Origin of the sequence: Actinomadura sp. KC06 (assembly GCF_004348735.1) — a bacterium.
Lineage (GTDB): Bacteria > Actinomycetota > Actinomycetes > Streptosporangiales > Streptosporangiaceae > Spirillospora.
Genome location: NZ_SMKT01000079.1, coordinates 1 through 40,882, shown reverse-complemented (window position 1 = coordinate 40,882; position 40,882 = coordinate 1). Strand labels below are relative to the sequence as shown.

The window sequence follows — 40,882 nt, the reverse complement described above, 5'->3', positions numbered from 1 at the left end:
GACCCCGCCCCAGGCCAGATCCCCTAATCAGGGGAATATCCATAATTTGTCGGCACCTGGCTCTACGTTCGCGGCATGGCGAGCAGCACCGTGGCGGCAGGGGCCGCCCAGGCGTACACGTACACGCGGCCGTCCGGGCTGGACGGCGGGCTTCTGGGGCTGTCGACGTCCGGCGGGACGACGACCACCGGGCCGCGACCGCATCCGCATTTCTTCAGCGGCGTCCTCACGCAGGCGGCCCCGGCCGCGGCGGCGCTGCTGGCGCTGGCCGACGTCGCGCAGACCCGGTACCACCAGCCGCGTCCCACCTCGTTCCGCGACCCCGTCGTCACCTGCAACGGCGACCGGCTGCGGATGGAGTCGTTCTCGGCCTGCGGCGGCGTGTACGCCCGGCTGGACGTGCTGGAGCCCGCGATGGACGGCGACGTGCACGAGCGCGGCACGACGAACGTGGACGTCAACGGCCCGCTGCGCGAGGCGCTGGCCCGGGTGGGCGGTTCCGATCCGCTGCATCTGGCGGTCGGCGCCGAGGAACTGGCCGTGACCACGATGGACGGCGCCGTCGTGGAGAAGAAGGTCCCGCTGCCCGACCGGTGGCTGCGGGGTTTCGCCGAGGTCCAGGTCATCACGGCCGGATTCGACCTGCGCGCCGAGTTGAAGGCGGCGGACGCGGTGCGGTTCATGCGTTCCATGCCGCGCGGACAGCGTGAGCCGCTGTGGGCCGTTCCCGCAGGGCGGACGCTGCGGCTCGCGCCTCGTCCTGCTGCCGGGGCCGTGTGCCTGGCCGGGCCCGATCGTCTCCGGACGATGATGCCGCTGCTCCGCTTTGCACGGGCCCTGCGCGTGTACGGGCCGTCCATCGCGGACGGCGCCGTCCCCGTGTCGAGCGTCTGGGAACTGGAACTGCCCGGGATGCGTTACGTCCTGACGCTGTCTCCGCAGCACTCGCGTGGCTTCTCCGGTGAGGGCGCCGTGCTGGACGCCATCTCGACCGACGAGGCCGCAGGGGACGCCGACCTGGTCGGCGCGCTGCTGTCGTTCGAGCCGCGCGTCGAACCCGATTCGCTAGCCGAGCGGTCCGGTCTCAGCCTCGCGCGGACGAAGGCGGCGCTGACGCAGCTGGGGACGTCCGGGCGCGTGGGTTTCGACGCCGCCGAGGCCGCGTTCTTCCACCGCGAGCTTCCGTACGACCCCGCCCGCGTCGCCAACCTCAACCCCCGGCTGCGCTCGGCGCGCGCGCTCGTCGACGAGGGCGCCGTGCGGTTCACGTCCGACGACGCGGCGGTCGTGCTGAGCAACGGCGGTGAGCGGCACGTCCGCTTCGAGGAGGGCCGCGAGACGTGCACGTGCCAGTGGTGGTTCGACCATCGAGGCGAGCGCGGGCCGTGCAAGCACGTCCTGGCCGCGCGCGTCGTCCGTCGCGATGCCGAGACGGCCGTGGAGGCTGCTCGATGAGCGCGTGGGACGACGTCCAGAAGGCCATCGAGTCCGGCGACCGGGATCGGACGGCGCGGCTGGTGGCCGCGCTGGACGAGACCGACCGGCGCACCGTGGCCAAGGAGCTGCCGGGCACGCTGAAGAGGCTGCGCGCGGCGGCGTTCGGGTTCCTGGACCACCGGGTCCTGCAGGCGTTCCTACTGGCCGGTGCGGGCACGATCAGCGGCCCCGCCGCCGCCGCAGCATGGCTGAGCCGGTCGGACCTGCGGCCCTGGTGGGACGACGACAGGTACTGCGCGATGCTGTGCGACCTCGCGTCCATCCGTCCGGACGAGTGGCGCGCGGAGGTCGCGCACCGGGTCGCCGCCCGCGTCAGGGTCTCCGAGGAGAGCTGGGCCCATTGGCGCATCGCGGCCGCGCTCGCCAAGTCCGCCGGGGCCGCTCCCCCGGCGTCCGACGGCTTCGTGGTCGGGTGGGTGACGGAGGTCAGCCCGCACGAGCTCGCCGACGACCCGTTCCTCGACGCCCTCGCCCCCCGGCTCTTCGAGGCGGACGGAGTCGGCGCGGCCCTCGCCTTCGACGACACGAGACTCCAGTGGGACAAGACCCGGAAAGGCACCTGGGCCGCTGCGCTCGCCGATCTCGCCCGCACCGGACGGCTCGACCGCAAGACCCTCCTGGACGGCTGCGTCAGCCGCTTCCTGCGCGGCGGCACGCCCCACAACCTCCGGTGGTTCGTCCGGCTGCACGACGAGCTCGAGCCGACCGGCGAGGAGGCGGCCGCTCGCGTGCGCGACTACGTCCGCCTCCTGCCGGTCGCGCCGCCGACCGTCGCGGACGCGGCGCTGCGGCAGGTGCGCCGCGCCGACGACCTGGGACGCCTGGACGAGGCGCTGTTCGAGGAGGCCGCGGGCGCGGTGCTGTTCCGGCCGGAGAAGAAGCTCGTCCGGGCCGCGCTCACCTGGCTCGACCGGACGGCCCGCGCCCGCGGCCGGGTCGACGCGACGCTGCGCGCCGTCCCGGCCGTCTTCACCTCGGACGCGCTCGACCTGCGGGAACGGGCCGTCAAGATCGCGGCCAAGCACGCGTCCCTGGCGGGCGACGCCGTCCGCGCGGAGGTCCGGGACGCCGCCGCCGACCTCCCGGCCGACCTGCGCCCGGCGATCGCCGCCGCGTTCGGGGAGGTCGCCGCCGCCGAGCCCGAGCCCGAGCCGCTCGCGGCCCCGCCGCCCTTCACGCCCCGCGAGGCGCCCGCGCCGATCGCGTCCCCCACCGAACTGGCCGAGGAGTTCATCACCCTTCTGGGCTCCGAGGAGAACTGGTCCGCGATCGAGCGCTTCCTGGCCGCGATCGTGGAGTTCGCCTACCGCGACCTCGACGGAACCAGGGAGGCGTTCCGGCGGGTCTGCTCCGACCGCGCGCCGTCGCTTCTGGAGCGCATGTGGAACGCGCACGTGCGCGAATGGGTCCGGGGAAGCTGGGTCCAGTTCCCCGTGCGGAGACTGCTGCTTCCGGACGACACCCCGAGCCCGGTGGGCGAGATGCGCGCCGCCTTCGTCAAGGGCCGGACCCGCGTCCAGGGCCGTGCCTGGATCTTCGGGAGAAGGAGCGAGTTTCTGCCGCAGATGGAGCGGTTCCTCGCGTGGCGGAGGCACGAGGTCGTGTCCGCCCTCGGAGCGGTGCCCGTCCTGCTCGCGACGCCGACCGAGGGCAGCGGGCACATCGACCCGGACGTCCTGGTCGCCCGCCTCGAACGGCTGGAGGCGGCGGGTGCCGAGCCCGGCCGGGCCGACCTGGCGCAGGCCATGCTCCGCGTCCCCCGCGAGATCGAGCCGGCCGCGGTGGCGCGCGCGAAGGGGCTGGCGTCCGATGCGGGACGGACGGTCGCGTCCTGGCTGGCCGCCGGCGGTCTCGCCGACCCGGCCGTGGAGTGCGCGTTCCCCGGCGAGCCCGTCACGTCGGTCGGCGGGCAGGACCTCCCGCGCCCGACCCACGTCCTGGCTACGGTGGACGTGCCCGGCGAATCCGACATCGCCCGCCTCTGCGCCCTCTCCAGGACCGGCTGGACGGACCACGGAGGCTCGTTCTACAACGCGTTCACCGGGTTCTGGCCGTCCGTGATGCCGTCCCACCGGGAGGCGGCCGCCGCGCACCTGCTCCCCTATTTCGTCGGCACCGAGGACGAGGGCTGGGGCCAGGGCACCGTCGCGCTCGGCCTCGCCGAGGCCGACGGGCCCGCGGGCGCCGCCACCGGGACGGTCCTCGCCTGCGCGCTGGCGAACCGGGACCAGCACGAGCGCGCCATCGCCGTCGAGGCGCTGCTCGCCTTCGCCGCCCGGGGCGGTCTCCCCGCGTCCGGGACGGGCACGGCCCTCGGGCACCTCGCCGCCGCCAAGGTCATCACCGTCCCGCGCACCGTGAAGGCCCTCACGGTCGCCGCCGACGCGGGCGCCCACGCCGCCGTGTGGGAGGTGCTGGCCGCCGCGCTCCCGCACGCCCTCCCCGAGCCGGGTGAGCGCGCCCCAGCGGGCCTGCCGGACCTGATCGCGCTGGCCACCCGCCTCGCCGAGACCACGGGCGCCAGGGGCGCGATCCCGGCCGTCGCGGACGTGGCGTCCCGCGGCGGGTCCAGCCGCCTGGTGCGGGAGTCCGCCCGCCTCCACCGGACCCTCGCACCGTGACCCTCGCACCGTGACCCTGTGAACGCGACCCTCGCAACGTGAGGCCCTCCGCCGGTGTTGAGGAGATGTGGACCGAATGACGGACCCGCATGCGACGCTGGACGTCGCCGGAAGCCGGAAGGAGCGCTCAACGATGACCGACACCCTCGCGTTCGGCACGGTCGACACCGTGCTCGGACGCCTGCTCGTCGCCGAGACCGAGACGGGGGTCGCGGCGCTGCACTTCCGCGACACGCCGGCGGCCCGCGCCCGTACCGCCAAGGCGGCCGGCCTGCCCGTCGTGGACGCTCCGGGCCGCCTGTCCCCCGCGCTGTCGGCCCTGCGCGACTACTTCGCCGGCGATCTGAAGCACTTCGAGGTCCCGATCGACTGGCGGCTCACGTCGGACGTGCAGCGGCAGGTGCTCTCGACGCTGTACGAGTCCGTCCCGTACGGGCAGGTCGTCACGTACGGCGAGCTGGGCGACCGCAGCGGGACGGGCGTCCACGCGCAGGTCATCGGGCAGGTGATGGGCAGCAACCCGATCCCGCTGATCGTGCCGTGCCACCGCGTCGTCGCCTCGAACGGGCTCGGCGGCTACAGCGGCGGCTCCGGCGTCGAGGTCAAGCGCTGGCTCCTGACGATGGAGGGCGCGCTGCCCGCCACCCTCGACTGGGACATCACCCGCGCGCCGTGAGCCCGCGTCCCGCCGGTGAACTTACCTACCGATCGTCGGCAAACGTAGAATGGGCGGGTGCCGAAGATCAGTGAGGCGACCGTCGCGGCGCATCGGGCGCGGCAGCTGCGGACGCTTCTCGACGCCGCGCGGGCGCTCGTCGCCGAGGAGGGCATCGAGGCGCTGTCGCTGGCGGCGCTGGCCAGGCGCGTGGGGCTGTCGCGGCCGAGCCTGTACGAGTACTTCAGGTCGAAGGACGACCTCGTCGCGGCGATCGTCGAGGAGGAGCTGCCCCGCTGGGCGTCGCTCGTCGAGCGGGCGCTCGCCGGCCCGGACGACCTCGGCGGCAAGGTCGAGGCCTACATCAGGTCCCAGCTCGAGGTCATGACGGACGGCCGGCACGCCGCCGCCGTCGCGCTCGTCGAGCACGCGCTCGCCGAACCCGCCCTCGAACGGATCCGGGACGGCCACGCGCAGCTGCTGCGCCCGCTGGCCGCCGCGCTGGAGGAGAGCGGCGTCCCCGAGCCCGCGCTCCGCGCCGAGCTGGTCCAGGGGCTGGTCGACGCGGCGGCCCGGCTCGCGCAGCGCGACCCGTCCAACGCGGAGGCCGTCATCGCCGCGACGCTGGCGCAGGCCGTCCGCGGCCTCGCCTGACCCGGCGAAGGGCCCGGCGGCTCTAGGCGGGCGCGGAGGCGTAGGCGACGGACGTGAGGTCTTCGGAGACCTGCCAGAGGCGCTCGCCCAGGCCCGGACGGTCCGCATGCGGCGGCGTCACCACCTTGACCGGTGCGCCCCGGTACTGGAGCAGGCGGGGCCCGTAGCAGGCGCCTCCCCGGAGGTCCGGGGCCGTCGCGGCGTAGAGGGACGGCAGCGCGCCCGCGGCGGCCGACTGCGCCATCAGCGCGTTGCCGAGGCCGAAGGCCTTCTCCATGATCGTGCTGCCCTGCAGCTTGGGCCCGGCCTGCTGGAGGTTGGTCGCGGCGTAGCCGGGATGGGCGGCGACGCTGGTCAGCTCGGGGACGCGCCGGTCCAGCTCCTTGGCGAAGACCAGGTTGGCGAGCTTCGACTGGCCGTAGGCGGTCCACTTGCGGTAGCGGCGCTCGCCCTGCAGGTCGTCGAAGCGCAGGCGGCCCGACCAGGCGAAGCCGGACGTCAGCGTGACGACGCGGGCCGCGGGGGCGGCGCGCAGCGCGTCCATGAGGAGCCCGGTGAGCGCGAAGTGGCCGAGGTGGTTGGTGCCGAACTGCGTCTCGAACCCGTCGGCGGTGGAGCCGCGCGGGACGGCCATGACCCCGGCGTTGTTGACGAGGACGTCGAGGGGCGCGTCGCCGTGCTCGGCGGCGAACGTCCGGACGGACGACAGGTCGGCCAGGTCGAGCCGGCCGAGGACGACGTCGGCGTCCGGGGCGGCGGCCCTGATCCGGTCCGCGGCGGCACGGCCGCGCTCGGCGCTGCGGCAGGCCAGGACGACGGACGCGCCGCGCCGCGCGAGCTGCAGCGCGGTGTGGTGGCCGATGCCGCTGTTGGCCCCGGTGACGATCGCCCGCCGCCCGCTCAGGTCGGGGATGTCGCCGGCCGTCCATCCGCGCATCGCGCACCTCCCGCGTCATATCGCGACTTCTCACGTTAGACAGGTCGCCCAATAGAGGGCAAGGGCGGCCCGATGTGGCGCGATTCACAGCCGATAGACACAGCGGCCGGACGCGCCCTCCGGCTCGAAGGCGCGTCCGGCCGCGGGTGGGTCAGGCGGGGAGGTTCTTCTCGATGGCGGCGACGACCTCGGCGGACTCGGGCTCCGCCTGGGGCGCGAAGCGCGCGGCGACCGCGCCGTCCGGGCCGATGAGGAACTTCTCGAAGTTCCAGCGGATGTCGCCGGTGTGGCCCTCGGCGTCGGGCGCGCCGACCAGGCCCTGGTACAGCGGGTGCCGGCCGTCGCCGTTGACCTCGACCTTCTCGGTCATCGGGAACGTGACCCCGTAGGTCGTCGAGCAGAACTCCGCGATCTCGTCGGCGGTGCCGGGCTCCTGGCCCATGAACTGGTTGCAGGGCACCCCGAGGACGGTGAAGCCGCGTCCCGCGTACCGCTCCTGCAGCCGCTCCAGACCGGAGTACTGAGGGGTGAGGCCGCACTTGGAGGCGACATTGACAATGAGCACGGCCTTGCCCCGGTACTGTCCGAGGTCCGCGGTCCCGCCGCGCAGGCCGTCGATCTCTACGTCGAAGACAGACATGAGGCCGATCCTAGGAGATCACTCCCGGCGACCGGCCGTCCCACCTACGTACCCGCCTACGTGTTTGTCCGCCTGCGCGTCCGCCTAGGTGCCCAAGGCGTTCACGAACGCGGCGAGCTGGTTGCCCGCCTGCCCAAGCTGGCTGAACGCGTTGTTGACCACTCCGGCCGCGTCCGTGGGGGAACTCAGCAAGTAGAAGATGACGAACGCGATCGCCACATAGCGGAGGTTCTTCTTCATCCGTAACGCCGTCCCTGGTTGTAGCGCAACGACACAACTGACCCGATCACATTGTGCCCAGGCGCGTCTGCCCGCAAAGCGCGATTTTACTTGACGCGAGGGCCACGGCTTGCTGGCCGCGCGCGAAGAAGCCCCGCGCCGCTGCGGGCACGGGGCTCCATAGCCGTTCCGGGGGGTGCGGGGAGCCGTCCCCCGCAGCAGACCGGAGCGGGTCCTTTCAGCTCGGGATCGCGCTCATGAACTGCGACAACGACTCGGCGGCCGTGCCGAGTCCGCTCAGGGCGTTGTTGACGAGAGTCGCCGCCCCCTCGGGCCTGCTGATGACATACCACGCCGTGAAGGCGATGGCGGCGATCTTCATATGCTTCTTGTTCATTTCAACCACCCTCCGCGCTCAATAGCCTACGGAGAGTGATGCCCAAGGGGGCCCGAACGATGATCAAGAACGGCCAAAGAGACGGTCAGGTCCCCTTGGCGTGCGCCGTGAGGTACTCGATGTAGAGCGGGCGGAGCGCGTCCGCCAGCTCGCCCTCCCCCGCGTGCGTGAACTCCTCCAGCAGGGAGAGCCCGTGGAACAGGTCGAACTCGGCGCGGTCGACCTCCCCGGTGGCCGCCGCGGCCGCGGGGATCGCGCGCAGCAGGTCCCACAGGAAGCCGACGTCGCGGCGCTCCTTCGCGAGGCGCATCGCGCGGTCGTACAGCTCCTTGGACGGCAGCTCGTCCAGCTCGGCGGCGCCGCCCGGCGTCACATCCGGCATGACCCGACTCTAACCGGCGGGACGCGCGCCTATCCCGGTCACTTCTTCGTGATGACGTCCTTCGGGATCTTCTGGTCCTGCTGGAGCGCCTCGAAGAGCCTGGACGCCTTGGCCTTGTCCCAGGTGATGTACGAGCCGGCGCCGGCGGAACTGCCGCCGCCGCCGATCGGGACCGTGGTGGTCACGCCGTCCTTGCCGCTGACGCCCTTCATCGCCCACATCATGCGGACGAGGTGGTGCAGGTGGTCGCCGTCGTCGACCAGGAAGTTGCTGGTGGCGTTCGTCGCCAGCGGGATGCTCCGGAACGGGTTGAGGATCGTCCCCCAGCTCGTCGACTTCTTCATCAGCGCGCCGAAGAACTCCCGCTGCTTCTCGACCCGTTCGAGGTCGGCGCGGGCGTAGGCGCGGGTCCGGACGTAGCCGAGCGCCTGCCCGCCGTCGAGCGTCTGGCAGCCGGCCTTGAGGTCGAGGCCAGCCTTGGGGTCCTCGACGTCGTCCTTGACGCAGATGTCGACGCCGCCGACGGCGTCCACCACGCCGACGAAGCCGTTGAAGCCGATCTCGGCGTAGTGGTCGATGCGGATGCCGGTGGCCTTCTCGACGGTCTGCACGAGCAGCTTGGGGCCGCCGAACGCGAACGCGGCGTTCAGCTTGTTGGACCCGCGCCCCGGGATCGGGACGTAGGAGTCGCGCGGGAGGCTGATCAGCGACGTCCCGCCGGAGCCGTAGTGCAGCAGCATCATCGAGTCGGTGCGGCGGCCGCCCGAGAAGCCGGTCTTGAGCCGCCTCTGGTCGGCCTTGGACAGGCCCTCGCGGCTGTCGGAGCCGACGATCAGCCAGTTCGTCCCAGGCGTGTCGGCGACCCGGCCGGGGTAGTCGACGAGGACGCTCTCCCGCTTCAGCCGGGAGTCGAGGTAGAAGTACCCGCCCGCGATCACCAGGATCAGGACGACCGAGAGGATGCCGAGGACGCGCGGCCAGCGGCGCCGCCGCCGGCGCGGCCTGAGCGGGGGCCCGTCGTACGGGCCGCCCTGGTCGTACCTGCGTCCGGCGAGCTGGTCACCGGCGTACGGGTCGTCGTAAGGGTCGCCGTACGTCTCCCGCCCGTAGGCGGCGTGATGGTGCTCCGAGCGTGCGGAGTGGTCCCTGCTGCGCCCCACGCGGTCGTCCTCCTTGCGTGTCCGGCCGTCCGGCCGGCCGTCGCTCCTGGCTAAACCCTAGACACCCTAGGGGTTCGCGCGCGTCCCTCCACCGCATGACAGTCAACTGCTTCGAATAACCACGCAACGTGACAAACGCGGCAGACACCGTCCCTCCCAGGAAGCACACTGCCTCTGCCGGACAGGACGGGCGAAGGGGCGGCGCATGGGCACACGACCGCGTTTTCTACGACGTTTCCGTACGCGAGAGGCGCCCCCGCGCCGTCGCCGCCGGGAGCCGCCGCCCGATCCCGGCCTGCCCGAGGTGATTCTCAACTGGCACGCGCGGGACAAGGAACTCACCGAGACGGGCATGCGCACGATCGCGCGGCGGCTCCCCGCGGTGATCGCCCAGGCGGCGCGGCTGGCCTGGCGGGCGAGCCGCACCGACACGCTCGTGACGGTCGGCCTCAACCTCGCGGCCGGGTTCTTCACCGCGTTCTGGCTGCTGGCCACGACCGGCGTGCTCACGGCGCTGTTCAGCGCCGCGCCGACGCCGTCGCGCGTCCGCGACGCGCTGCCCTCGCTGGCGCTGGTGGCGGGCGCGGTAGCGCTGCGGGCCGCGCTGCAGGCTGGCGCCGGCTGGGCGCAGGCGCGGCTGGACCCGCAGGTCGAGCGGCTGGTCGAGCTGCGCCTGTACGAGGCGACGACCGCCGTTGACCTGACCGCGCTGGACGACTCCGACTTCCTCGACGACCTCAAGCGCGCCCAGGGGCGCGGCCTGATGTCGGCGCCCATGGTCGTCCAGTACGCGGTGGACGTCCTCACCGCCGCCGTCGGCATGATCGCGGCGGCCGGGACGCTCGGCGTGCTGCATCCGGTGCTGCTCCCGCTGCTCCTGCTCACGGCCGTGCCGGAGGGATGGGCGTCCGTCCGCAGCGCGCGGATGCGGTACCTGATGCTGCTCTCGCTGGTCGGGGTGACGCGCCGCAAGTGGATCCTGTCCGACCTGATGGTCGAACGGCGGCACGCCGCCGAGGTGCGCTCGTTCACGATGCGGGGGTTCCTGCTGGGCCAGTACGACCGGGCGGCGTCCTACCAGCGGCATGTGGAGCTGGACGTGGCGCGCCGCCAGACGATCGTGAAGATCACCGGCGATCTGCTGAAGGGCGTCGCGACGGCGCTCGTCTACGTCGCGCTGGGCGTGATGCTGTGGAAGGGCGCGGTGCCGCTGGCGGTGGCGGGCACGGCGGTGCTGGCGATCCGGACGGGCCAGTCGTCCCTGGCCAACCTCGTGTTCGCCGTCAACCACTGCTACGAGGAGGGCCTCTACTTCGGCGACTACGTGAGCTTCTGCGCCGCCGCCGAGCAGCGGATCCCGCACCGCGCGCTGGCGCCCTCACCGCTGGAGAAGCGCGGGCGGCTCCCGGACGACTTCGCCGACATCGTCGTCGAGGACGTCGCGTTCACCTACCCGGGCGCGGACGAGCCGTCCCTGAGAGGCGTCTCCCTGCATGTGCGCAAGGGCGAGGTGGTGGCGCTCGTCGGCGAGAACGGCTCCGGCAAGACAACCCTCGCCAAGATCATGGCCGGGCTGTACGACCCGGACACCGGGCGGGTCCGGTGGGACGACGTGCCGCTGACGTCAGTGGCGCCGCACGACGTGTGGGAGCGCGTCGCCGTCATCGCGCAGGAGTACACGCACTGGCCGATGACCGCCCGGCAGAACGTCACGATGGGGCACGGCGACGACGGGGCCGTCTCCTCCGGCAACGGGGACGGCGAGGACCCGTCGATGCTCGCCGCCGCCCGCGCGTCCGGCGCCGACGAGGTCGTCGAGGGGCTCGCCCGCGGCTACGACACGCTGCTGGACCGCCGGTTCAAGGGCGGCGCGGAGCTGTCGGGCGGGCAGTGGCAGCGGCTCGCCGTCGCGCGCGGCTTCTTCCGGGACGCGCCGCTGCTGATCTGCGACGAGCCCACCGCCGCCCTGGACGCGCGGGCCGAGCACAACCTGTTCGAGCGGATCCGCACGCACGCCGACGGCAGGACCGTCCTGCTGATCACGCACCGGCTCGCCAGCGTCCGCTACGCCGACCGGATCTACGTCCTGGAGCACGGCCGGGTCATCGAGGAGGGCGACCACGCGGCGCTGATGGCACGCGGCGGCCTCTACGCCGACCTGTACTCCCTGCAGGCCGCCGCCTACGGAGCCGGAGCCGCGGATCCGCAGGCGGCCGGAGAGGCGCAGGCGGCGGGCTAGATGTAGGGGCCGAAGCCGGCGCGGCCGAAGCCGATGCCGGGCTCGGGCGGCGGGGCGTCCGGGAGGTCCTCCGGGCGCAGCAGCCCGACCTCGGCCGTCTCGATCCCGGCGGGCGTCTCGTCGTCCTTGGCGGTGATGCGCTGCGCCTGCCGGGAGATCGCCGCCTCCAGCAGGTTCCGGACGAGCCGCGCGTTGCCGAACGAGGCGTCCCGGGGATGGGCGGCGACGACGCGGCGCAGGCCGTCCAGGACGCCCGGCGCGAGCGCGAACCCCGCCTCCGCCGCCATGAACTCGAAGATCGTGACGAGCTCGTCGGCGGAGTAGTCCGGGAAGCGCAGCACCTTCGGGAAGCGGGACTTCAGGCCCGGGTTGGCGTCCAGGAACTGCTCCATCTCGGCCTCGTAGCCCGCGACGATGACGACCAGGTCGCCGCGGTGCTCCTCCATCAGCCGCAGCAGCTCGGCGACGGCCTCGTGGCCGAAGTCGCGGCGGTCGCCGCTCGCCGACGTCAGCGCGTACGCCTCGTCCACGAACAGGACGCCGCCGAGGGCGCGCTCGACCGCGCCCCGCACCCGCGGCGCGGTCTGCCCGATGAACTCGGCGACGAGGTCGGCGCGGGTGACCTCCACCAGATGGCCGGACGACAGCAGCCCGAGCCGCGCGTACACGGCGGCGACGAGCCGGGCGATCGTCGTCTTGGCCGTGCCGGGGTTGCCCGTGAACACCATGTGCCGGGACGGCGACGCCGGGGCGAGCTTGGCGTCCCGCCGCAGCTGCTCGGCGCGGACCTCCGCGACCAGCCCGGCCACCTCGCGCTTGATGTCCTCCAGGCCGATGAGCCGCTCGATCTCGGCGAGCGGCTCGCCGGGGACGTCGTCGCGGCCGCGGCTGAGCCTGTCGGGGACGTCCTCCGGCAGGATCTCGTCGAGCGACTCGGTCTCGTCGACGATGCCGTCGGCGAGGACGCGGCGGCCCTGCATCGCCACCGCCCGGTCCAGCAGGTGGATCATCGCGCGGGCGTTGCCGAACCCGCGCTCGCGCGGCGCGGCCTCGGCCAGCTCGCGGACCCGGTCGAGGACGCCGGGCGCCAGCTCGAACCCGGCGTCGGCGGCCTTGGCCGCGAACACGTCGACCAGCTCGTCCTCGGTGAGGTCGGGGAACAGGACGGCGCGGGGGAAGTACGCGGCCAGGTCGGGATGCGATTTCAGCAGCCCGTTCAGCTCCGCCTCCGGCCCGGTGAGGACGACGACGAGGTCCTCGCTGTGCGCCTGGACGCCGGTGAGCAGCACGTCCAGGACCTCGCGCCCGCGGGCCGCGTCGGTCGCGGCCGACACCAGCGCGTGCGCGTCGCGGACGACCAGCACGCCGCCGTGGGCCTGCTCCACCGCCCGCCGGACCCGCAGCACGCTCTCGCTGGCGTACTCGCCGAGCAGGTCGGCGCGCTCCACCTCGACCAGGTGCCCGGACGACAGCACCCCGAGGTCGGCGTAGATCCGGCCGAGGATGCCCGCGACCTTGCTCTTGCCGGTGCCGGGGTTCCCGGCGAACACCAGGTGCCGGGGCCGCGTCCGCGCCGTCATGCCGGCCTCGCGGCGCAGGCGGGCGGCCTTGGCCTCGGCGACCAGCGCGTCCACCTCCCGCTTGGCGGGCTCGATGCCGGCGCAGGCGGCGAGCTCTTCGAGCGGGTCGGTCTCGGCGGGACGGCCGGGGATGAGGCGCTGCGGCAGGTCCGCCGCCGTGATCTCCGGCGGGCCGCCCGGCATGTCCGCCGCGGCGTCCTTCGCGTCCTCCGCCCCGGCGCGCCGGACGGCGGCGGCGACGGCCTCCCCGGCCATGTGCTCGACCAGCCGCGCGCCGCGCAGGTTCAGCAGCGGCGGGGTGCGGCGCAGCATGCCGCCCGCGGTCGCGGCCACGTCCGGGGCGACGCGCGATCCGCGCCGTGCGACGGCCAGGGTGAACAGCTCGGCGAAGTCGTCCTCGCCGAAGTCGCGGGTGCGGGCCACGTCGAACGCCCGGACGAGCGCCGGGTTGGCCTCGAACAGCCGCCGGTCGCCGCCGGGGCGGCACAGCGCGACGACGTTGAGGGACGGCGACCGCGCCATGAGCCGCCGCAGCTCCTCCGCGGCGGCGGCACCGCACCGCTCGTGCGCGGCGAGCTTCTCCAGGTCGTCCAGGACGAGGAGCATCCGCGCGTCCAGGCAGTCGCGGACGCGGGTCTGCAGCCACAGGACGGCGTCGCTCACCCCGAGCGACGCGAACACCTGGTCGGAGATCCACAGCGCCTCGCGGACCGCGCCGGCCTCGGCGAGCCGCCGCTCGACGGCCTCGGCGGCGGTGCCCTTGCCGGTGCCCTCCGGCCCGGCGATCAGCAGCCGGACGGGACGCTCCCCCGCGAGCCGTCCCGCGACCGCGTCCTGGAGCGCGCGGGACAGCTCCGGCTGCCCGACGAGCGCGTCCGCGACGTCCTCGCCGCGTCCGGCGCGTGCTTCCTCGGTCTCGCCGTCGGGCTGGGTCCCGGCGGCGGCGCCGAGGGCCTCGCCGAGCGGGTTGAAGACGCGCCGCATCGTGAACAGGCGCCGCAGGTCGGCCTGGAACAGGCGGACGGGCACGCGGCAGCGCGGGCTCACCGGCGCGTCCGGCAGGCCCTGGACCGCGCCGGTGACGCGCACGGCCATGTCCAGCCAGGCGCGGGACGCGTCGGCCTCCCCCGCGACGAGGCCGCGGGCCAGCCACGAGCGCACGTCGTGCTGCCACGCCTCCGAGGAGAACCCTTCGCGGGCCGCGCGGAGCCGGTCCTCCACGTTCTCGTAGCGGGCCGTGCCGAGCACGACCGCCAGCTCGGCGGGGACGACCCGGGCCTCGGCGGCGAGCAGCAGCTTGGCGAGCGCGTCGTCGGGTTCGTCGCCGTCCGAGACCGTCCCGGCCAGGTGCTTGTGCGCGGCGTCCAGCCCGGCGCACGCCCACCCGAGGTATCCGACCGGTCCCGCCAGCTCGGGCAGGACGGCCAGCTCCCCGTCGGTGAGCTGCGCGGCCCAGGCGTCGTCCAGCCGCGCGTTGGGGACGGTCATGTCCGCCTCGCGCAGCTCGGGATCGCCGGCCCGCCGGTCGAACAGGTCCATCAGCGCCCGGCGGCGGCGCTCGACCGGCTCCAGGCCCTCGAAGACGTCCAGCCCCGCCCGCGCCAGGTCGAACATCACCGCGCGGCGCTCGCGGTCGTTCCCGGCCGGTTCCGGAAGCCACAGGCCCGGCGGCCGCCACCGCCCGCCCTGCGTGAACCACGCCGTCGGCTCGCGGACGGCCGACTCCGGCGTCGCGAGGAACGCCGACAGCAGCTCGTAGTCCACGTCGCCGCGCGACCCGCCGCGGACCGCGGACGCGCCGAGCAGGAACGTCAGCAGCGACCACTGCTCGGCCCCGGCGGCGCTGGTGTCGTCCCCGTAGAAGTCGCTGAGCTGCCGTGTCAGCACCACGGCCCGCGGATCCCGGTTGTACTCGAGCGCGCGTTCGCGCACCTCCTCGTACAAGCCGTCGGGCACCCGCCAGGGACCGTACGCGTAAACGTCGAGTACGGGCTCCTCGGTGAGCAGCACTTCGAGATGGTCCGGCAACCGGGGGGAACTCAACTGGGGTCCTTCTCCTACAACGGCGGGTCGGGGGTGGGGGCTGGAGGACGGTCGGACAGCACACTACGGCCAGGTACCACCGCGCACACCCTTGTAGCGCGGCGGGTTGGCAGGCGGGCCCGTCCTCGGCAATAGTTGTCGCACGGAAAGCATCCGCCGGGCGGATGCGTCGACAGGAGGGGAGCCCCCGTGCCGCCTTTGGAAGTGACCATACGGCCACGCGGCGGGCGCGCCGTCGTGCGGCTCCGCGGAGAGCTCGACATCGCCTCCGCGGACGACCTGCGCAGGCACCTGAACGACGCCCGCCGCGAGCACGGCGAGGACCTCGTCCTCGACCTCGCCGACCTGGAGTTCATGGACTCCGGCGGCCTCTCGGTCATCGTCGCCTGCTACAAGGCCACCTCGGCCGCGGGCGGGAGCCTCGTCCTCGCGGCGCCGCGACCCATCGTCCGGCGGGCGCTGGAGATCACCGGCCTGCACCGCCGCATCACCGTCACCGACACCGTGGACGAAGCCCTGGGCGAACACGACCCCGCCTGAACCCGAAAGGCCCACCGCCAAAACCGGAACGCCTAGAGCGGGAGCGGGGTGGGGCGTTTCGGCTCGCGGCCGTCGCCGGAGGAGCGTCCGGTGGCGCGGCGGCCGATCCAGGGCAGCAGGTACGTGCGGGCCCAGCGGACGTCCTCGCGGCGCATCGTGAGCCAGTCGGCGCGGTCGAGCGGCGGCCACGGCTCGCGCCAGTCGCCCTGGACGGGCACGCCGATGACGTCCGCGACGAACAGCGCCATCCGGCGGTGGCCCTCGGGCGACAGGTGGAGGCGGTCCTCGTACCAGGCGCGCGGGTCGTGGAACACGCGCAGCGGCCACAGGTCGACGACGGTGCAGCCGCGCCGGTCGGCGATGGCGCGCAGGTGCATGTTGTAGGTGGCGGCCTTGCCGCGGATGCGGCCGCCGGTGCGCAGCCCGCGGGTGTCGAAGCCGGTGAAGACGACGACGCGGGCGCCGGTGGCGCGCAGCCGCCGGACGGCGTCGTCGAACACGACCGCGAGCGCGTCCGGGTCGGCGCCGGGACGGATCATGTCGTTCCCGCCGCCGCAGAGCGTGACGAGGTCGGGCGCGAGCTCGACGGCGCGCGGGACCTGGTCGTCCACGATCTGCCGGACGAGCTTGCCGCGCACGGCGAGGTTCGCGTACCGCAGGCCCGGGCTGCTCCCGGCGATGTGCTCGGCGAGCCGGTCCGCCCAGCCGCGGAAGCGGTCCTCCTCGCCGGGGTAGGGGTCGTTCAGGCCCTCGGTGAAGCTGTCGCCGATGGCCACGTACGTCCGAATCCGCTCCGTTTCCCGCATCGCAACCCCCATCACCGGTTCATGGTCGATCACGTAGATGAATGATGCATCGTGCATTTCGTCTACGCGACCGTAGGCCGCCCGGATGTGGGGGAACGCGACGTGGTACGGCGAAAGCGGCGTCAGGTCCAGCTGGGGGACGTGGTGCCCGGCTGGACGCCGGGGGCGCCCGGCCCGGCCGGGGGCTGCGCGGACGGCCCCGGCGCGCCCGCGGGCGGCGTCGCGTGCACCGTCATCGCGTGCTGGACGAGCGTGATCAGCACCTGCTTGGTCGACTCGCGGCTCCGCGCGTCGCACTGCGCGATCGGCACGTGCGGGCTGATCGACAGGGCCTCGCGGATGTCCTCCACGGCGTACTGGAACTCGCCGTGGAACCCGTTGACGCCCACGACGAACGGCAGGCCGAGCTCCTCGAAGTAGTCGACGGCGGCGAAGCAGTCCTCCAGCCGGCGGGTGTCGACCAGGACGACGGCGCCGATCGCGCCGCGGACGAGGTCGTCCCACATGAACCAGAACCGGTGCTGCCCGGGCGTGCCGAACAGGTAGAGGATCAGCTCGCTGTCGAGCGACACGCGGCCGAAGTCCATCGCGACCGTGGTGGTCGTCTTGTCGGGCACGGCCGACAGGTCGTCCACGTCGGCGCTCGCCGCGGTCATCACCGCCTCGGTGGTGAGCGGCATGATCTCCGAGACGGACCCGACGAAGGTGGTCTTGCCGACGCCGAAGCCGCCGCCGACGACGATCTTGACCGAGGTCAGCTCGGCCTCCCCGCCGGGCGGCCCCGGGACCTGGTCAGAGCTTCCGAAGGCCACTGAGCACCCTTTCTAGCAAGCGGAGGTCCGGCTGTCCGCCGGTGGTCGCGGCGGGCTGCGACTGGTGGAGCCGCAGCAGTCCTTCGACGGCCATGTCGGCGACGAGCACGCGCGCGACCCCGAGCGGCAGGCGCAGGAGGGCCGAGACCTCCGCCACGGAGCGGGCGGACCGGCACAGGTCCATGATCGCCCGGTACTCCGGGGTCAGCGCGGCCACGTCCCGCGGCGGGTACGGCGCCGCGGTGACCAGGGCCTCGATGGCCAGGTCGTAGCGCGGCTTCGTCCGTCCCCCGGTCACGGCGTAGGGACGCACCAGCGAGCTGGAGGCATCGCCCTCCTGTCCCTCGGGGGGCCGTCCCTGCGCCGGCACCCGCCCGGGCTCGCCGCGGCCGGGGTCGCCGGGCCAGCGCCCCGGCCCGCCGGGGCCGCCTCCGTAGGGACTGCCTCGATCCATGTCGCCGACCTCCGTCAGTCAGTCACGATCAAAAGCGGGCGGGCCCGGCGCCCATCTCGGTCACGGACGGCCCCGAGTGCGGAGGCTGCTGCTGGTCCTGGGCGCGCAGCGCGGGCGTCAGCACCCGGCCGACCCGCTCCACCAGCAGCGTCATCTCGTACGCGACGAGACCGAGGTCGCAGTCGGGCGCGGCGAGCACCGCGAACACCGACCCGTTCGTGATGGACATGACGAACAGCAGCCCGCGGTCCATCTCGACGACGGTCTGGTTCACCCCGCCCGCGTCGAAGATCTTCGCCGCGCCCTGGGTCAGGCTCATCAGCCCCGAGGCGATCGCCGACAGCTGGTCCGCCCGCTCGGGCGGGAAGCCCGACGAGTACGCCATCGGCAATCCGTCCGAGGAGACCACGACGGCGTGCGCGACCTTCGCGACACGGTCCGCGAAGTTCGTCACCAACCAGTTGAGATCCTGCCCGCTCACCGGGTGCCTCCTGTCTCGCCGTCGCCCTCTGACGACGCCTCGCCTGACGTGCCATCGCCGCGAATCTCGTGGCGTCCCCGATGGACGCCCCGCTGCAGACTCGCGAACCGGTTGCGTACGACGTCGGCCGCCTGGCCTTGTCCCTGTCCCTGCCGGCCCTGCACAGCCTGCCCCTCTCCAGGGCCTCCCGGCAACGGCGCGCCCTGCGCCGGAGCCGCGGGCGCCTGCTCGGTCCCGGCGGGGGCCGTCGGACGGCCTACCGCTCCCGGCACGCGGTTCTTGCCGGGCACCCGCTTGGGCAGCCCGACACTGGTACGGCTGGCCGCGACGGGCTCGCGGGCGGCCTCGGCGGCGCGGAAGCCGGCGTCCGCCGGAGACTCCCAGCCGCGCACGGGGTCCTCGCCGGCACCGCCCTCCGACCTGCGCTGGAACCACTCCGACTGCATCGCGTCGAAGATCGGCGAGCGCTCCGGGAGCCGCGGCGGCGCGGCCTGCCCGGACGACGCCTGCGCGGGGACCGGCACCGGCGGCTGCGGGGGCGGCTCGTGCCGCGCGGCGGCCGGTTCCGGGACGGCGTCCTCCGGCGGGCGCGGCGGCGCCGGGGTCGATCGCTCGGTTTCGCGCGTGGCGGGCTCCGTCCATCGGGCCTCGGGCGGCGAGGCGTCGGCGTACGGGTCGGGCGGCTGGGCGTGCTCCCCGGAGACCTGCCCCAGCGGCCCCGTCTCCCACGGGATCGGACGGGACGCGCCGGGCTCCGGCAGCATCGGCTGGGCCTCGGGGACGACGGACTGCGGGCCGGTCTGCCAGGGCTCCTGCCGGTAGACGCCGTTGCCGGCGTCCTGCGGCCGCTCCTGCTGCGGGCGCTCCTGCGGCCGTTCGCCGCGGGGCTGGAACAGTCCATTGGGACCGTCGTCGGACGGGCGCCGCGGGAGCTGCGCGCCCGGCATGCGGACCGGCAGCTCGCCGGGCCTGCGCGGCGGCCGCTGGTCGTCGGCCGGGCCCTGGTCGCCGTAGGGGTTCTGCTCCCCGTAGGGAGCCTGCTCGCCGTACGGGACCGGGGGCTGCGGGCCGGTGGGGAAATTGGGGTGCTGGCCGGAGCCGGGCGCCGGGATCGGCCCGGTCTCGTTCATGGCCGGCTGCGGGCCGGTGGCGCCGCGGACGGGCCGCAGCGGCCCGGTGCCGCCGACCATCGGGTGCGAGCCGGTCGAGCCGGTCGAGCCGGCCATCGGGGTGGCGGGCAGCTCGGCCGGTCCGCGGGCGTCCTGCCGGAACGCGCCGCCGGTGCCGAGGGCGGGCGGCTCGGGCGTGGTGGTGAGCGCGGCGAGCTGGCCGTGGCCGTCCGCCTCGCGCGGGCCGAGGCCGCCGCGGCTGCCGATCCCGCTGGACTCGCCGGGCGTGATCACCGCGTCGGGCAGCACCACGAACGCGGTGAGCCCGCCGCCCTGCGCGGCCCGCAGCTCCACCCGGATGCCGTGCCGGACTGCCAGGCGGCCGACCACGAACAGGCCCATGCGGCGGGCCGCGGAGAAGTCGATGACGGGCGGGTTGGCGAGCCGCCAGTTGGCCTGCTCCAGGTCGTCGGGCGACATCCCGACGCCGTTGTCGGTGATCTGCAGCATCGCGCCGCCGCCGCTGAGCAGCTGCCCGGACACGGTCACCTTGGTGTGCTCGGACGAGAACACGGTCGCGTTCTCCACCAGCTCGGCCAGCAGGTGGACGAGGTCGTTGACGACGGGCCCGGCGACGGTCATGTCGCCCTGCACCCGCAGCGCGACCCGCTCGTACTGCTCGACCTCCGACAGGGAGGCGCGGATGACGTCGATCAGCGGGACGGGCCGGTTCCACCGGCGCACCTGCTCCTGCCCGCCGAGGACGAGGAGGTTCTCGCAGTTGCGGCGCATGCGGGTGGCGAGGTGGTCCAGGCGGAAGAGGTTGCCGAGCTGCTCCTCGTCGCGCTCGCTCTGCTCCAGCGTCTCGATCAGGCGCAGCTGCCGCTCGATCAGGGACTGGCTGCGGCGGGAGAGGTTGACGAACATCGCGTTGATGTTGCCGCGCAGGACGGCCTCGTCGGCGGCCAGCCGGACCGCCTCCCGGTGGACCTCGTCGAAGGCCCGCGCGACCTGGCCGATCTCGTCGGTGGACTCGACGTCGATCGGCTCCACCTCGATGCCGCCGGCCGCGGCCTCCGGATCTCGGAGCCGGTCGACCAGGCCCGGCAGCCGGGTGCTGGCCACGTCGAGCGCGCCGGACTGCAGGCGGTGCAGCGGCCGCACCAGGGACCGGGCCATCACGACGGTGATCAGCAGGACGATGGCCAGCAGCAGCGCGACGGTGATCGAGTCGATGATCGTGGAGGTGCGGGCGTCGGACCGGCGCTCGGCGCTGACGTCCAGGATGTCCTGGGTCAGGTCCAGCTCGGTCAGCCGCATCTTGTTGATCATGTCGGACATGGCGTTCTTGATCGCGTCGGCCGAGCTGGCGTTGCCGAGCGAGCGGGGCAGCCGCCCGCCGGTCGCGGCGACGGCCGTGATGAACCGCTGCCGGAGTTCCAGGGCCAGGTCGACCTGGCCGCCGACGACGAAGTCCTCGAACGTCTGGACCTGCTCCAGGGTCACCGAGTTGCGGAAGGTCGCGATCTCGCTGTCCTCTTGCGCGCGCGCGGCGTTGAGGGCGCTCGCCTGGTCGGGCGCCAGGCCCTGCAGCCGCGCGCCGAGGAGCAGCAGCGCGCGCTCGCGGGAGACCGCCTCCTTGGCGCGGACGAGCGCGCCGAGCGCCCGGCTGGTCTGGGCGAGGCGGTTGTCGACCACGTTCGAGGAGATGCTGTCGAGGACGCCGATGAGGTCCTGGATGGCCTGGGTGTACTTCTGCAGGACGACGGTGGCCGGCACCCTGCCGCCGATGACGAGGGAGCGCAGCGACTTGACGGCGTCGAGGCGGTTCAGGACCGCGCCGGCGCCGCGGACGGCCTCGGTGCCGTAGGAGGAGTCGACGACGGTCGCGGTGTCGCGGACGAGCTGGAGCTGGGAGTCGGTGCTGAACTGCGAGGACTGCACGCCGGGGAGGAGGCCGTCGGGGCGGCCCGCCGCGGTGTACTCGACGGCGAGGTCGCGCTCGGAGGCGAACTCGGTGACGAACTGCGTGATGCCGGCGCCCAGCTCCGCCATGCGCTCCACGCGCCCGTAGGTCTCCGCCTCGCTCACGGAGTCGGCGATGCGCCCCCCGGCGAGGACGACGGCGGCGACTGTCGGAACCAGGATCAGGACGATGAGCCGCTGCGGCACGCGCCAGTTCCGCAGGCTCAGTCTGCTGCCCGAACGTCTCGAACGGTCCGACTGCACCTCGACGTTGCCGGGTCGAGGACGGTCGCGACCTTCGTCGCTAGGTTGCATCCGCCGTTAACACCCTCTCCACACGATGTCGCACGCTCCGTGGCCTCACCGGCGCAAAGGGTTAAAGCGACATCACCTCCACCCTCGGCGCACGACATTGCAGCACATCCACGGATAGGCCGCAAAGGACCCTAGGCCACTCGATATGCACCAATGCCGTGATTGCGAGTTCATGCCCGTATGTCCGTTTTATCGAGCACGAATGGTCACACACCGCACACGGACTTTCCGTGATCACGAAAGTGCGGACGGTAATACCGTGTTGTCCACCTCATCACCCGGCCGACGAGCCGGGGACCGGCGGGTGCGCGGCCGCGCCGCGGGGGCACGGTTGCTCACTCTCCGATTCGGCTCGGCGATGAGCAGACACTGTAGCCCGTGGAGGACACAAGAAAGTCACGCAATTTGGAGCGAATCCACTCAAGCCGCCAGTCCGCGATAATCTCCGGGCACACATGGTCGGCCAGCGGTGGTCAGAGTCGCTCCCCTGGCCCACACGTCCCGACCCTAAGCCCTGCGCACGGAACTCCCCGCAGGTTAAGGAGAGCCCATGCGGAAATCTCTGCGTCTGCCCGCGCTTCTCAGCGCCGTCGCCCTCGCCGTCGCCGTCGCGGGCTGCAGCGACTCCGGCGAATCCTCCTCCGGCGGCAAGGGCGGCCTGGAGATGGACACCATGACGGTGGCGGCGCTCCCGCTGGCGGACAACGTGGCGGTGTACCTCGCGCAGAAGGAAGGGCTCTTCGAGGACCAGGGCCTCAAGGTCCAGATCAAGCAGGTCCAGCAGAGCACGCAGGCCATCCCCGCGCTCGTCAAGGGCGACATCAACGCGATCGCGGGCGCCAACTACGTGTCCTTCCTGCAGGCCAACGACAAGGGCACGGTCAAGCTGAGCGTCCTGGCCGAGAGCGCCTCGCTGACCTCGCACTTCATGGACGTCCTCGTCCTGCCCGACTCCAACGTCAGGACCCCGAAGGACCTGGAGGGCAAGAAGGTCGCGGTCAACATCCTGAACAACGTCCAGTCGCTGACGCTGAACGCGATCCTCACGGCCAACAACGTCGACGCCGCCAAGGTCGACTACATCCAGGTGCCCTTCGGGCAGATGGCGGCGGCGCTGGAGCGGGGCCAGGTCGACGCGATCCACGCCGTCGAGCCCTTCACGACCGACACGCAGAAGAAGCTCGGGGCCAGGGTGGCCGTCGACGGCGGCGCCGAGCCCGTGACGAACCTGCCGATCTCCGGCTTCGTCACCACGCAGGACTTCACGAAGAAGAACCCGAAGACGGCCGCGGCGTTCCAGCGCGCGATCTTCGCCGCGCAGCAGCTGGCGAGCACCGACCGCGCGCCCGTCGAGAAGATCCTGCCCAGCTACACCAAGATCGACGCGAGGGTCGCCCAGGTGATCACGCTGCCCGGCTACCCCAGCACGCTGACCACCAACCGCATGCAGCGCGTCGTGGACCTCATGACCGCGGCCGGCCTCCTCAAGCAGAAGCCCGACCTGAAGACGGTCCTCTTCCAAGCGCGCCCGGCGTCCTGACGCCGGCGGCGCGGGCACCGCATGGCTGACCGGCGGACGACACGCCCCCGCGGCCTCACCCGCCAGGGGCGGTGGGCGCGGGGGGCCGCCGGTGTGGCGGTCCTGTTCCTGGCGAGCGAGATCCTCGGCAGGGCCGGCATCGTCGACCGCTCCTACCTGCCGCCCGCGTCCAGCATCACCGCCCGCGCCGTCGAGCTGGCCGGCGACCAGGAGTTCCTGTTCAACGTGCGTGTCACGCTCACCGCGTGGGCGCTCGGCCTGGCGATCGCCATCGCGATCGCGGTCCCGCTCGGACTGCTGCTCGGCAGCGTCCCCGCGGTGAACACCGCCGTCCGGGCCATCGTGGAGTTCCTGCGGCCGATCCCGTCCGTCGCGCTGATCCCGCTGGCCGGGCTGCTGCTCGGCTCCGGCCTGGCGATGGAGGTGCCGCTCATCGTGTACGCCTCCACCTGGCCCATCCTCTTCAACACCATGTACGGGCTGCGCGACGCCGACCCCACGGCCAAGGAGACGCTGCGCGCGTTCGGCTTCGGTCGCGCGCAGGTCCTGCTGCGGGTCTCGCTGCCCAGCGCCGCGCCGTTCATCGCGACCGGCGTGCGGCTGGCCGCGTCCGTCGCGCTCATCCTGGCCGTCGGCACCGAGATCCTCTCCGGGTTCGGCGACGGCCTCGGCATGTTCATCGCGCAGGCCGGCACCGTCCCGGACGGAACGCGCGACGTCCTCGCCGGCACGGTATGGGCGGGCTGCATCGGGCTGGTCATCGACACCGTGCTGGTGCAGACCGAGAACCGCGCGTTCCGGTGGCACCGGGCGCAGCGGAGCGGTGCGTCGTGACGGCCGCCGCCCGCACCGTGCGTTCCCGGGGCCTGGCCGGACGGCTTGTCGGCGGGCTCCTGCACCGCTGGCTCCCGCTGGCGGTCCTCATCGCGGGCTGGGAGGCGGCGACGCGCGCCGCGGAGAGCCCGTTCTTCCCGCCGCCGTCCGACATCGCGGCCCGGATGCGGGACATGTGGTTCTCCGGCTCGGCGAGCAGGCTGTTCTTCAGCGCGGAGGCGGGCGACTCCATCGCGCCGAGCCTCGCCCGGATGGGCTTCGCGCTGCTGCTGTCGGTCGTGGCGGGCGTCGTCCTCGGCATCGCGCTCGGACGGTCGGAGCGGGCGCTGGCCTACCTGGAGCCGCTGCTGCAGTTCGCGCGCGTGATCCCGCCGCCGACGATGGTGCCGGTCTTCGTCGTGCTGATGGAGCTCGGCACGCAGATGCAGGTCGCGTCGATCGTGTTCGGCGCCGTCTGGCCCATCCTGCTCAACACGGCGGACGGGGTGCGCGGCGTGGACGCGACCCAGATGGACACGGCGAACGCGTTCCGGCTCTCCGCCGCCGAGCGGATCCGGTTCGTCATCGTCCCGTCCGCGCTGCCGAAGATCTTCGCCGGGCTGCGGCTGGCGCTGTCCCTGTCGCTGATCCTGATGGTCTTCTCCGAGCTGCTCCCCGGCACGTCCGACGGGCTCGGATTCCAGCTGACCTTCGCGCAGAGCGCGTCCGACGTGCCCACGATCTGGGCGGTGATCGTCCTGCTCGGCGTCCTCGGCTACCTGTTCAACACGATTCTGCTCGCGGTGGAGCGCCGGGTCCTCTCCTGGCACCGCGGATCGAGCAATTCCCAATAACCGCACATGAACCCGGCAAGTCGCTCAGATTGCCGGTGCATTGCGCTACGCTCCCGGCTCATTGAAAATCAGTTTTTGACGGGCTTCCCCCCGAATGGTTGGAGCACTGCTCATGACTGCTTCCCACCGCCGCCTGGCCGCCGCCGGCGCGGTCGCCGTCGCGGTCGCCCTCGCCGCGGCCGCCTGCGGCGGCTCCGAGGACGGCGGCTCGGCCAACGGCCTGGAGAAGTCCGAGATCATGCTCGGCACGATGACCGTCGCCGACAGCGCGCCCGTCCAGCTCGCCCTTTCCAAGGGCCTGTTCAGGGCCGAGGGCCTGACGGTCAAGACGCAGGTCATCCCGGGCGGGGCCGCCGGAATCCCGCTGCTGCGCAGCGGCCGGCTCGACATCAGCTTCGGCAATTACGTCTCGCTGTTCACCGCCGGAGTCAAGGACCCCCGCTTCAAACCGAAGATCATCGCCGAGGGCTTCAACAGCGCGGCCAAGACCCACACCGTGATGGTGCGCGGGGACTCCCCGTACCGGACGATCAAGGACCTGGCCGGGAAGAAGATCGCCGTCAACACCAAGCGCAACATCAGCACCCTGCTGGTGCGCTCCGCCGCCAAGGCCCAGGGCGTCGACTTCGACGACGACAAGAGCTTCGTCGAGGTGCCCCCGCCCGCCATGGAGCACGCGCTGAAGTCCAAGAGCGTCGACGCCGTCATGGCCATCGAGCCGTTCGGCACCCAGATGCAGCAGTCGATGGGCGCCCGCATGGTCGCCGACCTGTCCAGCGGCCAGACCGCGAAGCTCCCGATCGCCGGGTACGCCGCCACCGAGAAGTTCGTGGAGAAGAACCCGAAGACGGTCGCTGCGTTCCAGCGCGCGCTGGTGAAGGCGCAGGGCATGTGCGCCGACCGGAAGGTCGTCCAGGACGTCCTGCCGACCTACGCCAAGGGGATCGACGCGAAGGTCGCCGCCGCCATGAGCTTCGGCGAGTACCCGACCACGCTGGACCCGGCCCACCTGCAGCGCGTGTCCGACCTGATGCGGCAGTTCGGGTATGTGGACAAGCCCATCGACGTCAAGAACTTCGTCGCGACGCCTTCATGAGATATCGCCGCATCGCTCTCGGCGCCGCCGGCGTCGCAGGGGTGGTGGCCGTCATGGAGGTCGTGAGCCGGGCCGGGCTCGTCGACGACGCCGCCCTGCCCCCGGCCTCGACCGTCCTCTGGGAGGCCGTGAAGCTGGCCGCCGACGGGGAGTTCCTCGTGGACGTCGGCGCGACGCTCCGGGCGTGGTTCGGCGGCCTCGCGCTGGCGGTGCTGGTCGCGGTCCCGCTGGGCGTGCTGCTCGGCTCCGTCCCGTTCCTCGGCACCGCCGCCCGCGCGCTCGTGGAACTGCTGCGGCCGATCCCGTCCGTCGCGCTGATCCCGCTCGCGATCATCCTGTTCGCCGAGCCGACGCGGATGAAGATGTCGCTGATCTTCTACGCCTGCCTGTGGCCGATCCTCATCAACACCCTGTACGCGCTCCGCGACGTCGACCCGGTGGCCAAGGACAGCCTGCGCTGCTTCGGCTTCGGGACGCCGGCGGTGCTGTGGTTCGTCTCGCTGCCGAGCGCGGCGCCGTTCATCGCGACGGGCGTCCGGATCGCCGCGTCCGTCGCGCTCATCGTGGTGATCAGCACCGAGCTGTACGCGGGCGGGGTCGACGGCGTGGGGATCTATCTCAGCGACACCCAGGCGGCGGGCGGCCGGACGGACCTGCTGCTGGCGGGGGCCGTCTGGAGCGGGGTCCTCGGGCTGCTCGTCGCGACCGGGCTCCGCGGGCTGGAACGGATCGCGTTCCGCTGGCACTCGGCTCGGGTGGAGGGCCTCGCATGAGGTCAGTGCGGGGGTTCGCGGGGCGGGTCTGGCTGGTCGCGGCCGTCGTCGTGGTGTGGGAACTCGTGACCCGCGCGGTGAACGACGTCTACTACCCGCCGCCGACGACGATCGCGTCCTCGCTGCACGAGCTGTGGTTCTCCGGGCCCGCGTCGCACGCGTTCCTCACCGGCCAGGCCGTCGACGACTTCTCCACCAGCCTCGCGCACCTGTTCATCGGCTGGGCCGCGGCGGGCGTCGCCGGGGTGGTGGCGGGCACGGTGACCGGACGGTCGCAGGTCCTGTACGACCTGCTGAACCCGGTCCTGGAGTTCCTGCGCGCGGTGCCGCCGCCGACGCTGGTGCCGTTCTTCATCATCGTGTTCCACCTCGGCGCGACCATGCAGGTGGTGACGATCGCGTTCGGCGTGGTGTGGCCCGTGCTGCTCAACACGTGCGACGGCGTCCGCGCCGTCGACAATTTGCAGTTGGAGACGGCCCGGGTGTTCGGCGTCGGACGGTTCCGCCGCCTGCTGGTGGTCGTTCTCCCGGCGGCGGCGCCGAAGATCTTCGCGGGGCTGCGGGTGGCGCTGTCGTTCGCGCTGATCCTCATGGTCATCTCCGAGATGTTCGGCAGCACCGCCGGGATCGGGTCGCGGCTGGTCGGCGCGCAGCGCGCGTTCGAGGCGAACCCGATGTGGGCCGCGATCGTCATGCTGGGCGTCCTCGGCCTGCTGTTCAACACGCTCTTCATGGTCCTGGAGCGCCGCCTGCTGGCCTGGCACGCGGGCGCGCAGCGGCTCCCGAACCGACCATGACGCCCACCCAGAGAAGGCGCCCTAGAGAGAAGGCAGGGCCATGCTCCAGATAACCGGCCTGACGCACTCCTACGCCGGCGACCACGGGGTCCTCGGCGGGATCGACCTCACCGTCCCGGACGGCCAGCTGGTCAGCATCGTCGGCCCGTCCGGCTGCGGGAAGTCCACGCTGCTGCGCTGCGTCGCCGGGCTGATCCGCCCGACCGGCGGGACGCTCGCCCTGGACGGCGCCCCGATCGACGGCGTGCCCGACGACCTCGCCGTGGTGTTCCAGGACTACAGCCGGTCGCTGTTCCCGTGGCTGACCGTCCGCGACAACGTGGCGCTGCCGCTGCGCAGGCGCGGGAAGTCGCGCCCGGAGCGGCGGGCGCTGGCGCTGGAGGCGCTGGAGTCGGTCGGCCTCCCGGACGCGGGCCGCAAGTACCCGTGGCAGCTGTCGGGCGGCATGCAGCAGCGCGTGTCGATCGCGCGGGCCCTGGCGTACCGGCCGTCGCTGATGCTGATGGACGAGCCGTTCGGCTCCGTGGACGCGCAGACCCGCGAGGACCTGGAGGACCTCCTCCTGCAGGTGCACCGGACACAGAAGATGACGATCCTGCTGGTCACCCACGACATCGACGAGAGCGTCTACGTCGGGGACCGGGTCGTCGTGCTGAACCGCTCGCCCGCCCGGATCCACGCGGACCTGGAGGTCGAGCTGCCCGCGTCCCGCGACCAGATCGAGACGCGGGGGCTGCCGGAGTTCGTCCGGCTGAGGGCGGAGGTCGGGCGGCTCGTCCGCGGAGGCGCGAAGGGGGCCGGGGCCACCGGCTCCGCGCAGGACGCCGGATCCGCCTCGACCGCCGGTTCCGCGCCGGACGCGGAGAAGGCGGCCGGATCGGACATCGTGACCGAGAAATAGGGGGAAGGCGGTCCATGCGCGTACTCATCGTGGGGGCGGGGATCGGCGGGCTGACCTGCGCGCTGAGCCTGCACGAGGCCGGTGTGGAGGCTCTTGTCGTCGACGCGTCCGCCCGGCTGCGGCCGCTCGGCGTCGGGATCAACCTGCTGCCGCACGCCGTGCGGGAGCTGACCGAGCTGGGGCTCGGCGGCGAGCTGGCCGAGCTCGGCGTCCCGACCGGCGAGATGGTGCACTTCGACCGGTTCGGCGGGCGGATCTGGGGCGAGCCGCGGGGTCGCGCGCTCGGCTACGCCTGGCCGCAGTACTCGATCCACCGCGGCGACCTGCAGATGATGCTGCTCGACGCCGTCCTGGCGCGGCTCGGGAAGGACGCCGTCCGCCCCGGCACGCTCTTCGAGGGCTTCGAGCAGGACGGGACGCAGGTACGGGCGCGGCTGCTGGACCGGGCGTCCGGGACCGCCGAGACCGTCGCGGCGGACGCGCTGATCGGGGCGGACGGGCTGCACTCCGCCGTCCGCGCGCAGCTGAACCCGGACGAGCCGCCGCCGCTGTGGAACGGCATCAGGATGTGGCGCGGCGTCACCGAGGGCGAACCGTTCCTGACCGGGCGGACGCTGGCCGTCGCGGGCAGCAACACCGCGGCCAAGCTGGTCGTCTACCCCATCTCCGGGCGCGCCGAGCGCCGGGGGCGGGCCCTGCTGAACTGGGTCGCGGAGGTGAACCTCCCCGGCGACCGGCTCGACACCACCGCCGACTGGAACCGCCAGGGGCGGCTGGAGGACGTCCTCCCCCACTTCGCCGGCTGGACGTTCGACTGGCTGGACGTCCCGGCGATGCTGGCACGGTCGGCGGAGATCCTGGAGTACCCGATGGTCGACCGGGACCCGCTCGACCGCTGGACGTCCGGCCGGGTGACTCTGCTCGGCGACGCCGCCCACCCGATGTACCCGATCGGCTCCAACGGGGGGTCGCAGGCCGTGCTGGACGCGCGCGTCCTGGCGCACGAGCTGGCCCGCGCCGCCGATCCCGCCGAGGGGCTGCTCGGCTACGAGCGGGCGCGCCGCGAGACGGCCAACGCCATCGTGCTGGCCTGCCGCGACATGCCCGCCGACCGGATCCTGCACGCCGTGAGCGAGCGCGCCCCGCACGGCTTCGACGCCATCGAGGACGTCCTGACCGCCGAGGAGCTGGAGACCATCACGGGCGCCTACCGGCGGACGTCCTTCGACGACGTCGAGGCCCTCAACACGCGCCCGTCCTACTCGGTGGCCAGGGGCTGAGTCAGGTCGTGACCGCCGCCAGGCGGGCGTCGACGGCGCGGGCGGCCCGGTCGTAGAGGGACGGGTCGTCGTGCAGCAGGGCGTAGGTGGCTCCGGTGCGGCAGAGGGCGTCCAGCTCGAAGGCGAGCTGGGCGACGTCGGCGGACGCGTCGATCTCGCCGGAGTCGCGGGCCTCGCGGATGCAGCGCTCGATGAAGTCGCGCCAGTCGCGCTGCGAGGACGCGATCGCGTCGCGGACGCGGCCGGGCCTGGCGTCGAACTCGGCCATCGTCGAGTCGAAGAAGCAGCCGCCGGGGAACACGGGTTCGCGCTGGTAGCGGCGCCACGCGTCCAGCAGCGCGCGGAGGCGGCCGAGCCCCCGGGGGACGGCGAGGGCGGGCTGGATCACGTGCTCACGGAACACCTCGACGGCCCGGCGGACGGTCGCGAGCTGCAGCTCCTCCTTGGACCCGAAGTGCGTGAACACGCCGCTCTTGCTGATCCGCAGCTCGGTGGCGAGCCGGCCGATCGACAGCCCCTCCAGCCCCTCCGCCGAGGCGATGTCGGCGGCGCGGTCGAGGATCGTCCTGCGTGTCTGCTCGCCCTTGAGGAGCCGTCCGTCGGTGCTCACGCGGCCTAATCTGCACGACCGTTCGTACAAAGTCAATGCCGCCGCCCCCTTGACGGGAGGGCCCCTTCACGGCAGAAGATTGTACGACCGTTCGTTTACTTTTCGAGAGGGCAACCCATGTCCGTTGAGACCGCCGCGGCGCCGGACGCCGCGTCCCGCGCACGGCGGGACGTGCCCTGGCTGGCCGCCGGGGCGACGTTCCTGGCCATGCTCGACGCCACCGTCGCCAACCTGGCCGTCCCCGACCTGCACGCCGACTTCCCGAGCGCCTCGCTGTCCGGGCTGACCTGGGTCATCACCCTGTACGCGGTGCTGTTCGCGGCGCTGCTCGCCCCCGCCGGGCGCCTCGCCGACCTGGTCGGGCGGCGGTCGCTGTACCTGTGGGGCGTCGGGCTGTTCACGCTGGCGTCGCTGGCCTGCGCGCTCGCGCCGAACGTGCCCGTCCTGCTGGCGACGCGCGCGTTCCAGGGCGCCGCCGCGGCCGCGATGATCCCCGCGTCGCTGGCGCTGCTGCTGCGCGACACGCCGCCCGAGCGGCGCGCGGGCGCCATCGGGCTGTGGAGCGCCGCGGGCGCGTTCGCCGCCGCGATCGGCCCCAGCCTCGGCGGGGTGCTGGTCGACCAGTTCGGCTGGCGGTCGCTGTTCGTCATCAACGTGCCCGTCGGCCTGGCGCTGCTGCTGGCCGGGCTGCGCCTCCCCCGCGCCGAGGCGGGCAAGGGCCGCCTGCCCGACCTGATCGGGACGGTCCTGCTCGGCGGCGGCGTCGGCGCGGTCGCGCTCGGCGTCACCCAGACCCAGGACTGGGCCTGGACGGACGCCCGCACCCTCGCCCTGATGATCGGCGGCGCCGTCCTGGTCGCGCTGGCGCTGTGGCGGTCCGCGCGGCATCCGGTGCCCGCGCTGGAGATCTCGCTGTGGCGCAGCCGCCAGTTCGCCGTCGCCAACGCCGCCTCGTTCCTGTACGGGACGGCCCTGTACACGTGGCTGCTGGTCGGCGTGCTCTACCTCACCGCGCAGTGGGACTACTCGATCCTCAAGGCGGGCTTCGCCTCGACGCCGGGCGCGCTCACCGCCACCGCCGCGGCGATCCTCATGGGCCGGCTCACCGGCCGCATCGGCGTCCGCCCGGCGGTGACCGGAGGCTCGCTGATCATGGTCGTGTGCGGGCTCTGGGCGGTGCTCTCGATGCCGTCCGACCCGCACTTCACGACCTTCTGGCTCCCGATCGGCCTGCTGGTCGGCACGGGCATGGGGATGGTCACGACCGGCACCTCGTCCGCCGCCGCGCTGGCCGTGAACCCGCTGCGGTTCGCCGGGGCCACCGGCCTCAACACGACCGCGCGGCAGCTCGGCGGCGCGTTCGGCATCGCCGTCCTCGCCGCGCTGCTGCCCGCCGGGGCGGTGCACGGCGACTACACCGACGTCTACCTGTTCTGCACGTTCGCCGCGGGCGGCGCGGGCCTTGCGGGGCTGCTGCTGACCGTCCGGCGTACGGCGTCCTGATGGGAAAGAAGATGACCGAGACGACCCTTTCCGAGCGGACGGACCCTGCCGTCCTGCTGACCGCCGAGGCCGCCGCGCTGCTGGCCGACACGTCCTGGACGAGGATGGTGACGATCGGCGACAGCGTCGCCGAAGGCGTCCGCGAGCCCGTGCCCGGCTACCGCGACCTGTCGTGGGCCGACCGCGTAGAGGAGGCCCTCGGCGCGGTGACGCCCGGGTTCACCGCCCTCAACCTGGGCCGCCGCGACCTCGTCGCCGCGCAGGTCGCGGCGGAGCAGCTCCAGCCCGCGCTGGCGTTCGGCCCGGACCTCGCGTTCGTGGCGGCCGGCGGCAACGACATGCTCCGCCCGCATTTCGACGAGGACGAGGTGCGGCGGGAACTGACCTCGATCGTGTCCGCGCTCCGGTCGGCCGGGGCGGACGTCGTCACGATCGGGCTCCTCGACATCACCGTCGCGGGCCTCGGCCCGTCCCGCTACCGGGAGGTCATGTCGGCCCGGACGCGGCGGCTGAACGAGCTGGCGGCGGAGGTCGCGGCCGAGCACGGCGCCTGCCACGCCGCCAACCCGTACGACCATCCGGTCGCCGCCGACCCAGGCATCTACAGCACCGACCAGCTGCACCTCAACGCCCGGGGGCACGCCTTCGCAGCCGCCAACACCGTCCGCGCCATGGCGGCCTACTTCGCGTCGGCGTAGCGGTCCACCACCGCGATCTCCATCGGGAACACGACGGGCGTGTCGCCGAACAGCAGCCGCCGCGCCTCGTCCGCCGAGTCGTGGACGGCCGCGACGACGTCCCCGGCCAGCTCGGCGGGCGTGTGCACGACGACCTCGTCGTGCTGGAAGAACACCAGCCGCGCCTGGCCGAGGGCGGTGAGGCGGCGGCGCAGCGAGCCGAGGAGGGCGAGCGCCCAGTCGGCGGCGGTGGCCTGGACGACGAAGTTGCGGGTGAACCGGCCGCGGCTGCGCAGCGCCTGCGCGGCCGCGCCGACCGGCGCGGCGCCGTCGTCGCCCGCCGACGTCAGCTCGCGCCACCCGGCGGACGGCGGCGGGCACGTCCGGCCCAGCCGCGACCGGACGAGCCGCCCGCTCTCCCCCGCCCGCGCCGCCGCCTCCACGTACTCGAACGCGGCCGGGAACCGGCTCTTCAGGACGCCGAGGAGCTGCACCGCCTCACTTGTCCCGCCCCCGTACATCGCGGACAGCAGCGCGAGCTTCGCCTTCTCCCGCGCGCTCATGCCTGCACCTTGTGGGGGGCCGACCCCCCACACCCCCCGGTTCGCTTCGCTCATCCCTGCTCCCTGTGGGGGGCCGACCCCCCACACCCCCCGGTTCGCTTCGCTCATCCCTGCTCCCTGTGGGGGGCCGCCCTCGTCGTGGAACACGTCGGAAAGGGCCGCGTAGAGATCGCCGTGCGCGGCGGCGTCGGTGAACGCCCGGTCGCCCGCCAGGGCGGCGAGCACGCGCGGTTCGAGCTGGGCGGCGTCGGCGACGACCAGCGACCAGCCGGGGTCGGCGACGACGGCCTTCCGCAGGACGCGCGGAATCTGCAGCGCGCCCCCGCCGCTCGTCGCCCACCGTCCGGACACCACGCCGCCGACCACGTACTCGGGACGGAACCGCCCGCCGCTCACCCACGTGTCGAGCCACGCCCATCCATGCGCCGTGTGCAGGCGCGAGAGCTCCTTGTACTCCAGCAGCAGCGGCACGGCCGGATGGTCGAGCCGCTTGAGGACGTGCGCGCGCGTGGACGCGACCGGCAGCCCCGCCGACGCGAACGCCTTGAGGATCTGGGCGGGCGAGTCGGGGTTCACATGCGTGCGGGGGCCGAAGGCGGCGCTGATGCGGTCGGCGAGGTCCTGCAGCTTGCGCGGCCTCAGCCCGCCGGACGGGCGCGGCCCGAGCAGCTCGGTGAGCAGCGCGTCGTGCTCGTCCGCCGACCAGGGCAGCCCGTCGTGCCCCATCTCGGCCGCCACGAGCGCGCCCGCCGACTCGGCCGCCGCGAGCAGGGCGAACCCGTCCAGCCCGGCGATGGCGCGCTGCTGCTCCGCGTGCACGGCGACGACCTGCTCGATGTCGTCGGCGGACTCATCCTGGTCGCGGTCGTCCTCGAACAGCGAAGCCTGCGCCGACTCTTCCTGCGGCAGCCGGTCGGGAGGCACCGGCTCACCGCGCGACCGCGCCCACGCCGCCCGGACCGAGCGCGGCTCCCCATAACGCCCCGCATGCCCGAGCAGAAGGCTCTCGACCAGCTCCAGATCATGGCAGCGCCCCACCCGCACACCCGCCTCGATGAGCCGCGGATAGAGCCGCGCCGTAGACGCCCACACCCAGCGCGGTGCGTCCGACCGCTCCCGCTCGGCAACGGCCGCCACCAGATCCGGCACGCGCTGGACGGGCCCCGCGGGCGTCCCGTCCTCCTCGAGAACGCACAGGACTCCCCCACCCCGCACGCCCGCCGCCACCGCGATCCTCACGCCCCAATACTGACCCCACCCACCGACAATGGCTCGAACCCGCCGCGCAGCCGGGGGTCTGGGGTCGCTCCCCAGATAACACGAAACCCCTCTGCGACGGGTGGGCGCAGAGGGGTTCTTCGTGGGCTTGCGGGGAGCCAGGGCCGTAGCCCCCGAGGGTCAGGCGACCAGGGAGACCTGCTGGCCGGCGGGGGTCTCGCCGTAGCGGTCGACGACCTTGTTCAACTGGAGCTGGTAGTAGAGGACGCCGAAGCCGAGGATGCCGAGCAGGAAGCCCACGCCGCCGCTGCAGGTGGGCTGGAGGCCGGCGGCGCGCTGGGCCTGGGAGATGCGGCCGGCGAGCTTCACCCACATGACCAGCGGCCAGATGCCGAGGGTGATGAAGCCGAAGATCATCGACAGCAGCGCGTTGGTGGCCGCGTTGTCGATGCGCCGGTCGTACTCGTGCAGCTCGTTGTGGACCTTGAAGAACCAGACGAGGCCGTAGATGCCGAAGGTGATGATCGGCAGGCCGAGCCAGGCGGCGACCGCGTTGCGGCGCTTCATGTTGGCGCCGGCGCCGCGCGCGACGGGACCGCCCTGCTGCTGTTGCTGGGCGGGCGCGTAGCCGCCCTTGTAGGCCTGCTGCTGCTGTTGCTGCTGCTGGTATGGCTGGCCCTGGCCCTGCTGGGGGTAGCTCATTGAGTATCGCTCCTGAAGGACGCGGTCGTTCTCCGGCCGACCGTCCGTTACCGTTCACCCGTTCGGTGAGCCAAGACTGTAACGGCATCCGTGCACGTCGCGCGCGAGGATCGCCGACATTCTCGGCATTACTGGCGAATTCTCCAGAGAACGGCTGATCACCGCAACTCGATCGTCACCTCGTCCTCGACCGGCGGTGCCGTCTCGTGGTCGCCGCAGCCGGTCGCCGCGTGGCAGCGGATCCGCAGGTGCGACTCGGTCACGTCCAGGCGCAGGAAGCTCTTGAAGAACGGCGGGTCGTCCCAGTCGGCCAGCTCGGAGCGGAAGCGCTGCGGCACCTTGCGGACGGGGAACCGCAGGAACCGGGACCGGCGCCGGCCGTCGCGCGGGACGCCGAGGAGCGAGGCGACGAAGCGGGCGCGGCGGGACGGCGCGGGCTTGCCGTAGCCGCGGCCCGCGGTGATCCCCAGCCGGTGCTCGACGGCGGCGGTCGCCTCCTCCGGGGTGAGCTCGAAGAGCTTGCGGAGGCGCAGCCACCGGCCGTACAGCCTGCTGTAGCGGGAGAGGGAGTCGCCGCGCAGCGGGTAGCAGCGGAAGGCGTCCTCGCCGACGACGCGCGTCCTCGGGATGGTGTGGGTCGCGTGCATGAACGCGCCCCCGGCGCCGGACACGATGTACTCGATCGTCCGCCCGTCCTCGGTCGTCACCGGGTAGCGCTGGTAGTTGTGGATGTCGCCGCCTATCGCCGCGACGTAGTGGTGCGCCGGGTCCCGGACGATCTCGTCGACCGTCCCGCCGCCCTCGATCCTCCCCGGACGATGATCATCGTCCACATAGAGGGGCTTTCCGGTCACGAGCAGCTTGGGTTTCGGACCCGCAGACACCTCGCGGAGCCAGCGGCCCTGGTCCCGGTCGATGACGCCCGTGATCCCGGTGTCGATGGCGATGACGCGCAGCGACGGCGTGTCGATCGCCCAGTACGGCCCCGGCTGGACGGACTGCTGGCCCGGCGCGCCCCGGTACCGGCGGCGGGCCTCCGCGAGCGCGTCCCGGTCGACGTCCCCGGGGCTGCGCCAGAGCAGCCGCGGAAGGAACGAGAGCGGGCCGCGCCAGGGCGGCGGCGTGCAGTCGGCGTCCAGGTCGCAGAAGACGTGGAGGAAGCCGCGCAGGCCGTCGTACCAGTCGTGGTTGCCGGGGACGGCGTAGATCGGGGCCGGGTAGTCCTTGTAGGGGCGGAAGAACTTGTCCGGGTACTGGGCCGCGTCCCCGGTCGGGTAGATCACGTCGCTGGCGAGGATCATGAAGTCGGTGTCGCCGGCGGCGTGCAGCAGCGGCGGCACCACCGCGTACTGCGACCGGTCGCCCTCGCCGGTGTCGCCGAGCAGGACGAACGAGAACTCCGGGTCGGCGCGGTGGACGGTGAACGCGGCCGGCGTCCCGCGCTCGCCCAGGGCGGCTACGCAGCGGCGGCGGATCGCGTTGGACGGGTCGCCGAACCAGCGCGCGAGCACGTCGTTGCGGGAATGCCACAGCACCTTGGGACGGCGCCAGGAGAAGTCGGTCACGCGCTCGGGGAGCAGGTCGTTGAACTTCCCGGGCTTCCCGCAGGCCCACCCGGCGCCCGCCTCGGAGTCGCGCGAGCTCTCGGGGCTCGCGGGGCTTTCGGGACCGGGAGATTCCTCGGCAGACACAGCGCGCCTCCGGCAGCGTGAGGGGGTCCTCACAGCCTGTCCGGACGCGATTCCGGCCGTCAAGCGACTCACCGGGACGTACTGGCCCGTTGTGGACGCGCCCCACGCGCCCTACGCGGGCGACGAAAGCGTGGTGGACACCGGCGCCACCCCCAGAGACGCCGGCGCCACCACGTCACGGGCGTCCGCGGTCATCATGAGTCCCCCCAGAACGGCGATCAGTCGCCTTCCCATGATGTCTCCACAGACGGCCCCAAGGTCCCTTAGCGGGACGTAACTGACGCTACCCGAGGGGCCGTAATGCAGACGTAAATCGACCCAAACTTCGGGCCAAGTCCCGGGAAGCCGCACACGGCCGTCCGGCTAACCGGGAGCCCCCGGTCAGGGCGCCAGGACGCGGAGGGCGCCGGGCATCACGCGGGCCGTGACGGGCAGCACGCCGGGCAGCTCGCCGTCCGCGCCGTACGGGAGCGTCCGGCCGGGCGGGCCCGCCAGCTCGATCCGCACCTCCTCGCCCCGCATGACCTCCACCTCGGGACGCCGCACGTGCGTCCCGTCCTCCAGTTCGCGCATGACGGCGAAGAACAGCCGCTTGGGCGCCGTCCGGATGAGGATCACGTCGAGCAGGCCGTCGTCCACGCGCGCGTCGGGCGCGATGTGCTTGCCGAACCCGTAGTAGCCGGAGTTGGCGGCGACGACGGTGTAGCCCTGCCGCTCGCGCGTCTCGCCGTCCACCGTGATCAGGTAGTCGGCGGCGCGCCACGAGACGATCGCGCGCAGGGCGCCGAAGTAGTAGGCGGCCGAGCCGCGCAGCAGCCGGGTCTTGTTGGCGTTGTCGTTGGCGACCGCGTCCACGCCCGCGTAGACGCTGCCGAGCACGGCCGTGCCGTTGGCGTCGATGGCGTCCACGGCGCGCGGCTCACCCTCCAGCAGCAGCTTGGCGAGCTCCTCCGGGTCGGACGGGACGCCGAGCTGCCGCGCGAAGTCGTTGCCGCGCCCGGCGGGCACGATGCCGAAGAGCGCGCCGGTCCCGGCGAGGGCGCCGCCGACGCAGCCGGCCATGCCGTCGCCGCCGACGCCGAGCACGACGCGCCCGCTCTCCGCGGCGGCGCGGGCGACGTCCGCGGCGTGCTCCAGGCCGCGGCTGTACTCCACGGCGACCTCGGCACCCGCCTCGCGCAGCAGCCGGGCCGGCGCGATCAGCGAGGACGCGGACGCGGAGCCGCCCGCCGCCGGGTTGACGATCGCGGTGAACGCGCGTGCCTCGGCCATGCCGCTACCTTCCTGTGGGGGGTCGGCCCCCCGCACCCCCCGGTTCGCTTCGCTCATTGGCAGTCCCTCGATTCCGGCGGGATCAGGACGCCGGGGTTCATGATCCCGGACGGGTCGACCCGGTCCTTGACGGCTTGGAGCACCGCCGCGCCGAGCGGCCCGATCTCCCGTGCGTACCCGTCGCGATGGTCGGTCCCCACCCCGTGATGATGGCTGATCGTGCCGCCCGCGTCGATGATCGCGTCGCCGGCGGCGCGCTTGGCCCGCGCCCAGTGCCCGACCGGGTCCCCGCCCTGCGCGGACACGACGGTGAAGTACAGCGACGCGCCGGACGGGTAGACGTGCGAGATGTGGCACATCACCAGGGGCGGCGTTCCGGCTTCGGACAGGGTGCCGGTCAGCGCCTCGCGGACGGCCTCGTACAGCGCGGGGACGTCCGTCCAGAAGGCCGCGGTCTCCAGCGTCTCGGCGAACGCGCCGGCGTCCAGGAGCGAGTCGCGCAGGTAGGGCGCGTCGAAGCGGCCGTGCTCCCATTTCTCGCCCGGCCCGGTGCCGAGCGGTTCGCCGCCCGCGGCGCGCAGCACGTCCGCCGCGCCCGCGCGCGTTCCGGCGACGCGCTCGGGAGTCCCCTCGAAGCCGAGCACGGCCAGGCACCCGGCGGACGCCCCGGCCCCGATCTCGGCCGGGTCGGCCAGCCCGACCATCGTCTCGGTCTCGTCGGAGAGCCTCAGCACGGTGGGCTGCGGCCCGTCCTGCGCGAGCCGGCGCAGCGCCGCCGCACCCTCCGCGAACGACGCGAACCGCCAGCCCTCGTACGCCTTCGCCTCCGGCACCGGACGGATCCGGACGGTCACCGACGTGATCACCCCGAGCGCGCCCTCCGAGCCGAGGACGAGCTGCCGCAGATCGGGCCCGGCGGCGGACTTCGGCGCCCGGCCGAGCTCCAGGGTCCCCTCGGGCGTCGCGGCGGTCAGCGCGACGACCATGTCGTCGAACCGCCCGTACCCGGCGGACGCCTGCCCGCTGGACCGCGCCGCCGCGAACCCGCCGATCGACGCCCACTCGTACGACTGCGGGAAGTGCCCGAGCGTGTATCCGCGCTCCGCCAGCGCCGCCTCGGCTGCGGGGGCGCGCAGGCCGGGCTGCAGGACGGCCGTCCGCGACACGTCGTCGATCGACACGACGGCGTCCATGCGGCGCAGGTCGAGCGCGATGAACGCGTCCACCCCGCCGGGCGCGAGACCGCTGGGCGCGAGACCGCTCGGCGCGAGGCCGCTCGGCGCGAGGCCGCTCGGCGCGAGGCCGCCGACGACCGAGGTGCCGCCGCCGAAGGGGACCACCGCGATCCGCCGTTCGGCGCAGGCCCGCAGGACGGCGAGGACCTCGTCGTGCGTGCCGGGCAGGACGACCGCGTCCGGCGCGTCGGAGGTCTCGCCGGCGCGGATGCGCAGCAGGTCCGTCGTGGACTTGCCGCGCGTGTGCCGGACGCGCGACTCGGTGTCGGCCCGGACGTTGCGGTCTCCGACGATCTTGGCGAGCGCGGTCAAGCCGTCCGCCGCCAGCCGGGTCTCGGGGACCTCGACGTCCGCCAGCGCGACCGGCGGCGCTTCGGCGGGCCGGACGCCGAGCAGGTCGCGCAGCAGCGCCACCACCGGCTCCGGCAGCGGCGCGGCCCGGCCGGGGTCGCCCCAGCCGCTCCACAGCATGTCCCGCACCCCGCGCCTCCCCAGGTCGTCGACTTTGTGCTTACACTGTGACACATGACGTCGAATCGTCACAACAGACCGGCCGGGCGGACCGCCGACGACGCCGTGCTCGACGCGGCCCGCGAATGCGTGCTGGCCGTGGGCGTGCGCCGGACGACGCTCACCGACATCGCCCGCCGCGCCGGCGTGTCGCGGATGACGCTGTACCGCCGCTGGCCGGACGTCCGCACGATCGTCGCCGACCTGATGACCCGCGAATGGGTCGGGCTCTCGCTGCAGCCGCCCGATGACGGCCGTCCCGTCCGGCCCTGGTTCGTGGACGGCCTGGTCCGCGGCGTGCGGGCGTTCCGCGACCACCCGCTGCTCCGAAAGATCATCGAGGTGGACCCGGAGCTGCTGCTCCCCTACATCGTGGACCGCTGCGGCGCGAGCCAGCTGGTGTTCCTGGAGCAGTTCGAGGAGACGCTCAGGGCGGGCCACGCCGACGGGACGATCCGCCGCGACCACCCGGCCCGGCAGGCGCGGTCGGTGCTGCTGGTCGTCCAGTCCTACGTGCTGTCCGGGCCGACGATGATCGACGAGGCCGACGGCGGCCTCGACTCCGACGCCTTCGACGCCGACCTGCACCACGTCCTGGAGAGGATGCTCGCGCCATGAACGGACCGGACCCGCGGACGTCGCTCAACGCGGCGCGCAGGGAACGCGAGCTCGCCGCACTGCCCGGCGAGGTCGTGGACGTGCTCGTCGTCGGCCTCGGCGCGACCGGGGCGGGCGCCGCGCTGGACGCCGCGTCCCGGGGCCTGTCCGTCGCCGCGATCGACGCCCACGACCTGGCGTTCGGCACGTCCCGGTGGAGCTCCAAGCTGATCCACGGCGGGCTGCGCTACCTGGCGGCCGGGCAGGTGGACGTGGCGCACGAGAGCGCGGTCGAGCGGGGCGTCCTGATGCGGCACACCGCGCCGCATCTCGTCCGGGCGCTGCCGTTCGTCACGCCGCTGACGCCGCTGGTGCCGCGGTCCCGGGGCTACGCCACCCTGGCCGCCTACCACGCCGGGGACGCGCTGCGCCTGGCCGCGCGCACCCCGCGCTCGGTGCTGCCGGGCCCGCGCCGCCTGTCGGCGGTCGAGACGCTGCGGCTCGCGCCCGTGCTGCGCCCGTACGGGCTGCGCGGCGGGCTGCTGTCGTGGGACGGCCAGCTCGCCGACGACGCGCGCCTCGTCACCGCGATCGCCAGGACCGCCGCCGGGCACGGCGTCCGCGTCCTCACCCGCTGCCGCGCGGTCTCGCTCGCCGGCGACGGGGCGCAGGTCCGCGACGAGCTGACCGGCCGGGAGTTCACCGTCCGGGCGCGCTCGGTGATCAACGCGACCGGGGTCTGGG

The 40,882-nt window shown here is 73.3% G+C and carries 36 protein-coding genes; 18 read left to right on the top strand and 18 right to left on the bottom strand.

What is annotated here, in order from left to right:
* Positions 1–75 precede the first annotated feature (75 nt).
* The 4 genes from E1287_RS24295 to E1287_RS24280 all read left to right on the top strand — a co-directional run bounded on the left by E1287_RS24295 (position 76) and on the right by E1287_RS24280 (position 5,427).
* On the top strand, positions 76–1,455 hold the full coding sequence (locus E1287_RS24295; protein WP_131967360.1) for an SWIM zinc finger family protein: 1,380 nt from the start codon (positions 76–78) through the stop codon (positions 1,453–1,455).
* A complete protein-coding gene (locus E1287_RS24290; protein WP_131967359.1) occupies positions 1,452–4,118 on the top strand; it encodes a DUF6493 family protein in 2,667 nt (888 codons plus the stop codon). Before E1287_RS24295 ends, E1287_RS24290 begins: the two co-directional genes overlap by 4 nt.
* A gap of 76 nt (positions 4,119–4,194) precedes the next feature.
* Complete coding sequence (locus E1287_RS24285; protein WP_243719406.1) at positions 4,195–4,794, top strand: methylated-DNA--[protein]-cysteine S-methyltransferase; 600 nt, start codon at positions 4,195–4,197, stop codon at positions 4,792–4,794.
* A 57-nt stretch (positions 4,795–4,851) separates the two neighbouring features.
* The gene (locus E1287_RS24280; protein WP_131967358.1) at positions 4,852–5,427 is read left to right on the top strand and encodes a TetR/AcrR family transcriptional regulator; all 576 of its coding nucleotides are present in this window, start codon (positions 4,852–4,854) and stop codon (positions 5,425–5,427) included.
* 22 nt (positions 5,428–5,449) lie between these two features.
* Here the strand turns inward: E1287_RS24280 and E1287_RS24275 are convergent, their stop codons facing one another.
* The 6 genes from E1287_RS24275 to E1287_RS24260 all read right to left on the bottom strand — a co-directional run bounded on the left by E1287_RS24275 (position 5,450) and on the right by E1287_RS24260 (position 9,162).
* On the bottom strand, positions 5,450–6,364 hold the full coding sequence (locus E1287_RS24275; protein ID WP_131967357.1) for an oxidoreductase: 915 nt from the start codon (positions 6,362–6,364) through the stop codon (positions 5,450–5,452).
* A 151-nt stretch (positions 6,365–6,515) separates the two neighbouring features.
* Positions 6,516–7,004 (bottom strand): glutathione peroxidase, encoded by a 489-nt coding sequence (locus tag E1287_RS24270; RefSeq protein WP_131967356.1) that lies wholly within the window; start codon positions 7,002–7,004, stop codon positions 6,516–6,518.
* A gap of 84 nt (positions 7,005–7,088) precedes the next feature.
* Positions 7,089–7,244: a hypothetical protein gene (locus E1287_RS43930; protein ID WP_165969163.1), complete on the bottom strand. Its 156-nt coding sequence runs from the start codon at positions 7,242–7,244 to the stop codon at positions 7,089–7,091.
* A 217-nt stretch (positions 7,245–7,461) separates the two neighbouring features.
* Positions 7,462–7,620, bottom strand: coding sequence for a hypothetical protein (locus E1287_RS43925; RefSeq protein ID WP_165969162.1), 159 nt, complete (start codon positions 7,618–7,620; stop codon positions 7,462–7,464).
* A gap of 85 nt (positions 7,621–7,705) precedes the next feature.
* Entirely contained in the window at positions 7,706–8,002 is a 297-nt protein-coding gene (locus E1287_RS24265; protein ID WP_131967355.1) for a hypothetical protein, read from the bottom strand.
* Positions 8,003–8,040: 38 nt separating this feature from the next.
* Positions 8,041–9,162, bottom strand: a complete 1,122-nt coding sequence (locus E1287_RS24260) for an LCP family protein (protein WP_131967354.1) — start codon at positions 9,160–9,162, stop codon at positions 8,041–8,043.
* 205 nt (positions 9,163–9,367) lie between these two features.
* Between E1287_RS24260 and E1287_RS24255 the strand changes: the two genes are divergently transcribed.
* Positions 9,368–11,401, top strand: a complete 2,034-nt coding sequence (locus E1287_RS24255; RefSeq protein ID WP_131967353.1) for an ABC transporter ATP-binding protein — start codon at positions 9,368–9,370, stop codon at positions 11,399–11,401.
* Here the strand turns inward: E1287_RS24255 and E1287_RS24250 are convergent.
* Positions 11,398–15,024 carry an AAA family ATPase gene (locus tag E1287_RS24250; protein WP_131967352.1) on the bottom strand — a complete coding sequence of 1,209 codons (3,627 nt, stop codon included), beginning with the start codon at positions 15,022–15,024 and terminating at the stop codon, positions 11,398–11,400. The two genes, E1287_RS24255 and E1287_RS24250, sit on opposite strands and share 4 nt — an antisense overlap.
* A 204-nt stretch (positions 15,025–15,228) precedes the next feature.
* Between E1287_RS24250 and E1287_RS24245 the strand changes: the two genes are divergently transcribed.
* Positions 15,229–15,564, top strand: coding sequence for an STAS domain-containing protein (locus E1287_RS24245; RefSeq protein ID WP_165969161.1), 336 nt, complete (start codon positions 15,229–15,231; stop codon positions 15,562–15,564).
* A 32-nt stretch (positions 15,565–15,596) separates the two neighbouring features.
* Here the strand turns inward: E1287_RS24245 and E1287_RS24240 are convergent, their stop codons facing one another.
* From E1287_RS24240 to E1287_RS24220, 5 genes are all read right to left on the bottom strand, one after another.
* On the bottom strand, positions 15,597–16,370 hold the full coding sequence (locus tag E1287_RS24240; RefSeq protein WP_131967364.1) for an SGNH/GDSL hydrolase family protein: 774 nt from the start codon (positions 16,368–16,370) through the stop codon (positions 15,597–15,599).
* A 122-nt stretch (positions 16,371–16,492) separates the two neighbouring features.
* Positions 16,493–17,128: an ATP/GTP-binding protein gene (locus E1287_RS24235; RefSeq protein ID WP_243719407.1), complete on the bottom strand. Its 636-nt coding sequence runs from the start codon at positions 17,126–17,128 to the stop codon at positions 16,493–16,495.
* A 34-nt stretch (positions 17,129–17,162) separates the two neighbouring features.
* Positions 17,163–17,636 carry a DUF742 domain-containing protein gene (locus E1287_RS24230; protein ID WP_131967350.1) on the bottom strand — a complete coding sequence of 158 codons (474 nt, stop codon included), beginning with the start codon at positions 17,634–17,636 and terminating at the stop codon, positions 17,163–17,165.
* Positions 17,637–17,664: 28 nt separating this feature from the next.
* Positions 17,665–18,117, bottom strand: coding sequence for a roadblock/LC7 domain-containing protein (locus tag E1287_RS24225; RefSeq protein ID WP_131967349.1), 453 nt, complete (start codon positions 18,115–18,117; stop codon positions 17,665–17,667).
* Positions 18,114–21,398, bottom strand: coding sequence for a nitrate- and nitrite sensing domain-containing protein (locus E1287_RS24220; RefSeq protein ID WP_207934421.1), 3,285 nt, complete (start codon positions 21,396–21,398; stop codon positions 18,114–18,116). The genes E1287_RS24225 and E1287_RS24220 overlap by 4 nt, the downstream gene beginning before the upstream one ends.
* A 658-nt stretch (positions 21,399–22,056) precedes the next feature.
* Here E1287_RS24220 and E1287_RS24215 point away from each other — a divergent pair.
* The 8 genes from E1287_RS24215 (at position 22,057) to E1287_RS24180 (ending at position 29,560) form a co-directional block, all read left to right on the top strand.
* Positions 22,057–23,046, top strand: a complete 990-nt coding sequence (locus tag E1287_RS24215) for an ABC transporter substrate-binding protein (protein WP_131967348.1) — start codon at positions 22,057–22,059, stop codon at positions 23,044–23,046.
* Between the two features lie 21 nt (positions 23,047–23,067).
* Complete coding sequence (locus E1287_RS24210; RefSeq protein ID WP_131967347.1) at positions 23,068–23,880, top strand: ABC transporter permease; 813 nt, start codon at positions 23,068–23,070, stop codon at positions 23,878–23,880.
* Entirely contained in the window at positions 23,877–24,713 is an 837-nt protein-coding gene (locus E1287_RS24205) for an ABC transporter permease (RefSeq protein WP_243719405.1), read from the top strand. Before E1287_RS24210 ends, E1287_RS24205 begins: the two co-directional genes overlap by 4 nt.
* 112 nt (positions 24,714–24,825) lie before the next feature.
* Positions 24,826–25,809, top strand: a complete 984-nt coding sequence (locus E1287_RS24200) for an ABC transporter substrate-binding protein (protein ID WP_165969160.1) — start codon at positions 24,826–24,828, stop codon at positions 25,807–25,809.
* 53 nt (positions 25,810–25,862) lie between these two features.
* Complete coding sequence (locus E1287_RS24195; protein WP_243719404.1) at positions 25,863–26,582, top strand: ABC transporter permease subunit; 720 nt, start codon at positions 25,863–25,865, stop codon at positions 26,580–26,582.
* The gene (locus E1287_RS24190) at positions 26,579–27,379 is read left to right on the top strand and encodes an ABC transporter permease (RefSeq protein ID WP_131967343.1); all 801 of its coding nucleotides are present in this window, start codon (positions 26,579–26,581) and stop codon (positions 27,377–27,379) included. Before E1287_RS24195 ends, E1287_RS24190 begins: the two co-directional genes overlap by 4 nt.
* A gap of 40 nt (positions 27,380–27,419) precedes the next feature.
* Positions 27,420–28,280 carry an ABC transporter ATP-binding protein gene (locus tag E1287_RS24185; RefSeq protein ID WP_131967342.1) on the top strand — a complete coding sequence of 287 codons (861 nt, stop codon included), beginning with the start codon at positions 27,420–27,422 and terminating at the stop codon, positions 28,278–28,280.
* A 14-nt stretch (positions 28,281–28,294) separates the two neighbouring features.
* Positions 28,295–29,560: a flavin-dependent oxidoreductase gene (locus E1287_RS24180; protein WP_131967341.1), complete on the top strand. Its 1,266-nt coding sequence runs from the start codon at positions 28,295–28,297 to the stop codon at positions 29,558–29,560.
* Between the two features lies 1 nt (position 29,561).
* On the opposite strand, the gene E1287_RS24175 is transcribed toward E1287_RS24180, so the two are convergent.
* Positions 29,562–30,170 carry a TetR/AcrR family transcriptional regulator gene (locus E1287_RS24175; RefSeq protein ID WP_131967340.1) on the bottom strand — a complete coding sequence of 203 codons (609 nt, stop codon included), beginning with the start codon at positions 30,168–30,170 and terminating at the stop codon, positions 29,562–29,564.
* A gap of 117 nt (positions 30,171–30,287) precedes the next feature.
* Here E1287_RS24175 and E1287_RS24170 point away from each other — a divergent pair, with 117 nt between their 5' ends.
* Both E1287_RS24170 and E1287_RS24165 read left to right on the top strand, forming a co-directional pair.
* Positions 30,288–31,673, top strand: a complete 1,386-nt coding sequence (locus E1287_RS24170; protein WP_131967339.1) for an MFS transporter — start codon at positions 30,288–30,290, stop codon at positions 31,671–31,673.
* The gene (locus tag E1287_RS24165) at positions 31,673–32,371 is read left to right on the top strand and encodes an SGNH/GDSL hydrolase family protein (protein ID WP_243719403.1); all 699 of its coding nucleotides are present in this window, start codon (positions 31,673–31,675) and stop codon (positions 32,369–32,371) included. The genes E1287_RS24170 and E1287_RS24165 overlap by 1 nt, the downstream gene beginning before the upstream one ends.
* On the opposite strand, the gene E1287_RS45805 is transcribed toward E1287_RS24165, so the two are convergent.
* From E1287_RS45805 to E1287_RS24135, 5 genes are all read right to left on the bottom strand, one after another.
* Complete coding sequence (locus E1287_RS45805) at positions 32,353–34,152, bottom strand: bifunctional 3'-5' exonuclease/DNA polymerase (protein ID WP_243719402.1); 1,800 nt, start codon at positions 34,150–34,152, stop codon at positions 32,353–32,355. The two genes, E1287_RS24165 and E1287_RS45805, sit on opposite strands and share 19 nt — an antisense overlap.
* A gap of 159 nt (positions 34,153–34,311) precedes the next feature.
* A complete protein-coding gene (locus E1287_RS24150; protein ID WP_131967338.1) occupies positions 34,312–34,833 on the bottom strand; it encodes a DUF4234 domain-containing protein in 522 nt (173 codons plus the stop codon).
* A 158-nt stretch (positions 34,834–34,991) separates the two neighbouring features.
* Positions 34,992–36,524: a metallophosphoesterase gene (locus E1287_RS24145; RefSeq protein WP_131967337.1), complete on the bottom strand. Its 1,533-nt coding sequence runs from the start codon at positions 36,522–36,524 to the stop codon at positions 34,992–34,994.
* Positions 36,525–36,905: 381 nt separating this feature from the next.
* On the bottom strand, positions 36,906–37,796 hold the full coding sequence (locus E1287_RS24140; RefSeq protein WP_131967336.1) for a diacylglycerol kinase family protein: 891 nt from the start codon (positions 37,794–37,796) through the stop codon (positions 36,906–36,908).
* A gap of 53 nt (positions 37,797–37,849) precedes the next feature.
* A complete protein-coding gene (locus E1287_RS24135; RefSeq protein ID WP_131967361.1) occupies positions 37,850–39,502 on the bottom strand; it encodes an FAD-binding oxidoreductase in 1,653 nt (550 codons plus the stop codon).
* A gap of 54 nt (positions 39,503–39,556) precedes the next feature.
* On the opposite strand from E1287_RS24135, the gene E1287_RS24130 reads away from it, so the two are divergent.
* The gene (locus E1287_RS24130; protein WP_131967335.1) at positions 39,557–40,159 is read left to right on the top strand and encodes a TetR/AcrR family transcriptional regulator; all 603 of its coding nucleotides are present in this window, start codon (positions 39,557–39,559) and stop codon (positions 40,157–40,159) included.
* Positions 40,156–40,882: FAD-dependent oxidoreductase (locus tag E1287_RS24125; protein WP_131967334.1), on the top strand; the 727-nt coding region annotated here is incomplete at its 3' end. The genes E1287_RS24130 and E1287_RS24125, both read left to right, overlap by 4 nt.

Coding starts and splice junctions, on each gene's coding strand:
- E1287_RS24255 (WP_131967353.1), top strand. CDS start 9,368: ATGGGCACACGACCGCGTTTTCTACGACGTTTCCGTACGCGAGAGGCG.
- E1287_RS43925 (WP_165969162.1), bottom strand. CDS start 7,620: ATGAACAAGAAGCATATGAAGATCGCCGCCATCGCCTTCACGGCGTGG.
- E1287_RS24140 (WP_131967336.1), bottom strand. CDS start 37,796: ATGGCCGAGGCACGCGCGTTCACCGCGATCGTCAACCCGGCGGCGGGC.
- E1287_RS24130 (WP_131967335.1), top strand. CDS start 39,557: ATGACGTCGAATCGTCACAACAGACCGGCCGGGCGGACCGCCGACGAC.
- E1287_RS24240 (WP_131967364.1), bottom strand. CDS start 16,370: ATGCGGGAAACGGAGCGGATTCGGACGTACGTGGCCATCGGCGACAGC.
- E1287_RS24195 (WP_243719404.1), top strand. CDS start 25,863: ATGGAGGTCGTGAGCCGGGCCGGGCTCGTCGACGACGCCGCCCTGCCC.
- E1287_RS24185 (WP_131967342.1), top strand. CDS start 27,420: ATGCTCCAGATAACCGGCCTGACGCACTCCTACGCCGGCGACCACGGG.
- E1287_RS24150 (WP_131967338.1), bottom strand. CDS start 34,833: ATGAGCTACCCCCAGCAGGGCCAGGGCCAGCCATACCAGCAGCAGCAA.
- E1287_RS24170 (WP_131967339.1), top strand. CDS start 30,288: ATGTCCGTTGAGACCGCCGCGGCGCCGGACGCCGCGTCCCGCGCACGG.
- E1287_RS24290 (WP_131967359.1), top strand. CDS start 1,452: ATGAGCGCGTGGGACGACGTCCAGAAGGCCATCGAGTCCGGCGACCGG.
- E1287_RS24230 (WP_131967350.1), bottom strand. CDS start 17,636: ATGGATCGAGGCAGTCCCTACGGAGGCGGCCCCGGCGGGCCGGGGCGC.
- E1287_RS24295 (WP_131967360.1), top strand. CDS start 76: ATGGCGAGCAGCACCGTGGCGGCAGGGGCCGCCCAGGCGTACACGTAC.
- E1287_RS24190 (WP_131967343.1), top strand. CDS start 26,579: ATGAGGTCAGTGCGGGGGTTCGCGGGGCGGGTCTGGCTGGTCGCGGCC.
- E1287_RS24215 (WP_131967348.1), top strand. CDS start 22,057: ATGCGGAAATCTCTGCGTCTGCCCGCGCTTCTCAGCGCCGTCGCCCTC.
- E1287_RS24285 (WP_243719406.1), top strand. CDS start 4,195: ATGACGGACCCGCATGCGACGCTGGACGTCGCCGGAAGCCGGAAGGAG.
- E1287_RS43930 (WP_165969163.1), bottom strand. CDS start 7,244: ATGAAGAAGAACCTCCGCTATGTGGCGATCGCGTTCGTCATCTTCTAC.
- E1287_RS24270 (WP_131967356.1), bottom strand. CDS start 7,004: ATGTCTGTCTTCGACGTAGAGATCGACGGCCTGCGCGGCGGGACCGCG.
- E1287_RS24180 (WP_131967341.1), top strand. CDS start 28,295: ATGCGCGTACTCATCGTGGGGGCGGGGATCGGCGGGCTGACCTGCGCG.
- E1287_RS24210 (WP_131967347.1), top strand. CDS start 23,068: ATGGCTGACCGGCGGACGACACGCCCCCGCGGCCTCACCCGCCAGGGG.
- E1287_RS24200 (WP_165969160.1), top strand. CDS start 24,826: ATGACTGCTTCCCACCGCCGCCTGGCCGCCGCCGGCGCGGTCGCCGTC.
- E1287_RS24275 (WP_131967357.1), bottom strand. CDS start 6,364: ATGCGCGGATGGACGGCCGGCGACATCCCCGACCTGAGCGGGCGGCGG.
- E1287_RS24165 (WP_243719403.1), top strand. CDS start 31,673: ATGGGAAAGAAGATGACCGAGACGACCCTTTCCGAGCGGACGGACCCT.
- E1287_RS24265 (WP_131967355.1), bottom strand. CDS start 8,002: ATGCCGGATGTGACGCCGGGCGGCGCCGCCGAGCTGGACGAGCTGCCG.
- E1287_RS24135 (WP_131967361.1), bottom strand. CDS start 39,502: ATGCTGTGGAGCGGCTGGGGCGACCCCGGCCGGGCCGCGCCGCTGCCG.